Raw genomic sequence first — 56,416 nt, forward strand, 5'->3', positions numbered from 1 at the left:
GTCCCCTCGCGCGCCTGCTGGAGTACGTTCCGCGAACGTTCCGCGAACGCCTCGAACGCGGCGCTGAGCAGGGCGTCCCGACTGTCGAAGTAGAGGTAGACGCTGCCCTTGCCGATGTCGGCCTCGCGGGCGACGTCGTCGATGCGCGTCGCGGCGAACCCCTTGCGGGCGAAGACGCGCACGGCGGCCGCCAGGATCTGCTCCCGCCGCGCGCTCCGGTCCACTCTCTTCGGCGTCACGGTTCCTCCTATTATGACTGACCAGTCAGTCATAATAGTGGGTGTTCCACTTCCCCATCAAGCTCACCCCCGGTCGGATCCCACCCGCATGCCGCGCTCCCGAACGCTCCCCGCGCCGGCGGCACCGGCTGGACGGCCCTACGCCGCCTCGTGCTGCGCCGCCACGGCGAGCAGGAGTCCCTCCCCGCCGTGCCGACCCACCAGTTGCAGCCCCACGGGTTCACCGTCTGGGGTGAGGCCGGCGGGAAGAGAGACGGCCGGATGACCGCTCAGGTTGAACGCCCAGGTCAAGGCGACGCTCATCCGTGCTCCCGGTCCATGGTGCCCGTGTGGCGGGTTGGGTGTGGTGGGGGTGGCGATCAGGTCGAGCTCCGCGAACGCCGCGGCCAGGCGCCGGTCGTTGTCAGCGCGGAGCTGTCGGGCGGCCTGCCGCTCGGCGGTGGAACCGCCGGTCCGCAGCGCCGCCCAGGCCGTTCCGGGGTCGGCAAGCTCGACGGGCCGCTCCACAAGGCGCAGGAGGCCGCGGTCGGCGAGCCGTTGCAGGGCGGAGCGCGCGGTGGCGGTGATGCTCCTCTCGCTCGCTGCGAACCCGAGCGTGGCCGACCAGGCCACTGCCGGAGCCCGTGCCAGGGCACGAAGGCCGGCGGTGGTGTCGGTTCCCGCGAGGGCGTCGAGGTAGCGGGCGGCCCGGCGATGTTCAACCCCGCGCTGTCACCGGCGGCGACGCGGCCGTTGGCGGGTTTCAGCCCGAGCACCCCGCACCAGGCGGCGGGCAGCCGCACGGAACCGGCACCGTCGCTTCCGGTGGCCAGCGGCACCATGCCCGTGGCGACGGCCGCGGCCGAACCGGCCGAGGAACCGCCGGGGGAACGGTCGGGCCGGTACGGGTTCAGCGTCGGCCCCCGGTCGGTGTGTCCCCAGGTCCGCCACGCCGTGCGCGGACCCGGGACCGAGGTGGCGCCGACGGGCACGCAGCCGGCCGCGACGAGCCTGCGGGTCTGCTCCGCGTCCAGCCCCTGGCTCTCCTTCACCCCGAGCGGTACTCCGGCCAGTGGCAGAGGCCTGCCCTCGGTGAGTCTCCGGTCGACCCGCTGGGCGTACCAGCGTGCGGCCTCGGGCCAGACCCCGGTGAAGGCCCGGACCCCGTCGTCGGTGCTCCGTATCGCGGCCAGTGCCGCCTCTGCGGTCTCGGCCGCCGTGGCCTCGCCGCTGGTGACCGCCGCGGCGATCCGGGAGGCCGACAGGGTCGGGTACGACTGCGTTTCCATGGCGGGGCGGCCTCGCGCGTCCGGGGACTGGGGGGCGGTCCGGGCAGGCCGGTGACAGGCGGCTTCGGTGGAGGTCCGGGGCGGGCATCGGGGCCGGCACCGGGTGGCGACCGCCATGCCGCGGGGGAGGGGGCGAGTCGTTGCCCTTCCTCCCGCTGCCGCTCCCGGTCGGGACCGCGTCCGCCGGATCACCACCACCGCCCTCACTGCCGGGAGCGGCCCAGGTAGTCCCGAACCAGGTCCTCGGCCTCGTGCTCGGTGACCACTCCGGCCATGACGAGCGTCCCGAGGCCGTGGGAGAGGGAGATGGCCTCGACGGCCCTCCGACGCGCCTGCTGGTCCTCCGCGCCGGCGTTCTCGTCCAGGGTCCCGGAGAGGTGCTCGACGAGCGCGCGCAGGTGGTCGCGGTAGGCGGTGGCGGCGGCGTCCGGTCGGGTGATCGCCAGGAGCTCGAGCGAGACGCCGACGCGGTGGAACGCGCGGCTGGCCTCGTCGGTGGGCAGGGCCTCGTCGAAGAACGCCTTGAGCTCCTCCTCGGGGCGCTTCTCGGTCCGCGCGGCGGACCGGGCCCGCCACCGTTGGACGCTCCGGTCCGCGAGGCGGTCCAGCGCCGCCGTCATCAGCTGGGCTTTGTTCTTCCCGTAGTACTGCACCAGGCGGAGGGACACACCCGCCTCGGCGGCCACCGCGCGCATGGTGACCGCGTGCGCGCCGTCCCTGCCGAGGATGCGGTCGACGGCGTCCAGGATCTCCTCGCGGCGTTCGGGTTCCGGCGCTGACGGTTCTTCTCCCATACCGCAATGGTACGCTCGTATCATCGTGATACAGATGTATCAAAGGAGGTTGGTTGTCCTCGGCTTCCCGGTTCCGGTCACTCGCGCTGTGGGTCTCCTGCGTCGCGCAGCTCCTGGTGGTCCTCGACGTCTCGGTCGTCAACGTGGCACTGCCGTCGATCCGGGCCGACCTCGCGATGGGTCCGACCCTGTCGGCATGGGTGGCGCTCGCCTACACCCTCGGCTTCGCCGGAGCGCTCCTGGCCGGCGCGCGGCTCGCCGACGTTCTCGGTACCGGAGTGGTGCTGCCATGGGGCCTGGCCCTGTTCACGCTCGCCGGCACGTTGGGGGGCCTAGCCCCCGGCGGTGGGACACTCGTCGGCGCCCGGGCCGTCCAGGGCCTGTGCGCGGCCGTCGTCTCGCCCGCGACCCTCACCCTGCTCACCACGGTCTTCGCCGAGGGGCGGGAACGCACGCGCGCGGTGGCCGCCTGGACGGCGGTCAGCCTCGCCGGAGGTGGCATCGGCAACATCCTCAGCGGGGCGCTGACCGACCTGATCTCGTGGCGCGCCGTACTCCTGACCACCCTTCCGATCGGCGGCGCCGTCCTGGCGGGGGCGCTCGTGCTGCGCAGGCACACCCCGGCCGGTCCGAGCCGGGCCCGACTCGACCTGGCCGGCGCCGCCCTGGCCACCGGTGGGCTGACCTGCGCCACCTACGCGCTGTCCGCGGCGGGCGGCAGCGGCACCACCACCCGGGCGGGCACGGCCGCGGTGGTGAGCATCGTGCTGTTCGGCGTGTTCCTCGCGCAGCAACGGCGGACTCCGCACCCGCTGGTTCCGGCCGGCCTGCTGCGCAACAGGCCGGTGGTCCACGGCAACATCGCGATCGTGCTGGTCGGCACCTGCTTCCAGGCGGCGCTGTGGTACTTCCTCACCTTCCGGATGCAGGAAGGGCTGGGGTTCTCGGCGCTCCAGGCGGGACTCGGGTTCCTTCCGATGACGCTGTCCATGCTCGTGGTCAACACCTGGATCACGCCGCGGTTGATGGATCGCGTGCCGCCCCGGAGCCTCGTCGTTCTCGGCTCCCTGAGCGCCTCGCTCGGTCTGGTGTGGCTCGGGCTGGCCGCAGAGGGCGGCTACGCCCTGGCGCTGCTCGGCCCCAGTCTGGTGGCCGGCACCGGGGGCGGCCTGCTGAACACGCCCCTGGCCACGACCGCCACGTCCGGGGTTCCGGCGGACCAGGCCGGCGCGGCGTCGGGACTGATGAACACCAGCAAGCAGTTCGGCGGCGCCCTGGGGCTCGCCGCTGCCACCGCCATCACCGCAGCGGCCGGCGATGACGGGGCCGCGTTCCTGTTCCTGGCCGGGACCGTCGGGGCCGTCGCCGTACTCGCCGCCCGCCTGCCCGCCTCCCGGTACGGGCACTCGTCCGCCCCGTCCGAAACCCGGACGGAAACGCGGTGACCTCCGTGCGCATGGTGTCCGCTCGTCGGGGGTGTTCGGGACAGTGGCACGGACCGGTGGTAGAGGCCGGGGCGCCTTACACCCGCCTTTCCGGGGAGGGGCGCGGGCCGTGTCCCTGGGGGACGGGCCACCGGGTCACCCGCCGATGCGGTCCATGAGCGCGTCGAAGTACGAGGTCTGGTGGAGGAGCAGGAACCCGATGACGGCCAGCAGCCACGCGGTGTCCTCCTGGGAGTTGTCCCTGAGCCAGCGGTCGACCCTGATGAGCAGGGGGCGCACCAGCGTCCTGGCGAGGGCGACGACAAGCGTGGCGAGTAGGGCGGGCGCGACCATGACCAGGCAGTAGAGAGCCAGCACGGCCGCGTTCGTGGAAAACGGGGTGCCGGCGTCGGCGAGGGCGCCCAAAGCGATGACGTACGGGAACATCGTCGCGATCTCCAGCACGACCGCGGTGACGGCCACAGCCGACAGCACGCCTGTTCCGGCGCGCTCTCCCACCGCCGCCTCGCGCCACCTGCCTATCCATCCCCGCCGGGAGGTGTCCGCCTTCCGGAAACCGTGCCAAAGAGCGGCCGACAGGAACGCGCAACCCGCCACGGCCAGCCCGAGGTCGCCCGCTGGCGACTGGAGCGCTGACCGTACGAGCGGCCGTGTCCGCTCCAGGACTCCCACCAGAAGGAGCCCCAGGAGGAAGTAGGAGCCGCCGACCAGCGACAGGTACAGGAGTACGTTCCCGACGCGCAGGTTTCCGGGGGTCAGCAGGAACCAGACGGGGATGGCGAGTGTGGCGACACTCAACGTGTCCAACAGGGCCAGTGGCAGGATCTGGCTGAGGAGTTCCACGCTCTGACCTCTTCTCTCGGGACGCGGGCGGAGCCGGGGCGGGGGGTGGGTCCTGTTTCGGTGGACGCTTGTCCTGCCACGCGGCGCCCCAGCACCGCCTGGCCGCGTCCTAACCCGACCGCAGCCGCAGCACCTCGGTGGCGGCGTCGGCGCCGTGCTCCGCGGCCGGTTCGGGACGGCGGGCCGCGTCGCTGATCCGCAGCCACAGCCCGACGATGATCCAGCTCGACACGAGAGAGGAGCCTCCGGCGGCGAGGAACGGGGTCGTCATACCCGTCAGGGGGATGAGGCGTGTCACCCCGCCCAGTACCACGAACACCTGGAACGCCAGGAGGAAGGCGAAACCGCTCGTGGCGAGCTTCACGAAGATCTCCCGGGACTCGAGCGCCGCTCTGAACCCGCGTTCGGTGAGTAGGAACAGCAGCACCACCACGGCGGCCAGGCCGGTGAAGCCGAGTTTCTCCCCGATCGAGACCAGGATGAGGTCGCTGTCGGAGGCGAAGATGTCCGCCGCGCGCCCCTGTCCGAACCCGGTGCCGGTGAGGCCGCCCTCCGCCAGTGCGAACAGCCCCTGGACCAGTTGGAAACTGCCGCCCTCGGCCTCGTAGGTGTCCGGCGCGAACGGTGTCAGCCAGGCCGTGACCCGGCGCTGCACGTGCCCGAACAGCGCCCACGCGACGCAGGCTCCGGCGGCGAACATGGCCACCCCGATGCCGACCCAGGACTTGCGCTGGGTGGCGGTGTAGAGCATCGCCAGGTACACGCCGAACAGCAGGAGCGAGGTGCCCAGGTCCTTGGTGCCGACCAGCAGCAGGATCGCCACGCCCCAGGCCACCGTCATCGGGCCGAGGTCGCGCATCCGGGGCTGGCTGAAGACCTTCACCGAACCGATGGTGAGTTGGCGGGCGGCCAGCGACAGCACGTCGCGTTTGATGCTCAGGTAGGCGGCGAGGAACACCACCAGCAGGATCTTGGCGAACTCGGAGGGTTGGACGGTGAACCCGGCCACCCCGATCCACCGCTGGGCGCCGAACGCGTCGATGCCGACGAACGGGAGCATCGGCAGGGTCAGCAGCACCAGCCCGGCCGCCGCCGTGAGGTAGGGGTAGCGCTGCATCATCCGGGGTCGGGGCACCACCGCCAGCGCCGCCCCGCACAGCGCGATCCCGCAGAGGGTCCAGGTGAGCTGGTCGGCGGCCTCGGAGGCCCGCGGGTCGGACACCCGGTGCAGACCCCAGATGGTGCACAGCCCCACCCCGTTGAGGACTGTCGCCAGCGGCAGGATCAGGGGGTCGGCCCACGGTGCGAGGAACCGCAGCGCTGTGTGCAGCGCGAGCGCCGCACCGGCGAGCGCGCCGGCGTAGAGCGCCACGGTGCCGCTGAGCTGGCCGCGGATGTCCCCCTCGGCCGAGGCGAACCCCAACGCGAGCAGCACCAGCGCGGCCAGCAGCAGCGCGAGCTCCGTGCGACGCGGCCGCGCCGGCAGCGCGGGATCCCGGCTGCCGGCGCGGCTCATCGTGCGAGTAGTGGTGACACGGGCGGTGCGGCCGCGGCGGCTCTAGAAATCGAAACCGCCGAAGTCACCGCCGCCGAAGTCACCGAAGTCACCACCGCCGAAATCGCCCGTGTCGCCGCCCATGTCGCCGCCCATGTCACCCATGCCGGCGCCCATCATGCCGCCGCCCATCATGGACCCCATCATGGAGCCCATCATCATCCCGGAGAACATGCCCATCATCATGTCCGTGCCGAAGTAGCCTCCGGCGTAGGGGGAGTAGGCGGGGCCGGCGTCGTAGTAGGGGCGCCGCTGGCCGTCCACCTCGACCATGCGCACGTCCGGGTCGTAGCCGGACTGGACGGCCTGGGCGCAGGTGGAGCAGGCGGCTACCGAACGCGGGCTGCCGCCGGGCGGGGTCCACATGACGTCCTGGACCGAGGGGCCGTGCTGCGGGTTGAAGAAGCACGGGCCGCGCCGTTCCGGCACCGGCTCCCCGCTCATCCGGGCCCGGGTGGCGACCATGTAGTACCGGCCGTCCTCCAGCGCGGTGGTGACCTGCTGGATCTCCTCCGGCTGCTGGATGTTGTCCAGCAGGTTCTTCGCCTGGTCGTAGGAGTTCATCGCCTGCTCGTAGTCGTTGCGGGTGGCCTCGTCCACCGCCGACAGGTCGATCTCCAGCTGCGCGATGTCCTCACCGAGCCGCACGACGTCCTCGGAGGCCATCTGTTTGATCTCGGCCAGCTGCTTGGCCTTCTCGGCCTCGCGCTTCTTCTTGGAGCTGTACAGGAAGTACCCGCCGCCCGCGACGGCCAGCACGAGCAGCCCCAGCAGCACCGAGCCGAACACGGCGGAGGCGGTCTCGGAGGACTCCTGTGCCTCGGCCGCGTCGGGGATGGCGGCGAGCGTGTCCACGTTGTTCTGGTTGCCGTTGGCCTTCGCCTCGGCGCCGATCTCGTCGACGGCGGACTGGTCGAGGTTCGGCGACTCCACGAAGTACCCCTGGCTGCCGACGAACCCGGCGTAGACCCCGTCGCCGAGGTCGTCCATGATCGGGTCGAGGAAGACCTCGATGGACTCCTCGGAGCGCAGCATGTCCTCCGGAAGGATCACGTAGTAGACGGGGACGTCGGAGTCCTCGGCTGCCTGGACCAGCACGTCCTGTTCGGGCTGGGGGAAGGCGTCGGAGGCGCTCTCCTCGATGAAGAGGTGGTTGTCCTGCAACTGGCTGGCAACGTCATCGGCCGGGGGGACCGCGTCGGCGTTCGCCGGCGCTGCCATGACTGCGGTGAGCCCCGCTGCGAACAGGGCCGGTACTACCAAGCGGCGCAACATGATTGTCCTTTACCTCGGGGCGCGAAACCCAGAATCGGTTCCTGGATACCCCGTCTGTCGAACAGGTACCCGGTGTGATGCGGTTTTCCTGGTGGCCATCGGGCCGGCGACCTCCCCTCTTCGGCGAGAGGCGACACCGGTCCCGTAACGAAGACGAACAGCCACCGCTGTGGGTTCCCGCGGTGGTGGGAAAAAGAGTGCGGCCCGCCGCAGCGGACCGCACTCCGGGTGGTTCGTCGGACAGCGCGCCTACGTCGAGGCGGCCAGTCGGGTGTCGGAGTCCTCGGGTTCCTCCGCGGACCCCTCGGAAGTTCCGGCGTCAGCCTGGTGCGCCTCGGCCGCGTCGCGTTCCGCCTCCGTGGTGAACTCCGGTTCGACGAACCCGTCCAGGCCGCGCGGCGCGTTGTAGCGCTCGGTGTCCAGGATCCGTTCCCGCTTGGAGACGATGGTGGGCACGAGCGCCTGGCCGGCCACGTTGGTGGCGGTGCGGCCCATGTCCAGGATCGGGTCGACGGCCAGCAGCAGGCCGACGCCTTCCAGCGGCAGCCCGACCGTGGACAGGGTCAGGGTCAGCATGACCGTGGCACCGGTGGTCCCGGCGGTGGCCGCGGAGCCGATCACGGAGACGAACACGATCAGCAGGTAGTCGGTGATGCCCAGCGGGACGCCGAAGAACTGCGCGACGAACAGCGCCGCGACCGCCGGGTAGATGGCGGCGCACCCGTCCATCTTGGTGGTGGCGCCGAACGGCACCGCGAACGACGCGTAGTGCTGGGGAACGCCGAAGTTCGTCTCCGCGACGCGCTGGGTGACGGGCATGGTGCCCATCGAGGAGCGGGACACGAAGCCCAGCTGGACGGCCGGCCACACCCCGCTGAAGAACTTCGTCATGGGCAGGCCGTGCGCCCGCGCCAGCAGCGGGTAGACGACGAACACCACCAGCACCAGGCCGAGGTAGATCGCGCCGACGAACGCGCCGAGCGCGCCGATGGTGGTCCAGCCGTAGCTGTAGACCGCGTTGCCCAGCAGCCCCAGGGTGCCCAGCGGGGCGAGCCGGATGATCCACCACAGGATCTTCAGGACGATCTGCAGCGCGGACTGGACGACGTTGAGGAACGGTTCGGCCGGTTTGCCGACCTTGACGACGGCGACTCCCACCGCGATGGAGATCGCGATGAGCTGCAGCGCGTTGAAGTCCAGCGTCGTGGTGAGCGCGCCGCTCTCCTGGGCGGTCTCGGCGCCCAGTCCCAGGAAGTTCTGCGGGACGATGCTCTCCAGGAAGGCGAGCCAGCTTCCCTGGCTGTCGGCCGCCTCGGCGGAGGAGGGGTCGACGCCGCTGTTCGCGCCGGGTTGGATGAACGAGCCCAGCCCCAGCCCGATCGTCACCGCGACGAGGGCGGTGATCGCGAACCACAGCAGGGTCTGTCCCGCCAGCCGGGCGGCGTTGGTGACGTTGCGCAGGCTGGCGATCGAGGAGATGACGGCGAGGATGATCAGCGGCGGGACGATCGCCATGAGCAGCGTGACGAACGTCGAGCCGATGGTGTCCAGGGTGACACCGAGCCAGTTGGGGTCAGCGTCCTCACCGACCGGACCCATGTAGCGGGCCACGACGCCCAGGCCGACGCCGAGGACCAGACCGACAAGGACCTGAACTGCGAAGGGGATACGTCTGAGTGCGGATAGCACGGGGTGACTCCATGATCGGACAACAGGCACCGCGGCGTCCCTGTGGTGGGGGAGGTGCGGTGGCGGGTGACGTCGCGGACGGGTCGCGTCCGCCTCAGGGCAGAATCAGCGCGGTTGTCACAGCCGGCGACACGCCTGGCTGGCGATCCGGCACAGGTCCACGTGCCGTCGCCCGGTAAGTCCCCAAATGTTCGTCACGTGTCAGTACAATAGCCCAAACGCCGATTTTATTCCGCACTGCCGGGATGTCGATCACGTCACGATCGTTTCCGCTGGTGAGAACGAGTCCGGGGAGTCGGTGCCGCGAAGGGCGGAGAAGAGGGCGGGTTTTTCCTGCGGTGGCGTGGGACACAGCGGTACCGTCCGGGTACGGCTCACCGGTATCGGGCCTTGGTGCGGGTAAGAGGAGTGGCTCATGAGGGGGCGCGGATGCGCGACATGGTGGTAACCGAGAACATCACTGTGGACGGCGTGATTGACGGTGCCGGAGGGTGGTTCGCCCCGGCCAACGTGGACCCGGACGAGATGTCCGACCTCAACGCCGCGCTCGCCGAGCAGAGCGTCGCCGCTGACGCCGTGGTCTTCGGGCGGGTGACCTTCGAGGAGAGCGCGGCTACTGGCCGGCGCGGCGGGACGACCCCAGCGGTGTTTCGAACTACCTGGACACGGTGTCCAAGTACGTGTTCTCCACTTCCCTGGAGGACCCCCAGTGGCAGTACACGACGGTGCTGCGCGGCGATGCGGGTGAGGAGATCCGGGAGCTGAAGTCGCTTCCGGGGAAGGACATCGTCGCCACCGGGAGCATCCGGCTGGTCCACAGTCTCATCGCCGCCGGCGTGGTGGACGAGTACCGGCTGTTCGTCTATCCGGTGGTGCGTGGACAGGGGGCCCGACTGTTCGCCGATGCCGCGGCGGCCCAACAGTTGCGCTTGGTGGAGTCGCGCCCGTTCCGCTCCGGGGGCATCCTGCTTCGCTACCGAAGCGAGTAGCTGTGTCCGGCCGGGCTCGTGGCCGCTGTGGACGCTCTCGCGGAACACCGGTCGCTGTGCGCTCACGAAGTGGTCTCTCACGGTGAGACCGCGTCTCCGGTGAGGACGGTGATCGGGCAGCGTTCCGGACGTCGAGCAGGCGTCGGCGCTCGGCGCGAGCCTGCGCGCGGTCAACGAGGCCGCGAACCGGGTGTCGGAGGTGGCGTTTGAGCGTGGCGTGCCGCGTGAATATGAGCTGCGCAAGCACACCTACGCCGAGCTGAAGGCCCGTGGGCTGGGAGCGCAGGCCGCCCAGCACGTCATCAAGAAGGTGCGCGACGCCGACACCACGCTCACGGCCAACATTCGTGCCGGGAACCTCGGCGCGCCAGGATCGAAACGCCGCCGCAGGGCCGAGTCGACACCGATCGCCTTCCGACCTGAGGCCGCCCAGCCCTACGACGATCGATGCTTGTCCTGGCAGTACGACCGCCGAACCGTGTCGCTCTGGACCACGGCGGGCCGTATCAAGAACGTCCGCTTCGCCTGCTCGGCGGAGGCGCTCACGAGGCTCCAGCAGCATCGGCAGGGCGAGTCCGACCTGATCGAGCGTGACGGCGTCTTCTACCTCATTGCCACGTGCGAGGTGCCCGAGGGCGAGCAGTATGAGCCGGACGGCTTCATCGGTGTGGACCTCGGTATCGCCAACATCGCCACCACCTCGACCGGCTACCAGGCTGCCGGGCGCGGCCTGAACCGCCACCGCAAGCGACAGCTCGTCCTGCGAGCCAAGCTCCAGAAGAAGCGCACGAAGTCCGCCAAGCGGCGGCTCAAGGCCCGCGCCCGCCGCGAGGCGCGGCACGCCGCGAACCAGAACCACATTATCTCTAAGACGATCGTGACCGAGGCTGAACGCACCTCGTCCGGACTGTCACTCGAAGAGTTGACGGGTATCCGGCAGAGGGTACGGCTATCCAAGCCCCAACGGGTCGCGCTGCACTCCTGGGCCTTCGCCCAGCTCGCAGGATTCATCGTCTACAAGGCCAAGGGGGCGGGTGTGCCCCTGGTCGTCGTTGACCCTGCCTACACGTCGCAGATGTGCGCACAGTGCCAGCACATCGACCAGCGCAACCGTGTCGACCAGGGGCTTTTCATCTGCCGGGGGTGTGGGGTCGTTGCCCACGCCGACCGGAATGCTTCCCACAACATCGCCCACCGTGGCGAGAGCGTGTGGAATGCGGGGCGTGAGTCACGCGTCCCTGCCACCCCATAACGGGGTGTCTGGACGGAGGAGCCCACCCAGCAGCCAGTTGGGCGCTACCTCCGAGCCCGGTCGTTCACGGCCGGGTCAAGTTGACGCAGAACAGTCCGTGGGCGTGGATGGGGGTGCAGTGCCAGGTCCAGGCCCAGTAGCACGCCTGTCCGTCGATCCCGAAGCACAATCTCTCGCCGTAGACCCCGATCTTCAGGTCGGCCTTGGTGAGGAAGGCCCCCGGGTGGATCTCGATGTAGGAGCTCATCCGCGAGAGCTGGAAGTGCGAATTGCCGACCTTGTGGCCGAACACCTTCGCGTTGGCGTCCACAACGGCCCGCCAGGGTTCCTCGGAGTGGAACACCACTTCGATGTCGACGTCCAGAACCCCGGGAACGACTCCGATGGTCCAGGCGCGACTGTATCCGGTTTTTGGGGGGCTTTTCTGGGGTTTTCGGCTTTACCTCGACGGGTTTGGGGTCGGCGAGGTAGTTGCTCAGCCCCTCCTTGTAGTCCTTTTTCGCCTTTTCGGGGTCGCGTCCGGTCTGTTTTCCGATGTATTCCCACTGCTCCTTCGGGAGCAGTGCCATGTCATCGATGCTGGCGACGGCCATCCGTGGCTCCTCCTTGTCGGGTGTGCTGCTACGGCGGGCGCCGAAGCTCACCCGGGGTGCTGCCCCGCGTTTCCTCTTTCTTATCCATTCCTCTCTGCTGCTCAGGGAGGAATATCGAGTATTTTCGTTACATATGGCGATGGCCAGTGAGGGCATCGTTTCCCTCGGGTTATCTGTTTTCGAGTGCTGGTCCGAGTTTCGTGCGTCCCTATTTTGTATTCCGGGTGGGTGGATCGTTTTCCCGGTGGTCGGAGAGGAAAACGGACTCGTGGTTTTCCCTGGGGTGCGAGTGGTGGTGCGGCGCCGTGCGCCGCGCTCGGCGATTCCGCCGGGCATCGGAAAAGGACAGGTGTCCGGGCGGTAGCCCGCCGCCCGCTCCTCGCCCGCCTGGTACCAGCGGGTTCCACGGCCGCTCCGACGGTCCGGGCAGGCTGGATCCGCCGAGGCGCGCACCCCCATCCTCCTCGGCGGCACCGCTGTGCCCCGGCCGTCCCGAACCCACCCCGCCTTGACAAGGAGTCAGGGAATTAGCAAACTTCCTAACTGATGGAGGTTGAGGTTCTCAGGGCGCTGGCGAGCCAGCGGCGGCTGCGGATTCTGGAGTGGCTGCGCGACCCGGTCGCGCACTTCCCGCCGCAGGCGGACGGGGATTTGGAGACCGACGGTGTGTGCGGGGTCCTGATCGCCCAGAAGCTGGAGGTCAGCCAGCCGACGGCTGGCGAGCACCTGAAGGTGCTCGTCTCGGCGGGGCTGATCGAGGCGAAGCGGACCAAGCAGTGGGTGTTCTATCGCCGCGACGAGGACCGCATCCGGGAGGTCAAGCGAGCTTTCCAACACGATTGGTGACGGAACGTGGACGCACCCGAGGATCGTGCCGGTGTGGGCACGTATGAGCGACTGGTCCGGCTGCTGGACGAGCGCGGCGCATCCTACCGGCTGATCGACCATGCGCCGGAAGGCCGGACGGAGGCGGTCAGCCGCCTGCGCGGGAACGCGCTGCAGCAGGCCGCCAAGTGCGTCGTTGTGCTGGTCAAGGTGGACAAGAGAACGCGAAGGTACGTGCTGGCCGTCGTCCCCGGCCACGCCCGCGTGGACCTGGCCGCACTGAAGGCGCTCCACCACGGCCGCTACGCTGGGTTCGCCGACAACGAGACCGCCGAGCGGCTCTCCGGCAGCGTCAGTGGAACGATCCTGCCGGTCACCTTCACCGACGAACTCGAGCTCGTCGTTGACCCCTCGCTGCTGGAGCGCGACGAGATCTTCTTCAACGCCGCGCGTCTGGACCGCTCCCTGGCCCTGGCGACCGGGGACTACCGCCGCGCCGCCCAACCCAGGGTGCATCCGATCGCCCAACCTCCGGTCGAACCCGCCACCGGCGGGAACCCTCGGGAGACGGAGGCCGACCGTGCCTGACCCGAGTCCCCACACTGTCCATATGGAACCGGGGTCCGTCGAACTCCCGCGGGGGCAGGGCGCGACCGTTTCCCGAGAGCTCCAGCACCGGCCGGTCGCGCCGGAACGGACCACCATGCTCATGGTCGAACAGGCCGGGGCGCGTCCCACGGGCGACAGCGCCAACCGCGGAGTCACACCATGGACCCCGGCATGAGCACGGCAGACACCGGACGGTGGGTGTTCGACGCCCACCTGCACATCATTGACCCGCACTTCCCACTGGTCGAGAACAACGGGTACCTGCCCCCCGCCTTCACCGTCGAGCAGTACCGCCGGCGAATCGCGACGCTGCCGGTGCGGGGAGGCGCGGTGGTCTCCGGTTCCTTCCAGGGGTTCGACCAGACCTACCTCCGCCACGCGCTCGCCGCGTTGGGACCGGGTTTCGTCGGCGTCACCCAGCTTCCGGCCACGGTCACCGACGAGGAGATCGCCGACCTGGACGCCGCGGGGGTGCGCGGTCTCCGTTTCAACCTCCACCGCGGCGGGTCGGCCGCGCTCGACGCTCTGGACGAACTCGCCCGCCGCGTGTACGACGTAGCCGGTTGGCACACCGAGCTCTACATCGACTCCCGCCACATCCCCGAGGTGGCCGACACCCTCGCCGCGCTGCCCGCCGTCAGCGTCGACCACCTCGGTCTGCACCGCGACGGGCTGGCTCCTCTGCTGAAGCTGGTCGAGCGCGGGGCCCGGGTCAAGGCGACCGGGTTCGGCCGCGTCGACCTCGACCCTGCCGAGGCCATCACCGCCGTCGTCAACGTCAACCCCGCCGCGTTGATGGTGGGTACCGACCTGCCCTCAACGCGTGCCCGACGCCCGTTCGCGGACACCGACCTCGATGCGGTCACCCGAGCTGTCGGCGAGGAGTATCGCGACGCCGTGCTGTGGGGAAACGCAGCCGCCTTCTACCGCGTCCCGGCGCCCTCGGACGTCTGACCCCCCGCGGGCTCGGCCGTCTCAGGAGCCGTTCCCCTCGCGGCGGGCGCGGTAGGAGCGCATCTTGTTCCGGGCGCCGCAGATGTCCATGCTGCACCACGCGCTGTTGTTGCCGGGGGAGCGGTCGTAGTACACCCACCGGCACTGCTGGAACCGGCACACCTTCAGCCGCTCGCGCCCGCCGGACAGTTCCGCGGTGGCCAGCACGGCCAGCAGTTCGGAGGCCAGGGCCTCGACCGCTCCCTGCTCGCGCGGACGCAGCCGCGGCCGCTCCCCGGGGTCGTCCCACCGGGGAGGCCCCAGCACCCGGTGCGCGAGGTCGGTGAGGACCTCGCGCGCGGCCGGGGCGGTGGGGTCCTCCAGATGGTCGCGCAGGGCCGCGCGCAGTCGCCGCAGCCGCCCGAGCGCTCCCTCGTCGGCCGTCTCGGCGGCGTCCGCCCAGCCGTGCTCGCGCAGCCAGGCGCGGGCGGAGCGGAGGTCGGTGAAGGCGTCCTCGCCGTAGAGGAACCGCGCCGAGTTGCAGAAGGTCTCGACACGTTCCAGTTCCGCCGGAGCCGGAGGGCGGGTGTAGGCCATACCGCGATGTTACTGGCTTCCCCTTGTTTCCTGGTAACCACGAGAGTTACTGTCTAAGTCACTTTGATGGTAACTACAGCAAGGAGAGGGCATGGGAACCTGGGAACTGCGCGAGAGTTACGAGTCGTCGAACGGCACCGTCCGGTGGGACCGCATCGGCCAGGGCAGCCCGGTGGTGCTCGTCCACGGCTGGCCGTTCTCCTCCTACGTGTGGCGCGACGTCGCCGCGGGCCTGGCCCGGCGGCACACCGTCTACGTGTGGGACCTGCCCGGATACGGCCAGTCAGCCAAGACCACGGGACAGGACGTGTCGCTGGCCGGCCACCAGGCCGTACTCACCGAGTTGCTGGAGCACTGGGGACTGACCTCCCCCGCCGTCGTCGCCCACGACATCGGCGCCGCCGTGGCGCTGCGTTCGGCCCTGCTCGACGGGGTGGGCTACGGGCGGCTGGTACTGGTGGACGCGGTGAGCGTCCGCCCGTGGGGAAGCCCGTTCTTCCGTCTGGTGCGCGAGCACGCCGAGGTGTTCGCGCGGCTTCCGGCGCCGCAGCACGAGGCGATGGTGCGCCGCTACCTCGCCGGTGGCACGCACGGCGAGCTTCGCACGCGGGTGTTGGACACCCTGGTCCAGCCGTGGCTGGGCGAGGTCGGCCAGGCCGCGTTCTACCGGCAGATGGCCCAGGCGGAGGAACGCCACACCCGGGAGGTGGAGGACCGGTTCGGTGAGTTGGACATGCCGACACTCATCGTCTGGGGTGAGCACGACGACTGGCTGCCTGCCGACCGCGCCGAGCACCTGGCGCGGCTCATCCCCCACGCGCGCCTGGAATGGGTCGCCGACTCCGGTCACCTCGTCCAGGAGGACGCCCCGGCACGCTTCACCAGCCTGCTCACCGACTTCCTCGCCGGTCAGTAGCACGGAACGCGTCCGGGACGGGAACCACTCCGGATCGTCGGAGCCGCCGGCCCGGACCGAAATCAGGGGTGGGAACGTCCGCGCCGACGGCCCCACCCGCCGTGCCTTCGTGGACGGGACCGGCCGGTCAGGAGTCCTTGATCTCGCAGATGACGCCGCCGTTGTTGACGGTCTCGCCGGTGGTGACGTTGAGCCCTGCGACGGTGCCGGACTTGTGCGCGCTGAGGGGCTGTTCCATCTTCATGGCCTCGATGACGGCGACGGTGTCGCCCTCGGCGACCTGCTGGCCGTCCTCGGCGGTGACCTTGACCACGGTCCCCTGCATCGGGCACACCAGGGCGTCGCCGCTGACCGCGGCGCTGGAGGAGCCCCCGCCGCGGCGCTTGCGGGACTTCTTCTGTCCCCCGGAGGGCACCGGGGCGGAGGCGGCGGCGCCGAGCTCGGCGGGCAGGGCGACCTCGATGCGTTTGCCGCCGACCTCCACGGTCACCCGTTCCCGCTGGGCGGGCTCGTCCTGCTCGGCCGCGCCCGCGTAGGGGGTGATGGTGTTGGTGAACTCGGTCTCGATCCAGCTGGTGTAGACCGAGAACGGCTGTTCGGGATCGGCCGGGGCGAAGGCCGGGTCGTCCAGCACCACCTGGTGGAACGGGATCACGGTGGGCATCCCGCCCACCTCGAACTCGGCCAGCGCGCGCCGGGAGCGCTGCAGCGCCTCGGTGCGGCTGGCACCGGTCACGATCAGCTTGGCCACCATGGAGTCGAACGCCTGGGGCACGGTGAAGCCGGACTCGCAACCGGTGTCGATGCGCACCCCGGGCCCGCCGGGCAGGTTCAGGCTGGTGATGGTGCCCGGTGCGGGCATGAAGTTGTTGCCGGCGTCCTCGGCGTTGATCCGGAACTCCAGGCTGTGTCCGCGGGTGGGAGGGTCGTCGTAGCCCAGTTCCTCGCCGTCGGCCACGCGCAGCATCTCGCGCACCAGGTCGATGCCGGTGACCTCCTCACTCACCGGGTGCTCCACCTGCAGGCGGGTGTTGACCTCCAAGAACGACACGGTGCCGTCCAGACCCACGAGGAACTCGCAGGTGCCCGCGCCGACGTAGCCCGCCTCGCGCAGGATCGCCTTGGAGGAGTCGTACAGCAGCTGGCGCTGCTGGTCGGTCAGGAACGGCGCCGGGGCCTCCTCCACGAGCTTCTGGTGGCGCCGCTGCAGCGAGCAGTCCCGGGTGGAGACCACCACGACGTTGCCGTGCTTGTCGGCCAGGCACTGCGTCTCCACGTGCCGGGGCCGGTCCAGGTAGCGTTCCACGAAGCACTCACCGCGGCCGAACGCCGAGGTGGCCTCCCGCACCGCCGACTCGAACATGTCGGTGACCTCCTCCAGCGACCGGGCGACCTTGAGGCCGCGCCCGCCGCCGCCGAAGGCGGCCTTGATCGCGATCGGCAGCCCGTGCTCGCGGGCGAAGGCCACCACCTCCTCGGAGTCGGCGACCGGGTCGGGGGTGCCCGCCGTCAGCGGAGCACCGACCTTCTGGGCGATGTGGCGCGCGGCGACCTTGTCGCCCAGCGAGGTGATGGCCTCCGGCGGCGGGCCGATCCAGGTCAGACCGGCGTCGGCCACGGCCTGGGCGAAGTCGGCGTTCTCGGAGAGGAACCCGTATCCGGGATGGACGGCGTCAGCGCCGGACGCGGCCGCGATCTCCAGGATCCGGTCGATGTTGAGGTAGGTGTCGGCCGGGGTCTGTCCCCCCAGGGCGTGGGCCTCGTCGGCGACCTTGACGTGCAGGGCGTCCAGGTCGGGCTCGGCATAGACCGCGACACTGGCGACGCCGGCGTCGCGGCAGGCGCGGGCCACCCGCACCGCGATCTCGCCCCGGTTGGCGATCAGAACTTTACGCACGGTGGACAATCCTCCTGGTACGGCCTTCACTGGATCTCGCCCCGCTCTGGGATCGGGGCCCCGGCAGCTCGCCCGGCCTCGGGCGGCCGTTTCCTCCGGGGCGGCTCAGCCCGGGTGGAAACTGGCGCGCCACGCGCCCGGACCCGGTGTCGGCGGGCGGCGCAACAGGCGTTCGGGGTTGCGCCACTGCCCGCGCCGGGCTTGGCCGGTTCCCGCGCCGGTGCCGTGGGCGCGCCGGGCGCGGGCGGTCAGCACCGCGACCAGGGCCGCGACCTCCTCGGGGGTGGGGTCGCCGCGCACCACGCACAGGTGGCGCCCGTCGTCCGGGGGGTTTGCAGGTGTGTTCGACATTTAGAGAGGGACGTTCCCGTGCTTCTTGGGTGGAAGTTGCTCGCGTTTGTTGCTCAGTGACCGCAGCGCCCTGGCGACGGACTCCCGCGTCTCGGACGGCAGGATGACCCCGTCCACGTAGCCCCGCTCGGCCGCCGAGTAGGGGTTGAGCAGCGTGTCCTCGTACTCCTGGACGAGGCGGGCGCGCTCGGCCTCCACGTCCTCGGCGTCGGCGAGAGCGCGGCGGTGCAGGATGTTCACTGCCCCCTGGGCGCCCATGACCGCGATCTCGGCCGTCGGCCAGGCGAGGTTGACGTCGGCCCCCAGGTGTTTGGAGCCCATCACGTCGTAGGCGCCGCCGTAGGCCTTGCGGGTGATGACCGTGATCAGCGGGACCGTGGCCTCGGCGTAGGCGTAGATCAGCTTGGCGCCGTGCCGGATGATCCCGCCCCACTCCTGGTCCGTGCCGGGAAGGAAGCCCGGCACGTCCACGAACGTGAGCACGGGGATGTTGAAGGCGTCGCAGGTGCGGACGAACCGGGCGGCCTTCTGGGAGGCGTCGATGTCCAGGCAGCCGGCGAAGCTCATGGGCTGGTTGGCGACCACACCCACCGACCGGCCCTCGACCCGCCCGTAGCCGACCACGATGTTGGTGGCGAACTGCGACTGGACCTCCAGGAACTCCCCGTCGTCCGCCACGTTCTCGATGACGCGGTGCATGTCGTAGGGCTGGTTCGCCGAGTCGGGGATGAACGTGTCGAGTTCGGAGGTGTCGTCGTTCTCCGGGTCGGAGTCGGTCTCCTCGACCGGGGGGTCCTCCAGGTTGTTGCCCGGCAGGTAGGACAGCAGGGTGGTGACGTAGTCCAGCGCGTCCTGCTCGTCGCCGGCCATGTAGTGGGCCACGCCGGAGGTGGTGTTGTGGGTGCGCGCCCCGCCCAGGTCCTCCATGGACACGTCCTCGCCGGTGACGGTCTTGATCACGTCCGGACCGGTGATGAACATCTGCGACGTCTGGTCCACCATGACGGTGAAGTCGGTCAGGGCGGGGGAGTAGACGTGGCCGCCGGCGGCGGCTCCCATGATCAGCGAGATCTGCGGGATGACCCCGGACGCCCGCGAGTTGCGTTTGAAGATCTCCGCGTAGAGGCCGAGCGCCGCCACTCCTTCCTGGATGCGGGCGCCGCCGCCCTCGTTGATCCCGATGACGGGGCAACCGGTCTTGAGGGCGTGGTCGAGGGCCTTGACGATCTTCTCGCCGTAGACCTCGCCCAGCGACCCGCCGAAGACGGTGACGTCCTGGCTGAACACGGCCACGGGCCGGCCGTCGACGGTCCCGTGGCCGGTGACCACGCCGTCGCCGTAGGGCCGGTTGCGGTCCATGCCGAAGTTGGTGGAGCGGTGCCGGGCCAGGGCGTCGAACTCCACGAAGGAGCCGGGGTCCAGGAGGGCGTCGATGCGCTCCCGCGCGGTCATCTTGCCCTTGGCGTGCTGCTTCTCGATCGCTCGCTCGGACCCGGCGTTGACCGCTTCGTGCCGGCGGCGCTGCAGGTCGGCGAGTTTGCCCGCGGTGGTGTGGATGTCGATCTCGTCCGAGGGCAGCGGTTCAGGGGCTTCGGTCGCCATAAATCCTCACGATAGCCGCGCGGGTGTACCGGATCGGAACACACCCCTAGTTTACTGAACAGTAAGTGGGTAGGGGCACACCCGGCACACCGGCCCGGTCCGTGACCGCGGCGTTTCCGTAACCGAAAGGTGGCCCGCTGTTCCCGACTGGTAGAGACCATTCTCGGTAGGGTTTGTCACATGACAGTGGGAAGCGCGGAGCGCGACAGTGCGCGCCAGGAAATGCCCGACCAGCTGCGCGGCGACGTCCGGCTGCTGGGCGAGACACTCGGGACCGTCATGTCCGAAAGCGGCGGTGAGGACCTGCTGGAGGACGTCGAACGGCTGCGGCGGGCCGTCATCGGCGCCCGGGAGGGCACCGTCACCGGTGACGAGATCACCGAGCTGGTGGCGTCGTGGCCGCTGGAACGAGCCAAACAGGTGGCACGGGCGTTCACCGTGTACTTCCACCTCGCCAACCTCGCCGAGGAACACCAGCGCATCCGTGCCCTGCGGGAGCGCGACGACGCCGACAACCCGCCCCGTGAGTCGCTGGCCCGCGCCGTCGACTACATCCGCGACGACTGCGGCGAGGACCGGCTGCGCGAGTTCGTGGCGAACATGGAGTTCCACCCCGTGCTCACCGCCCACCCCACCGAGGCGCGGCGGCGCGCGGTCTCCACCGCGATCCTGCGCATCAGCTCCAAACTGGAGGAACTGCGCGGCTCCCACCCCGGCAGTACCGCCGAGGCCGCCGCGCGGCGGGAGTTCGCCGAGGAGGTGGACCTGCTGTGGCGCACCTCCCAGCTGCGCTACACCAAACTGGACCCGCTCGACGAGGTCCGCACCGCCATGTCGGCGTTCGACGACACCATCTTCGAGGCCGTCCCCCGGATCTACCGGACCCTGGACGCCGCGCTCGACCCGGAGGGCGCCGGGAAGCGCCCCCCGCGCGCGGCACCGTTCGTGCGCTACGGGAGCTGGATCGGCGGGGACCGGGACGGCAACCCGTTCGTCACCCACGAGGTCACACGGGACGCCATCGCCATCCAGTCCGAACACGTGCTGCACGCGCTGGAGAACGCGAGCGGGCGCATCGCCCGCACCCTCACCCTCTACAGCAACCTCACCCCGCCCAACGAGGAGCTGCGCAACGCCCTGGCGACCGCGGAGGCCGGGTACCCGCGGCTGATGGCCGAGATCGGGAAACGCTCCCCGAACGAGCCGCACCGCCAGCTGCTGCTGTTCGCGACGGAGCGGCTGCGCGCCACCCGCCAGCGCGACGCCGACCTCTCCTACGACGGGCCGGAGGCCTTCCTCACCGACCTGCGCACGGTCCAGGAGTCGCTCGCGGCCGCCGGGGCGCACCGGCACGCCTACGGGGCGCTGCAGGACCTGATCTGGCAGGCCGAGACGTTCGGGTTCCATCTCGCGGAGCTGGAGGTGCGCCAGCACAGCGGGGTGCACGCCCGCGCGCTGGAGGAGGTGCGCGCCGGCGGTGAGCTGTCGGAGCAGACCGAGGAGGTGCTCGCCACCCTGCGCGTGGTGTCCTGGATCCAGGAACGGTTCGGGGTGCGGGCGTGCTGCCGCTACATCGTCAGCTTCACCCGCTCGGCCGAGGACATCGCCGCCGTGCACGAGCTCGCCGAGCACGCCCTGCCCGCCGGTCAGGCCCCGGTTCTCGACGTCATACCGCTGTTCGAGACCGGCGCCGACCTGGAGGCGGCCCCGGACGCGTTGGACGGGATGCTGCGGCTGGACAGCGTGCGCCGCCGCCTCGCCGACACCGGCAACCGTATGGAGGTCATGCTGGGCTACAGCGACTCGGCCAAGGACGTCGGACCGGTCAGCGCGACGCTGCGGCTGTACGACGCCCAGGCACAGCTCGCCGCGTGGGCCGAACGCAACGGCATCGTCCTCACCCTGTTCCACGGGCGCGGAGGCTCACTGGGGCGCGGCGGCGGCCCGGCCAGCCGCGCGCTCATGGCCCAGGCGCCCGGGTCGGTCAACGGGCGGTTCAAGGTGACCGAGCAGGGCGAGGTGATCTTCGCCCGGTACGGGCAGCCGACGATCGCCCACCGGCACATGGAGCAGGTGGGCCACGCCGTGCTGATGACGTCGACCGCCACGGTGCAGGAACACACCCGCTCGGCGGCGGAGACGTACCGGGAGGTGGCCGACCGGGTCGCCGACGCCGCCTACGACGCCTACCGCTCACTGATCGACACGGACGGGTTCGCCGAGTGGTTCTCCCGGGTGAGTCCGCTGGAGGAGCTGGGGGAGCTGCGGCTGGGCTCGCGCCCGTCGCGCAGGTCCTCCGCCCGGGGGCTGGACGACCTGCGCGCCATCCCGTGGGTGTTCGCCTGGACCCAGACCCGGGTCAACCTGCCCGGCTGGTTCGGCCTGGGCACGGGACTGGCGGCGGTGGGGGACCCGGACACGCTGCACGCCGCCTACAACGAGTGGCCGCTGTTCGCCTCGCTGCTGGACAACGCCGAGATGAGCCTGGCGAAGACGGACCGGACCATCGCCGAACGGTACCTGCGGTTGGGCGGGCGTCCGGAGCTGACGTCGCTGGTGCTCGACGAGTACGACCGCACCCGCGAGCTCGTGCTGACCGTCACCGGGCACCAGCGGCTGCTGGAGAACCACAGTGTGCTCTCCCGGGCGGTCGACCTGCGCAACCCCTACGTGGACGCGCTGTCCCACCTGCAGCTGCGCGCGCTGGGGGCGCTGCGCGAGGAACACGACGCCCTGTCCGAGGACGACCAGCGCCACCTGGAACGGTTGCTGCTGCTGTCGGTGAACGGCGTCGCGGCCGGCCTGCAGAACACGGGGTGAGGGCACCGTGCCCGAGACACGCGAACCGCAGCCCCCGCCGGGACGGGAACCGCTGCGCCCCGACGCGCTGGAGCGGGCGCTCGTCCGCCCCGGCGGGTTGTGGCGCGCAGTGGAGGTGTATCCCGAACTCGCCTCCACCAACACCGAGCTCGCCGCCCGCGCCCGGCGGGGCGGCGGCGACGCGACCGTCGTGGTCACCGACCACCAGACCTCGGGGCGCGGACGCAGGGACCGGGGGTTCGAGACACCGGCCCGGGCCGCCCTCACGTTCTCCGTACTGGTGCGTCCCGGGGTCCCACCCACCCGCCTGGGGTGGTTGCCACTGCTCATGGGGGTGGCGGCGGTGGACGCCGTCCGGGAGGCGGCCGGCTGCGCGGCGGGCGTCAAATGGCCCAACGACGTGCTGGCCACCGGCGGCCGGGACGGGACGCAGCGCAAACTCGCCGGAATCCTGTCGGAGGCGGTCACCTCGGAGGAGGGGATCGCCGTCGTGGTCGGGATGGGGCTCAACGTTACCCAGACCCGCGACGAACTGCCGACCCCCTCGGCGACCTCCCTGGTGGTGGAGAACGCCTCCCTCCGGGAGCGTGAGCCGCTGCTGCGCGCCGTGCTGGACGGGTTCGCCGCCGGTTACACCGCCTGGGTGTCCGCCGGCGGCGACGCCGCGGCCAGCGGGCTCGCCCAGCGCTACCGGGAGCGCTGCGACACCGTCGGCCGCCGGGTGCGGGTGGAGCTGCCCAACGGGCGGGTGGTGACAGGGCCGGCCACCGGGGTGGACGCGGACGGCCACCTGCTCGTGCGCACCCCGTCCGGGGAGGAGGCGCTCAGCGCGGGCGACGTCGTCCACGTGCGCCCGGACGCGGAGGGGGCGGAGTAGGCCGGCCCCTGTTCGGCGGGCGCGTACTCCCCGCGCGTCCGGCCGGGCCCGGCCGGACGCGACGTGGGGTGCGGCGCGGGAGGGCGCGCCGCACCGGCCGCCTGTGCCAGGATCGGCCGTATGGGGATCGCGAACCGTTACCTCGCCGGGGACGAGGAGCTCGTCTACGTCACCCGGCGCCACTGGAGCACACTCGTCGGCTCGTTCGTGGCGCTGGTGCTGGTGATCGCCGCCGCTGCCGGCCTGGTGTGGCTGATGCCCGCCGGGGAGGAGTGGAGCCGGTGGGCGGTGTACGCGGTGGTCGCCGTGGGAGCGCTCGCCGCGGTGGTGGTGTGGTTCGTCCCGCTGCTGCGCTGGTGGACCACCCTGTACCTCCTGAGTAGCCGGCGGTTGATGCGCCGCGAGGGCATACTCGCCAAGCAGGGCCACGACATGCCGCTGACCCGGGTGAACGACGTGTCGTTCACCATCTCCCTGTGGGAGCGCCTGCTGGGCTACGGGAGCCTGGCGGTCCAGTCGGCCTCCGAACAGGAAGGTATGGTTCTGGAGAAGGTACCGAGGGTGCGATGGCTCCAGGGAGAGATCTACCGGAAGGTCAACGAGGCGCAGCGACACGAGCCCCCCGCCGGGTCCGGCGGCTCCCCTCCGCCACCGGAGGGGTGAACGCTCGTGGGACCGTCGTGGCACACGTTCTCTTGACGCGTCCGAGCCGCACCTAATAGACCGAAGGCAGCAACCACGTTCGCGTGTGCCATCCACCCGGCCGGTGCCGCGTCGCACTGACCTCGAACAACGAGAGAACTGATGTCGTCGCGTCCCGACCCTGAGGAGATCGAGTCCGCCCTCGTAGGTGGAGAGGCGCGCTACACCCGGGAAGAAGCGGTGCGGCTCTCCGGAGCCCCACCGGAGTTCGCCGCCCGCATCTGGCGGGCGCTGGGGTTCGCCGCGCGCGGTGAGGACACGGTCGCCTACACCGACAGCGACGTGGAAGCGCTGCGCACAACCTCGCAGCTCCTCGCCGACGGCCTCGTCGACGAGGAGGCTGCCGTCCGACTCGCTCGCTCCATGGGCCAGACCATGGCCCGGCTGGCCGAGTGGCAGACCAGCATCCTCACCACGCTCTCCCACGACCCGAAACAGAACCCCGCCGAGGAACACCTCGGCCCGCTCGTGGGGCTGGCCAAGCAACTCCTCCCCGACGTGGAGAACCTGCTGCTGCACATCTGGCGGCGCCAGCTCGCGGCCTCCACCGCGCGGCGACTGGCCGTCATGGAGAGCAACGAGGACGCGGCCCCCACGTACTTCCCGCTGGTGGTGGGCTTCGCCGATCTGGTGTCGTTCACGACGCTCAGCCGGGAACTCGACGAGGTCGACCTCGCCGAGGTCGTCGAGAGCTTCGAGGCCACCGCCACGGACATCGTCGCCTCCGGCGGGGGCCGGGTCGTCAAGACCCTGGGTGACGAGATCCTCTACGTCGCCAACTCCGCCCGGCAGGCCGCGGAGATCGCGCTGCAGCTCGCGGACGGCGTCAAGACCCACATCGAGGTCCCGGACGTGCGGGTGGGGATCGCCTACGGCCCCGTCCTCGCGCTGCTCGGGGACGTGTTCGGGACGACGGTGAACAGGTCCAGCCGGCTCACCTCGTTCGCGCGCCCCGGCACCGTGCTCGTCGACGAGTCCCTGGCCGAGCTGCTGCAGGGGGAGGAAACGCTGCAGATCGTGGGGGTGCGTCCGCGCCACGCGCACGGTCTGGGCCAACTCCAGCCCTACGCGTTGCGCCGCAACCTCGACGCCTCGGGTGCACCGGGCTCGTAACCGAGGCCGAGACGCGGCGCGCAGCGCCTTGGCTCACGCGTAGTGATCGGGCATGTTGGGAACCGAACACCACACGAGCACGGTCGCGGTCCACTGCAAGGGAGCAGGTATGGCGCACGAAGTCAGGGCAGTCGTCGCACCGGAGAAGGGAGCTCCGGTCAGTGTCGAGACCATCCGCGTCCCCGATCCCGGCCCCGGGGAGGCGCTCGTCGAGGTGCGGGCGTGCGGTGTCTGCCACACCGACATGCACTACCGCGAGGGCGGTGTCAACAACGACTTCCCGTTCCTGCTCGGCCACGAGGCGGCCGGGGTGGTCGAGGCGACCGGAGCCGACGTCACCGACGTCGCACCCGGTGACTTCGTGGTGCTGAACTGGCGCGCGATATGCGGCCAGTGCCGGGCGTGCCGCCGCGGCGACATCGAGTACTGCTTCGCCACGCACAACGCCGGGCAGAAGATGACCCGGGCCGACGGAAGCGAGCTGTCGCCGGCGCTGGGGATCGGCGCGTTCGCGGAGAAGACGCTCGTCGCGGCCGGCCAGTGCACCAGGGTCGACCCGCGGGCGGACCCCGCCGTCGTCGGCCTGCTGGGCTGCGGGGTCATGGCGGGGATGGGAGCCGCCCTGAACACCGCCGGGGTCTCCCGCGGAGACTCCGTGGCGGTGATCGGCTGCGGTGGCGTGGGAGACGCCGCCATCGCGGGCTCACGCCTGGCCGGGGCGTCCCGGATCATCGGTGTCGACGTGGAGGACCGGAAACTGCGCTGGGCCGAGGGCTTCGGCGCCACGCACACCGTCAACTCCCGCGAACAGTCCCCGGTGGAGGCGATCCGGGAACTGACCGAGGGGAACGGCACCGACGTCGTCATCGACGCCGTCGGCCGCCCGGAGACCTACCGGCAGGCGTTCTACGCGCGTGACCTGGCGGGAACACTCGTGCTGGTCGGGGTTCCCACCCCGGACATGACGATCGACCTCCCCCTGCTGGACGTGTTCGGCCGCGGTGGCGCCCTGAAGTCGTCGTGGTACGGCGACTGCCTACCCTCCCGTGACTTCCCGATGCTGACCGACCTGTACCTCCAGGGGCGGCTGGACCTTGAAGGGTTCGTATCCGAACGGATCGCCCTGGACGATGTTGAGGAGGCGTTCGAGAAAATGCACCGTGGTGATGTACTGCGTTCGGTGGTGGTCGTCTAGATGGCCGCCACGTCGTCAATCCCGGTGGAGAGGGTTGTCACCTCCGGCGTCTTCCGCCTGGACGGCGGAGAGTGGGAGGTGGACAACAACGTGTGGATCGTGGGGGACGAGCGCAACGCCATCGTCATCGACGCCGCCCACGACCACGAGACCATCGCCCGCGCGCTGGGCGACCGCGAACTGATGGCGGTGGTGTGCACGCACGGGCACAACGACCACATCAACGCGGCGGTCGACCTCGCCACGCTCACCGACTCCCCCATCCTGCTGCACCCCGACGACACGGAACTGTGGCAGCAGGTCTACCCGGAACGGGAACCCGACGCCCCCCTGCTGCACGGGGAGCGGCTCCAGGCCGGCGGCGTGGAGCTGAAGGTGCTGCACACCCCGGGCCACGCACCGGGGGCGGTGTGCCTGCACGCCCCCGAGCTGGGGGTCGTGTTCGTGGGGGACACGCTCTTCCAGGGCGGTCCCGGCGCGACCGGGCGCTCCTACTCCGACTTCCCGACGATCATCGAGTCCATCCGGGACACGCTGTTCACCCTGCCCTCGGAGACCGTGGTGCACCCCGGCCACGGCGGCTCCACCACTATCGGGGACGAGGCGCCGCACCTGCAGGAGTGGATCGAGCGGGGCTACTAGGGCCGTTCGGTGGACGCCCGTCCCACTACGCGCCGCTCCGCCACCGGGCTGGCTCACACCGGGCCGGTGGCGGTGCGCGCTCCCTCGGGCGGCACCGGGAAGAAGAGGGCGAACGTGGTCGGCCTGCTGTGTTTCAGTTCGATGCGCGCGCCCTCCGACTCGGCGATGTGCCGGGCGAGGGCCAGCCCCAGCCCGGTCCCGTCACCGCCGGTGACCTCCCGGTCGAAGATGCGGCCGGCGAGTTCGTCGGGCACGCCCTCGCCCTCGTCACTCACCTCGACACGCACGGAACCACCGTCTCGCACCCGGTGGATGGTGACCGTGCCGGCGCCGTGCTTGTGGGCGTTCTCCACGAGCGCCGCCAGGATCTGGGACAGGTCGCTGTCCGTCGTCATCGCGGTGAGCCCCTCGGTGCCGGTGGTGCGCAGCTTGCGGCCGGACTGGCCGAACAGGGGGCCCCACTCGTGGACGAAGCGTTCCAGCACACTGTCGACGTCGACCGGCTCCACCTCGGGGTTCTGGCTCCTGCGCGCCCGCCCCAGCAGGTGCTCCACGATCTCCACCAGCCGTTCGGTCTGCGCGAGTGCGGCTTCGCCCTCCTCACGCACCACCTCCGGGTTGTCGGCCTCCGCGATGAGCTCCTCCAGCCGCATGGACAGCGCGGTCAGGGGGGTGCGCAGCTGGTGCGAGGCGTCGGTGGCGAAATGCCGCTCCGTCGCGATCAGGCTCGTGATGCGTTCGGCGCTGCGGTCCAGCACCTCGGCGACCCGGTCCGCCTCCGGGATGCCGTAACGGTGGCCCTGGGGGGAGGCGACGCCGGACCCGAGCTGTTCGGCTGTGGACGCCAGGTCCACCAGCGGAAGGGTCAGCCGGCGAGCCTGCAGCACCGCCAAACCCACCGCGACCCCGATGGCCATCAGGGACAGGGACGCGATGCCGAGCCAGGCGCTGAAGACGTTGCTCTCCACCCGCTCGGTGTCCCGCCACACGTCGACTTCCGCCCCCTCGGCGCTCGTGGCGCTCGCGTGCAGTGTGTCCGGCGCGTCCGCGCCGTGCGGGTCGATCTCCCACCCGCCGGTGCTGACCGGATCCTGCTCTCCGGGAAGGGTGATCTCGATGTGGCGTCTGGGGTAGACGGAGGCGAAGCGCTCCCGGTCGACGCCCTCGTCCCCGTCGTCGAGTTCGTCGTCGACCTCGGCACCGATGACCTCGGCCTCGTGCTCCAACTGCTGGGTCCGGGACTCGTAGACGGACTGGTAGGCCAGCGCGCCCAACGGCAGGCCGAGCAGCATGACCGCGATGATGGTCACCACCAGGGTGGAGAACAGCATCCGCCTGCGCATACCACTCCTCGCTTCCGCGACGCCGCGTTCCTCCTGGCGGGGCGCCGCGGGTCAGCTAATCGCGCTCGAAGCGGAAACCGACTCCCCGCACAGTCGTGATGTAGGCCGGCTCGTGCGCGTCGTCCCCGAGTTTCCGGCGCAGCCATGAAATGTGCATGTCGAGGGTTTTCGTCGACCCCCACCAGTTGGTGTCCCACACGTCACGCATGATCTGCTCCCGGGTGACGACCTTACCGGCGTCCCGTACGAGGATACGCAGAAGGTCGAATTCTTTGGTGGTGAGTTGCAATTCCCGGTCGCCGATCCAGGCGCGCCGGGAGTCGCTGTCGATACGCACGCCGTGGACGACCGGAACCTCCGTCCCGCCTCTGCGCAGCAGTGCGCGGACCCGGGCGAGCAGTTCGGCGAGACGGAAGGGCTTCGTCACGTAGTCGTCGGCGCCCGCGTCGAGCCCCACCACGGTGTCCACCTCGTCGGCACGGGCGGTCAGGATCAGGATCGGCGTGGTCTGCCCGTCGGTGCGCAGCCGGCGGGCCACCTCGAGCCCGTCCATCTCCGGAAGCCCGAGGTCGAGGATCATCAGGTCGACTTCCATGGACCGGGCGCGGTCGAGGGTCTCGGTGCCGCTGACGGTCATCTCCACCGAGTACCCCTCGCGACGCAGCGCGCGCGCCAGGGGTTCGGAGATCGATGTGTCGTCCTCGGCCAGCAAAACGCAGGTCATACACCTGATAGTAAGTCGTGGCGCGGGGATTTCCCTATTATGCGCGCCGTATGTCACTTACGTATCCGAAAAGAAACTCGTACCCGGTGTACGGGTGTCACACCGGAGCGGAATTGCGGATTCTTTCCGCCGTTTTTACCGTGATTTTTCCGGTGGCGGGAAACCGGTTCACGCGTGTTCTTCCTGCGGTGTCGGAACGGGAGAATGCTCCGGGAACACCCAGGTGCGGTAGGACCAGAACCGGAACAGGGTTCCCAGCCCGACCCCGATGATGTTGCCCGCGATGTTGGTCGCCAGCGGCCCGCTGAACCCGAGAACGTACACCGCGACCCCCACACATCCCAGCTGGAGGGCGATACCGATCCCGTTCATCACGAAGAACCGGGCGTACTCGCGCATCAGGCCGGTGCGCGCGCGGTGTCCGAACGTCCAGAAGCGGTTGCCGAGGAACGCGACGAGTGTCGCGAGGAGCGTACCCGCCCCCTGCCCCACCAGGGTCGGCAGCTCCGTCCCCCACCACAGCAGGTTCGTCACCACGACCTGGGTGACGTACCCGGCGGCGCCGACAGTCCCGAACCGGGCGAGCTCGGGCAGGAGCCGCAGGAGGCGGCGGTAGAGAGCGGTTGCGAGTCGCACAGGGCGGTTTCCGATCCTTCGCCGGGCAGACCAATAGAATCCTGGTGGGGAGTCCTGCTTCCAGGGGCGGGCCGTGGGCCCTTCCCGTACCTTATTCCCTGCACGGCGAACGAACGAGTTGAGGCATGGTGAGCGAGCGTAATCGACCCGTCCCCCGCGTCGGTATGGTCGGCGGCGGCCAGCTCGCCCGGATGACGCACCAGGCGGGAATCGCGCTGGGGACGGACTTCCGGGTGCTGACAGGGTCCGCGGAGGACAGTGCGGCCCTGGTGTGCGGCGACGTGCGTCTCGGCGACGACAAGGACGCGGCTGACCTGTCGGCGTTCGGCAAGTCCTGCGACGTGGTCACCTTCGACCACGAGCATGTTCCGGAACCGGTGCTGCGGGAGGTCGAACGCGCGGGCGTGCGGTTGCGGCCGAGCCGCGACGCGCTGCGCTACGCCCAGGACAAGCTGCGTATGCGCACCCGCGCGCACGAACTCGGCGCCCCCTGCCCGCAGTGGCGGGCCGTGACCACCCTGGAGCACGTGTCCGTGTTCGCCGGGGAGAACGGGTGGCCGGTGGTGCTCAAGGCGGCCAGCGGCGGCTACGACGGCAAGGGCGTGTGGGTGGTCTCCTCCGTGGCGGAGGCGGAGACGGTTCTGGAGCGCGCGGCCGAGGCGGGGATACAGATCCTGGCGGAGGAGCGGGTCGACTTCCGCCGGGAACTGGCCGTACAGGTCGCCCGCTCACCCCACGGCCAGTTCGCCGTCTACCCCGTGGTGGAGACGGTGCAGCGGGACGGGATCTGCCACGAGGTGATCGCCCCGGCGCCGTCACTGGATGAGGAGAGGGCGACCCGCGCCCAGGAGCTGGCGATCGAACTGGCGCACGCGCTGGACGTCGTGGGGATGCTCGCGGTCGAACTGTTCGACACCCCGGACGGGATCGTCATCAACGAGCTCGCGATGCGCCCGCACAACTCCGGCCACTGGAGCATCGAGGGCGCCCGCACGTCCCAGTTCGAGCAGCACCTGCGCGCCGTCCTCGACCTGCCGCTGGGGTCGCCACGCGCCACCGCCGAATATACGGTGATGGCCAACGTACTGGGCGGGGAGGACCCGCACGTCTACGACCGCTACGTCCATGTCATGGCCAAGGACCCCGGCGTCAAGGTGCACTTCTACGGCAAAGAGGTCCGACCCGGCCGCAAGATCGGGCACGTCACCGCGCTCGGCGACGATCACGAGGAGCTGCTCGCCCGGGTGCGCGACGCAGCCGCTTACCTCAAAGGAGACACGCAGTGAGCGAGACCGCACCGAACGCACCGACCGTGGGGATCGTGATGGGCAGCGACTCCGACTGGCCCGTCATGCAGGACGCCGCCACGGCGCTGGACGAGTTCGGGATCAGCTACGAGGCCGAGGTGGTCTCCGCCCACCGGATGCCCGCCGAGATGCTCGACTACGGGCGCCAGGCGGCCGACCGGGGGCTGCGGGTGATCATCGCCGGGGCCGGCGGGGCGGCGCACCTGCCGGGCATGCTCGCCTCCGTCACCACCCTGCCCGTGGTCGGCGTTCCGGTGCCGCTGAAGCACCTGGACGGTATGGACTCGCTGCTGTCCATCGTGCAGATGCCGGCCGGTGTGCCGGTCGCCACGGTCGCGGTGGGAGCCTCCCGCAACGCCGGCCTGCTCGCGGTGCGGACACTCGCCGCCCAGGACCCGGAGCTGCGCTCCCGGATGGCTGACTTCCAGGCGGAGCTGAACAACCAGGCCCAGGCCAAGGGCGAGCGCCTCCGCCGGAAGGCGGCCGAGGGATCCTCACCGGCCGGCTTCGGCCTCGGCTGAGGCGCGGTTCCCGCCTGTGGCGGAACGGGCCGCGCACCACGCGTTCGCGGGGTGCGCGGCCCGACGTGTCAGGAGCTTCGGCCGAACACCGGGTAGTGGTCGGAGTGGTCGGTGTAGGAGTCGCCGCCGGACGGGGGCGTCCACGGGTCGCTGTGCACCTCGGCGGTGTCGTTGGTGTAGGAGTCGGGAGCGGCGCCGTTGGCGATGGGCAGCACGTGGTCGAGCTGCTCGCTGGCCGCGTCCGGGTAGCGGTATCCGGCGATCGAGTTGCTGTCCGGGTCGAAGGAGTGCTCGGCACCGGTGTGGGTGGGGCCGACGGCGCCGAGCTGGTCGAGCATGCGCGCGTACTCGTCCGTTCCCCGGTCCACGTTCAGGTCACCGGCGACATAGACGGGCTCGTCGTCGGGGATGTCCTGCCCGTCAAGCACGGTGCGGATGCGGTCCAGCTGGGACCAGCGCACCTCCTCGTCCAGTCCCTCGCTGCACCCGTCGTCCTCGGACTGCAGGTGGGTGCCGACAACGTGCACCGGGCCGCCCGGGGAGTCCAGCTCGACGTAGGCGAAGCCCTTGTTGGAGAACCAGTCACCGCCGCAGGCGTCGGAGAACAGGTGCTGCTCCTGGCGGACGATGGGCCAGGTGCTGGCGACGGCGACCCCGCCGTCCTCGGAGGTCTCCCACCGGTAGCCGGTGGTGGCGTCCCAGCCGGAGGTGGAACGGCCGATGACGGGGGTGGAGTGGGGGTACTCCCCGGAGACGGAGTCCAGGAGCTGGCGGGAGGTCGCGTTGTCGTAGGCCTCCTGGAACACGACCACGTCCTGTCCGGAGACCACGCCGTCATCGGCCAGGTGTTGGACGCGCTGTTCCTGGCCCCAGTTCGGGTACAGGTTCGTCGACATCAGGAAAGTGTTGTACGTCGCGATGGCGGGGGCGTCGGCGGCGGCCGCAGGGGGAGCAGTGGCCACCGTCGACGCCCCGAGCGCCAACGCGAACATGAAAGCTATTCGCTTTTGCATGGGGTCAGGATGCACAACCCGTGTATCCGGGAGGTGACCGTCCGGCGGCGGCGCGGTATCGATCACCGGTACGGTGCGACAGGGTGTCGTGCGGGAATCCCGCCGCACCGTTCGTCGGGTGGCGCCGCTCTCGGAGCTATCCGCAGTGCAGGCGCGCGGTGCCGTAGGTGGCCTCACCGGTCGTGGAGCCGTTGTCCCACTGGATCCGCACCCGGTGGTCGTGGACGCCGGTGCACGCCGCTGACATGGTGCGCGATCCGTTTCCGCTCCACCGCATCTCCTGGTCCGTGGCCCAGCCGTGCCACCGCGAGCTCTCCAGGTAGGCGGTGAAGTGCCAGTTGTTGGAACAGCCGGTGCTCCACACTCCGGCTCTCACCGTGCCGGACGGCTTCTGGTACGGGGTGTTGGCGTCGGCCACGCACCTGTTGGCGGCACTTCGCGGTGGTGGCCTCCGCGGCCTGTGCGGCCGGGGTGGGGAGTGCTCCGGCGGCGAGCGCGCTCACCGCGATGACGGTGACGGGCCGGCGGACGGGTGACATGTGCCCCTCCCCCGTATGCGGATGGTTGTTTCCACGCGAGGGTCTGCCCCGGAACGACACGGGAAAACGGAGGGTAGTGGAATTATTCCACTGCGCTTACAGCGCCGTGACGGTCCAGGGAGCTGGGCTCACGGCCGTCCCAGGGCGCGGTAGGTCCAGCCGTGGGCGCGCCAGTGCTCGGGGTCGAGGGCGTTGCGGCCGTCCACGATCCTGGGTTCGGCGACCACCTTGGCGAGCTGTTTCGGGTCGACGTCGCGGAACTCGCCCCACTCGGTGAGCAGCAGCACCACCTCGGCGTCCCGGACCGCCTCCAGCATGGAGTGGGCGTAGTTCAGCTCGGGGTGCTCCTGCTGGGCCTTCTCCAGGGCCTCGGGGTCGTAGACCGTGACCGTGGCCCCGAGCGACGCCACCGTGGCGGCGACCTCGAGGGCGGGCGAGTCGCGGATGTCGTCGGAGTTGGGTTTGAACGCCGCCCCCAGCACCCCGACCCTGCGGCCGGCGAAACCACCGCCGATGAGCACGCGCGCGAGGTCGACCGTGCGGGACCTGCGCCGCTGGTTGATGGCGTCCACCTCGCTGAGGAAGGACAGCGCGGGCTCCACCCCCAGCTCGTCGGCGCGGGCCATGAACGCCCGGATGTCCTTGGGCAGGCAACCACCCCCGAACCCGAGCCCGGGCCCGAGGAACTTACCCCCGATCCGGTCGTCGTGGGACAGCGCCTGGGCGAGCTTCATGACGTCGGCGCCCGCCGCCTCGGACACCTCCGCCATGGCGTTGATGAACGAGATCTTCGTGGCCAGGAAGGCGTTCGCGGACACCTTGACGAGCTCCGCGGTCTGCAGGTCGGTCACCAGGAACGGGATGTCCTCCGCGAGCTGGGCGGCGGAGAGCTCCCGCATCGTGGACACGACCCTCTCGGAGTCGCTGCCGATCACGATGCGGTTGGGGTGCAGGGTGTCGTGCACGCCGAACCCCTCCCGCAGGAACTCCGGGCTCCAGCCGAGGCCGACCTCGGAGCCGGCCGGGGCGAGCTCGGCGATCCGCTCCGCTATCCCGGCCGCGGTACCGACGGGAACCGTGGACTTGCCGATGACCACCGCCGGGCGGGTGAGGAGGGGAGCCAGACTCTCCACGGCGGCCGTGACATGGGTCAGGTCCGCGGCGTTGGAATCCGGACGCTGCGGTGTTCCCACACAGACGAAGTGGATGTCGGCGAACTCCGCCGCCGCGGCGTAGTCGCTCGTGAACCGCAGACGCCCGTTGGCGAGGTTGCGGTTGAGAACCTCCTCCAGGCCGGGTTCGTAGAACGGGAGCCGTCCGGCGGAGAGCTGGTCGACCTTCTCCCGGTCGACGTCGACCCCCAGCACGTCGAAACCCAGTTCGGCCATGCAGGCGGCGTGTGTGGCGCCCAGATATCCGGTTCCGATCACCGAAATCCGTTCTGCGACCAATGTGGTTCGTCCTTTGCCTTCTCACGGGAGAGCGGCGCCACGGTCCACGAGTCTGGCTGTCAGCGACGCTGCGGTCCGCTGCTCCCTGCCTGCTCTCCGGAACATTGCCCGCCCAGCACCGTTCCGGAACCTCGTCGTGGTCCACCAACAGCAGGGAATGCTGCGAACCGTACGTTATCCGATGGTATGTAGCGAAATGCGCGGCTCAACGGGGCGTACCAACACGGTGCCCGACGCGGGGTGGAAAGCTCGGTCCCTCCCGCGGGACCGGTGGAACCACTCACCGCGGGTCGTCCCGGTGGAACCCGCGCGTCTCACCGGAGTCGTCCCCGGAATCCGATCGCCATACCGTGCGGCGGGGAGCTCCCTCCTCGTCCCGCCGGAACGGCGTTGTCGTCTCCTCCCCGCCGTGGTCGGGCTCGGGATCCGGTCCCCGGTCGGGCTCCACGGGCGGGCCGGGAACGTGGTCTCCCGCCGGAGGCGGGCCCGCATCCGGGCCGAAGCGGGCCCTGCGCCACCGGGACGGGGCCAGGGCGGCGATGAACAGCAGCGTCCCCACCGGCAGCGCGAGCGGCAGAGCCGGGCCGGCCGGGTGGAGGAGGGAACCGGAACCGACCCAGCCGGGAAGCGCGGCGTTCACCGAGGCCGGCGCCAGCAGCGGCCACAGCGGGTACCCCATGGTGAGCCCGCCGGCGACGAGCGCCGCCAGCGGCGATATCCGCGTGCCGGCGAGCGCGCCTCCCGCCACGCCGACCGTCATCAGCACCGCTACGGCGGTCGCTCCCAGGGGGGTGCCGAGGGCGGCGTCGAACACCCCGTTCTCCGCCCCCTCCCGGAGCCGGGACGCGGACCAGGCCGCCCCGAGCCACAGCAGGGGAGCGCTGGCGAGGCCGGTCAGCAGCCCGAGACCATGGCGCAGCACGAGACCTCCTCGCAGACGCGGTGTGCCCCACTCGTCCTACCACACGCCGCCGGACTCCGTCGGGGGGTCGTCTCAGGATCCGCAGACGTTGTCCCGGGCGGTGTCCGTGCCGTGGCCGCGGTTCCCGTCCTCCGGAACGGCTGCCGGACAGGTGCCGGATCGGGCATAGTGAGGGTATGGATGCGCAGCGGGAAGAGCTGGTCCGCCTGATGGAGGAGCTTCCGGAGGAGGCGGTTCCAGCGGTGCTGTCGAACGTTCGCGCCCGGTTGGCGTTGGCGGGTTCGTGGCCGCCACCGTGGTTCGGGACCGCCACGAGCGGTGACCCCGCCCTTTCCGAGCACGTGGATGACGTGTTGGCGGAAGGGTTCGGCCGGTAACAGTGTCCGCTGCTGCCCCTCCCGTGGTTGTGGACACCGGTCCGCTCGTCGCGGCGGCGTTCCGGGACGAGCGGAATCACGATGCGTGCACCGCCCTGTTCACCCGGTTGCGCCGACAGGGAACCCCGGTGATCCTTCCCCCACTGTCGTCGCTGAGGTGGGATACCTGCTCGCGGTGAAGGCCGGTACCGAGGCCGAGTCGGGGTTTCTGGCCTCACTGGCGATGGAGGACTTCACCCTCGCCAGCCTTACCCCCGCCGATACACAGCGCATGGCCCAGCTCGTCACGCGCTACGCTGACCTTCCCTTGGGGACGACGGATGCCTCCGTGATCGCTCTGGCGGAGCGCCTCGGTACGTATGAGGTAGCCACTCTCGACCGTCGGCATTTCACCGTGGTTCGGCCCAGTCACGTCGAGTCGCTGCATCTCCTGCCCTGAACCGGTCTCTGTCGGGGGGCGTCTCAGGATCCGCAGACGTTGTCCCGGGCGGTGTCCGTGCCGTGGTCGCGGTTCCCGTCCTCCGGCGTGGCCGTGGGGGCCGTGGTGTCGACAGTGGAGTGCTCGGCGCCGAGGACGACCTGGACCCCCTCGCCGAGTGTGTCGTCCTCGACCAGCTCGGAGCCGGGTAGGGCGCGGGAGACGAGTTCGGCCTGGTCCTTCCGTTCCGGGGCGTGGCGGACCAGCGTCGTGGTGACGTCGGTGTTCTTCCAGTTCCGGGCCTTGGTGGGGGAGGCGAAGCCGGCCTCGCGGAGTTTGCTCCTGACCTGGGATCCCAACCCCGGCTGGCCCATCCCGTTGAAGACCTTTACCCGGACGTCCCTCGGACGGGGGGAGTCCGCGGCGTCGTCCTTCTCCCGCTCCTTCTCCTCGTCGGAGTCCTCTTCGGCTATGGGCCGGTCCTCGGAGAGGCGGGAGAAGAGGTCGCCGGCGGCCTCGGTGTCCCACTGGACGGCACTGGCGCCCTCCGGGGTGCGGTAGTTCGCCTCGGCCACCGGAACCTGGGTGAAGGAGACGTCGTCCAGGCCCACGGTGCGCAGCTCGTTGCCGAGTTGGTTGATGGTGGCGGTGTCCAGTCCGTTGTCCACGGTCACCGACGACAGGGCGGTGTCGAGGAAGTCGGTGAACCTGCCGGGATCGCTCAGGGTGTCCGTGCTCATCGCCTTGTCCAGCAGGGCGGACATCACCTGTTGCTGGCGGTCGATGCGGTCGAAGTCCCCGCCCGCCGTCTTGCGGGTGCGGGCGAACGCCAGTGCCTCGGTGCCGCCGACCCGGTGGGTGCCCGCGGCCATGTCCAGGTCCGCCTTGGGGTCGGTGATGGGCTGTGACAGGCACACCTCGATGCCGTCCAGGGTGTCGACCACGTCGACGAACCCGGAGAAGTCCACCTCCACGTAGTGGTCGATGCGGACGTCGGTGGCCGACTCCACGGTCCGGACGGCCAGGCTCGGGCCGCCGAACGCGTAGGAGGCGTTGATCTTGTTGGGGCCGTGCTCGGGGATGTCCACCCACGAGTCCCGGGGCAGGGCCACGACCTCGACACGGTCGCGGTCGCTGTTCACGTGGACCAGCATCATGGTGTCGGCACGCTGCCCCACGTTGCCTCCCACACCGAGCTCGCTCTGCTCCTCGCTGGTCAGGCCGTCGCGGCTGTCCGAGCCTATGACCAGGAAGTTCAGTGCGCCCTCGGGTCCGGATTCGGGGCGGTCACCCTGCAGGAGCCCCCCGAACACGTCGGACCGGTTGAGCTTGCCCGACATCCATCCGGAGAACGCCCACGCCGTTCCGGAGGCGAGCAGTACCGCGACCGAGAGCGTGCTGGCGACCAGCAGCAGGAGCCGCTTGCGGCGCACCGCGGGCGGGGGGAGGAACGGGGCGCGGGGGCCGGCGCTGGAGCGGTCTCCCGGGGGGCCGTCCCCGGGCGGGGTGGGGGAGGAGCGGATACGCCGGAACTCCGGAGTGGGGGCTCCCCGGCGCGGCCCCTCGGGCGGCCGGTCGCTCACGGCAGTGACCTCCTTGCCCGTGTGACGCCCTGGTTCCGGTAACCAGGTTGGCACCCGAGCCCGTGAGTGTTCCGTATGTCGTTTCTTGGGCGTGTTGTCGGGCGGTTTTGTGGGAACACGCGTGCATTAGCGTGAGAGGGACCGGAACCCGCCGCGGCGCGCCGCGGCGAAGACCACACGACCAGAGGAAGACGATCGTGACCTGGCCGGCTGTATCCGTCGTCATGCCCGTGCTGAACGAGGAGCGCCACCTGGAGGGCGCTGTCCGGCACGTGCTCGCCCAGGACTACCCGGGTGAGCTGGAGGTGGTGCTGGCTGTCGGTCCCTCGACGGACGGCACATGGGAGGTGGCCGAGACCCTGGCCGGATCCGACCCCCGCGTCACCGTGGTGGAGAATCCCAGCGGGCAGACCCCCGCCGGCCTCAACGCCGCGATCGCCGCCTCCGCCCACTCCGTCGTGGCCCGGATCGACGGGCACTCCATGATGCCCGAGGACTACCTCCGGGTGGCGGTGGAGACGCTGGAGGAGACCGGCGCCGACAACGTGGGCGGAATCATGGCGGCGGAGGGCGTGACCCCGTGGGAGAGAGCCGTCGCGGCCGCCATGACGTCCAGGGTGGGCGTGGGCAACGCGCGTTTCCACACCGGTGGTGAGGGAGGACCCGCGGACACGGTCTACCTGGGGGTGTTCCAACGCGCCGCGCTGGACCGGGTGAACGGCTACGACGAGGCGTTCCTGCGCGCCCAGGACTGGGAGATGAACTACCGCATCCGCCGAACCGGCGGAACCGTGTGGTTCGAACCGCGCATGCGGGTGTCCTACCGGCCGCGGAGGACCCTCGCGGCGCTCGCCCGGCAGTACTTCCACTACGGCCGCTGGCGCCGCGTCGTGGCCCGCCAGCACAGGGGGACGATGAACGCCCGGTACCTGGCGCCGCCGGCGGCGGTGGTGGCCATCGCGGCGGGCACCGTGGCGGGTGTGGTGTTCTGGCCGGCGTGGATCGTTCCGCTGGGCTACCTCGCCGCGATCCTGGTGGCCTCGGTCCCGTTGGCGCGTGGACTGTCCCCCCGGTCGTGGCCGCTGATCCCGGCGGCGTTGGCGACGATGCACATGGCGTGGGGTGTGGGGTTCCTCACGAGCCCGTCCGGGCTCGGCGCCGACTCCCGCGTCGCCGCGGCCGCTTCCGCGGAGTAGACGAGCGTAGCCCGTTCGGGACGTCACCGCGCGTCGAGGGCCGCCACGGCGCCGGGAACGTCGTCCACCACCACCGCGTCCATCCCGACCGCGGCGAACCGGGCCGCCTCCTCGGGGTCGGGGCACCAGGAGAGCACCTCCAGCCCGGCCGCGTGGGCGGTGGCGACGGTGTAGTCGACCTCGCGGCGTCCCGGTGGCCGTCCCTCCTCGCCCACTCCGAACGAGCGCGCGTCGATGGCGACGATCGCGCACCCCAGCCCGGCGGCTCCGGACACGGCCTCGTCGACGGGGTTGCGTACGTAGGGCATCCAGGCGGTGGGGACGTGCGGCGCGCCGCGGTGCAGCTCCAGGAGCGCCCCGGGGTCGAAGGAGCAGACGAACACGCGGCGCCGCCGGGCCTCCCGCCGGAGCACGGGAAGCAGGAGCGCGGCCGTGCGCTGGTCGGCGGCCCCGGTGGCGTCCTCCATCACGGTTTTGAGGTCGATGTCCAGTCCGATGTGCGGCGGGATCTCGGCGGTCGCCTCCTGGAGGGTGGTCAGTCCCTCCTTCCGGCAGGTCTCCGCCGTGAGGTCCACGATCGCGCGCCCGTCGGGAAGGGTGGGGTCGTGGTTCAGCACCAGGACCCCGTCGGCGCTGCGCCGCACGTCGACCTCGATCCAGCCCGCCCCGCTGTCGACCGCGGTGTGGAACGAGGCGACGGTGTTCTGCGCGGGGCCGCTGTCAGTGCTGCGTCCGGCGCCGCGGTGGCCGATCACCTCGGTCGGGGTGAAAATCGTCATCTGGTCCTCGGGGCGTGGGGCTTCGCTGCGGTTGCCGGACCCCCGCGCCCTTCCTCCTCTCCGGGTGGGTGTCAGGCCCTGTCCACCGGACCGGGCCTACTCGTGCGCGCCGCGGCGGCGCAGCAGCGTCTCGGCGATCTCCAGGTCGCCGGGGTTGGTGATCTTGAGGTTGGTGTCCTCCCCCTCCACGATCCGGACCTCGTGCTCGGGTGTGTAGTCCAGGACGACCCCGCAGTCGTCGGTGGCGGTGAACCCGGGGTCGGCCAGGGCCAGATCGTAGGCGCGCCGGAGCACCTCGAGCCGGAACCCCTGCGGTGTCTGCATCCGCCGCAGGGCGGAGCGGGGCACAACCTCGCGGATCACCTCCCCGGTCCCCGAGCCGCTGGGTTCGACCCGTACGACCGTGTCGGTGGCGGGAACCGCCGTTCCCACCGCACCGGCGTGGTCGAGGGCCTCCAGGCAGCGGCGGACCGTCCGCCCGCTGACAAGGGGGCGTGCGGCGTCGTGCAGGAGGATCCGTTCCGTGCCGGGGCGGCCGCGCAGCGCGTCCAGGACGGCAAGCGAGGTCGCCGTGCGGGTGGCGCCGCCCGTGAGAACCGCGCTGACCTTGTTCAGGCCGGCCTCGGCGACGAGCCGTTCGGTGCGGGACAGGTGCTCCTCCACCGTGAGGACGAGGACCTCGTCGACGCCCGGTTCGCCGTCGAACGCGGAGACGGCCCGTTCCAGAACGGTGCGCCCTCCCAGGGGGAGGAACTGTTTGGGTTCGGTGCCGCCCACCCGGGCTCCCACCCCGCCCGCCAGTACGGCGGCGATGGTGTACGGGCGTGTCGTGTCCGGGTCCGTGGTCGTTGCGGTGTGGTGCGGCATGTGTCCCTCACGCGTCGTGCTCGGTGCTGCGCGTCCCGCCGCCCGGGATCGCGAGCGACATACTCATCAACAGTGCCTGAACGACAGGCGTCTGTGGATGTTCGAGTCGTCGCTGCCTGTACTCTGGAGACGCTCGGGTAAGCACAACTCGTCCAGGAATGTGCAAAAATCGGACGCTGTGCTGCGGCTGACCGGTCGTAACTGGTCCGGCATCGTACACCTGACCCCGATGGACCGTACTGCTTCCGTGCCCCGGCTCACGCGGACGCGGTGACCAGGCAAAGGGCGCATGGCCCGCGCACGCCGCGGTTGTGGATGCCACCTCTCCGTCGTACGTGGCCGGGAACCGTCACATGCCCGGTGGGGCCGCGGGACACGGAGAGGGCGGTGGCAGTCCGCGCTCCGCACTGAGAAAAGCTGCATCTGCAAGGAGGTGGCGGTGGCGTCAAGGGCGCTGGCCGTCTGGCAGAACCGGCAGGTCGTGAGCCTCCTGGTTTCGCGTGATCTGAAGGTCAAGTACCAGAAATCGTTCCTCGGCTACGCCTGGTCCCTGCTGGAGCCCCTGGCGATGGCCGGGGTGTACTACTTCGTCTTCGGTGTGGTCCTGAACACGGACCGGGGAACCCCGGGAGGGCCGGACTGGCCCGGCGGGTTCGCGTTGTTCCTGTTGTCGGGACTCCTGCCGTGGCTGTGGTTCAGCTCGGCCCTGGGCGAGTCGCCGAAGGCGCTGCTCAGCCATTCCAAGCTCATCACGACGATGCAGGTGCCCCGGGAGATCTTCCCGATCGCGTCGGTGACCACCAAGTTCGTGGACTACCTGGCGACCTGGCCGGTGCTGCTGGCGTTCGTGTTCTTCCTGGGCGGCGAGACCAGCCTGTTCGGCGTGTTCGTGTGGCTGCCGCTGGCACTGGTGGTGCAGCTGATGTTCACGCTCGGCATCACCTTCCTCCTGTGCTCGATCAACATCCTGGTGCGGGACGTCGAGCGTGTGGTGCGCATCCTCAACCGTGTGCTGTTCTACGCTTCGGCTATCATCTACCCGGCCAACATGGTGTTGGGGATCGAGGGAATTCCCGACTGGTTCAAGGTCCTCTACGAGTTGAATCCGCTGATGGGCATCTTCCAGATGCACCACACCGTGTGGTTCCCGCACGGCGCGCCGAGTACGCTGGCACTATCCTCGGCGCTGGTGGGAGCGGTACTCATGTTCGTCGTCGGATACACGACATTCCGGCGGTTGGAGACCTCCGTCCTGAAGGAGCTGTGATGGCGCAGCCGGTTATCGAGGCCGAGGAGCTCGGCGTCAAGTTCGCGGTGAACCGCCGGCGTAAACGTAGTCTGCGTGAGATGTTCATCCACGGGACGAAGCGCGACCCCAACGCCGGGGGAAACGCGTTCTGGCCGCTGCGCGGCGTGTCCTTCAGCGCCGAGGAGGGCGACTGCATCGGCATCGTCGGCAAGAACGGCACCGGCAAGTCCACCCTGCTCAAACTCATCGCGGGTGTCCTCCTCCCGGACGAGGGAACGGTCCGGGTCCAGGGCAAGGTGGCTCCGCTGCTGGAGCTGCGCGCCGGCTTCTCCGAGCAGCTCACCGGCCGGGAGAACGTCTACCTCGTGGGGTCGCTGCACGGGATGACCAACGAGGAGCTCGACGCGCGTTTCCAGGAGATCGTCGACTTCGCCGAGATCGATCCGAAGTTCATCGACTCCCCGGTCCGGCACTACTCCAGCGGGATGAAGGTGCGGCTCGGGTTCGCGCTGATCTCCCAGCTGGAACACCCCATCATGCTGGTGGACGAGGTCCTCGCCGTGGGAGACAAGAGCTTCCGCCGCAAGTGCTATGACGCCATCGACAGGATGCTCAGCAACAACCGGACCATGGTGCTCGTCTCGCACAACGAGAACGACCTGAAACGGTTCTGCAACCGCGGCCTCTACATCAAGGAGGGCGAGTTGACCATGGACAGCGACATCGAGAGCACGCTGAGCGCCTACAACGAGGACACCAAGGCCGAGATCGAGGCGCGGAAGAACAGGAACAACCCCGCCGACCCGGAGCAGCCCCCGCGTTCGGACGAGGACGACGGGCAGGGGGGTGACCAGGCCGCCTGAACGGGGCCGCGCGTCCCGGCGTGTCAGCTGTTGCCGGAGACCGCCCTCTACGTGATGCTGGCTGCCAGCGGAACGTGGAAGGGACACAGCTGTGGCGGGTGCTGTCGCGTCCACGCCCCCCGGGTTCGGCCCGGCTTCCCGAGCCGTCGCGCGGTGGGCCGGGCGCCGCGGAGTGTCCTCCCTGGCCGTGGACCGCAGCGCCGCGCTCCTCGGGGCGCTCGCCGCCGTGTGGTTCTGCGGCGGTGACACACGCGGCGCCGTCACGGGGTCGTTCCTGCTTCTCGTCGTCCTGTTCGCCGACAGTGTGGCGGCACGGCTCGCCACCCGGCCCGCGGACGCGTTGCGCGTGTGGCTGGCCTCCCTGCTCGCCGGCGCGCGGGAGTGCGCCGTCTACGCCGGGATCGCCGTGGGCGGTGCCGTGTCGGGTGTTGCCGCTACGTGGGAGTGGGCGACGGCCGCGCTGGTCGCGGTGGCGCTGCGTGCGGCCGTCCACGACGCGCGGCGGGCCGCGGCGCCGCGCGGTCGGGTCCTCGGCGGGAGTTCCCCCGGTCGGCCGGAGGGCGGCGACCCGCGCGGGGAGGTAGCGCCCTCCCGCGGACAGGACGGTGCGTCACCGCCCACCGAGCCGCTCTGGTTGTGGACGCACGAGGCGGCTCCCGAACGGCGGTGTGTTCCCCGGAAGTGGGAGCGGATGCGGCGTCGGGCGCCGGGAGGCGGCGTGGCCCGGCGGCTGGCCGCCTCGCCCCACCTGGCCCACCTTGCTCGGTTTTCGCAGGACACACGGTTCATCGTCGTCGCGCTGACGACAGTCGTGTGGGACGCGCGCGTGACGTTTATCGCACTGATCGTCGGATGTGCCCTGACGGTTACTGTCCGGTCGCGCGCCACACAGGCCGCTAAACCTGACGAGGCAGACAATGCGAACCATCCCGGAAAATGAACCGATGTACGGCATTGACCTGGGGATTTGTCGTGACGATGGCCACCTCGGTTCCGCGTTGGGCATACTGGCCGCGGGCGCTCTTCCCCCACTCCTCCCGGCTGTGGTGGGTGCGGGCGCCACCTGCGCGCTGCTGGCCGCCGGACTCGGCAATCTCACAGGCATTACCCTGTTTGCACCGGTCGCTCTGCTCCTACTGGCGGGGTTGGCTTCCAGACATCCGCACGATGGACGATCGGACTGGATGGTTCCGCCGATTCTTCGCGGGACGGAGTACCTGTACCTGCTCGCGCTCGGTTACGGGGCGGGTGTGGCAGAACCGCTCGTGTTCGTGCTCATCGCCGCGGTGGTGCTGCGCCACCGCGACGTCGCGCACCGCGCACGCTGCGGTGTCGCGCCACCCCTCTGGGCACGTCGGGCTGCGCTCGGTTGGGACGGGAGAATGGCGCTTGCCGCTCTCGGCGGCGTGCTGGGGTGGGCGCCGTTCGTCTACGGTGCTCTCGCCGGGTATGTGCTGGTGCTGCTCGGCGCGGAGTCCGCGGTGAGCTGGTGCGCGACCCCGGTAACGACAGCGACGGACCGAAGGCGAAACGAATGGGGAGGCGTTGGCGCCTCCACAACTTGAGGAGGAAGGCGCGTACATGCTCGGTATGGTTCTTGCCGCAGGAGCGGGACGCCGGCTGCGCCCCTACACCGACACGCTGCCCAAGGCGCTGGTCCCGGTCGATGGGGAAACCACCATTCTGGACATCTCACTGCGTAACCTCGCGGCGTCCGGGATCACCGACATCGTCGTGGTCGTCGGTTACTGCGCCGAAGCGGTACGGGAACGCAAGGAGGCCCTGGAGGAGCGGCACGGAGTCCACCTGCGGCTGGTCCACAACGACAAGGCCGAGGAGTGGAACAACGCCTACTCCCTGTGGACCGCGCGGGACTACTTCTCCGATGGCGTCCTCCTCGTCAACGGGGACACCGTGCATCCGGACACGGTGGAAGAGACACTACTGGCCGCGCGCGGACCGGAACTGCTCCTGGCGGTGGACAACGTCAAAACACTCGGCGACGAGGAGATGAAGGTCACCCTGGACGAGGCGGGTTACCTCACGCGCATCACGAAACGGATGGACCCCGCCCAGGCCGCGGGAGAGTACATCGGCGCCACCCTCATCGACGGCTCCGCGGACGCCCGCGTCGCGGACGCGCTCCGCACCACCTGGGAACGCGACCCCCAGCTCTACTACGAGGACGGTTTCCAGGAACTGGCCGACCGCGGCGGGAAAGTCGCCACCGCCCCCATCGGCAAGGTGGACTGGGTCGAGGTGGACGACCACGATGACCTCAACCGGGCCCGGGAGATCGCATGCCGCTACTAGCCCGCATGGTGTCCTCTCCACTGGCGATCGACGTGCGCCGCGGAGCCGTGGGCTCCCTCGGCTCCGTCCTGGCCGACCGCCGCATCGCCAACGAGGGCCGTATCGCCGTGGCCGTGGGCCCCGGCCAGGGGGCGCAGATCGGCGCCGACCTGGACCTGCCGAACTGTGAGGTCTTCCGGGTGGAGGGCGGCAGTGTCGACGTCGCCAACGACCTCGGGAGGAAGCTCCGCGCCGGCGCCTACGAGGCCGTCGCCGGCATCGGCGGCGGAAAGACCATCGACGTCACCAAGTTCGCCGCGCTGATGGCCGGCATCCCGATGGTGGCGGTGGCCACCAACCTCGCGCACGACGGCATCGCCTCGCCCACCAGTTCCCTGGAGCACGAGAGCGGCAAGGGGTCCTACGGGGTCACCATGCCCACAGCGGTGGTGGTCGACGTCGACTACGTGCAGGCCGGCCCGCAGCGGCTGGTGCGTTCCGGCATCGGCGACGCGGTCAGCAACCTCTCCGCCATAGCCGACTGGGAGCTCGCCGGCCGGGAGCAGGGAGAACCGGTGGACGGGATGGCCGTCACCTTCGCTCGGGTCGCGGCCGAGTCCCTGCTGCACCGTCCGGACTCCGTGGAGTCCGAGGAGTTCCTCGTGGCACTGGCCGAGGCACTGGTGCTCTCCGGGATGGCGATGTCGGTCGCCGGGTCGAGCCGCCCCGCGAGCGGCGGATGCCACGAGCTGGTGCACGCCGTGGACCAGCTGTACCCGGGTACGAGCAACCACGGCGAGCTCGCCGGCCTCGGGGCGCTCTTCATGTACTATCTCCGGGCGCGCTACCACGGTGAGGGCAAGGAGCGGATGGAGGCCGTCCGTTCCTGCCTGCTCCGCCACGAGCTGCCGACCCTGCCCGCCGACATCGGCCTGGACCAGGAGGAGTTCGCGCGGGCCATCGCCTACGCCCCGTCGACCCGGCCGGGGCGCTACACCATCCTCGAACACCTCGCTCTCACGGAGGGAGACATTCGGCGCAGTGTCGGTGACTATGTCAAAACCCTCGGTAGCTGAGGTCCGTGCCGGAGGGCAGCCTCCCGGCGTGAAAGAGCGAACCAACGAGGAGCACTGGGCCGGCCGGTTCTACATGCGCGACATCTCGCCGTATGTGAGCACCGTGTTCGTCCGGCTCGGTGTGCCGCCCAACCCGGTCACCTACCTCATGATGGCCGCCGGGGTGCTCGCCGGCGTGGTACTCGCGTTCGGCGGTCTGGCCTCGGCACTGGCGGCCGCGCTCCTCGTCCAGATCTACCTCCTGCTGGACTGCTCGGACGGGGAGATCGCCCGCTACACGGGCCGGACCAGTGTCGCCGGGATCTACCTCGACCGCATCGGCCACTACCTCGCCGAGATCGCCCTGCTGATCGGTCTGGGTGTGCGCGCGCAGGGGGAGTTCTCCGCCGGCGGATGGGTGGTGGCGGGGATGGCCGCCGCGATCGGTGCCGCCCTGATCAAGGTGGAGACCGACAACGTCACCGTGGCCCGCGCCAAGGCCGGGCTGGGGGAGAAGGTGTCCGACACCGCGTTGCGCCCCCGCTCACCCGCCCTCTCCCTGGCCCGCACCGCGGCCTCGGCGCTGCGGTTCCACCGCGCGATCCAGGCGGTCGAGCTTTCGCTGCTGGTCGTGGTCGCGGCCGTCGCTGACGTCGTCCTGGACGGCTCGACGGCGACCCGGGCGCTCGTCGTCGGGTGTGTCGCGATCGCCGCGGTGCAGACGGTGCTGCACCTGGTGAGTGTGCTGGCTTCCCGCCGGTTGGAGTGAGGCCGCGCCGTCCCGGCCCGAACGGACACGGTGGGCCGGGACGTGCGCCGGTGTCGTTTAGCCCGTTGTTAGCCGTGCCGTGCCACGGTCGTTGCGTCCAGTCAGCCCGTCCACTCGTGAGTTGTTGTGATGTCGAGTTCCGTTCCTTCGCATGCCCCGGACGTGTCCGCGCGTGACGCGGACGCGCACGCGCCTGTTCCCGGGACCGGTTCCCGTAAAGTTGGGGAGAACCGGAACGGTCGCGGAGGTGCACAGCAGATGTTGGTCTCCTGTGTACTGCTGACGATGGGAACCCGCCCCGCCGAGCTCAGACGCGCGGTCGACAGCGTCCTGGAACAGGAGGGGGCGCGCGTCGAGGTGGTCGTCGTGGGAAACGGCGTCGACCTGCCCGAGCTCCCCGAGGGCGCCACGGGTGTGCGGTTGGACGACAACCTCGGCATCCCGGAGGGACGCAACCAGGGGGTCGCCGCCTGCGGGGGCGACGTGGTGCTGTTCCTGGACGACGACGGGTGGTACCGCTCGCGTGACCTGGTGCGCCACATCCGGGACAGGTTCGCCGCCGATCCGGGACTGGGCGTGCTCTCGCTGCGTATCGCCGACCCGGAGGGCGGGCCCGACCAGCGTCGCCACGTGCCGCGCCTGCGCGCGGGCGACCCGCACCGTTCCAGTCGTGTCACCACGTTCCTGGGCGGGGCGAGCGCGATCCGGCGGACGGCCTTCGAGGAGGCGGGCGGCCTTCCCAGCGGGTTCTTCTACGCCCACGAGGAGACCGACCTCGCGTGGCGGATCCTGGATGCCGGATACCACCTGGAGTACGACGCCCAAGCGGTCATGTACCACCCGGCGGTCGCGCCCACCCGGCACAGCGACTTCTACCGCCTCAACGCCCGCAACCGGGTGTGGCTGGCCCGGCGGAACCTGCCGTGGCCCCTGGCCGTGCTCTACCTGGGCAACTGGGTCGTGATCACGGTGCTGCGCGAACGCTCCGGTGGAGCGCTGCGCGCGTGGTTCCGTGGTTTCGCCGAGGGGTGGCGGGAGTCCGCGGGCCCGCGCACCCCGATGCGGTGGTCTACTGTGTGGCGAATGCTGCGGACGGGGCGGCCGCCGGTGGTGTGACCAGGGAGTCGGCGCGGGCGAGAACGCAGTCGAACTCCAGCACCCGGCCGGTGCTCTCCTCCCGGGTCACCGGGAACATGCCGGTGATCTCGAAGCCCGCGCCCTCGTAGGCCGCGATGGCCTCGTTCATCCGCGGCATGCCCTCGTAGATCTGCATGAGCGCCACCTCGGACTGCATCCCGACGAACTCCCGGATCCGCTCGCCAGCCCCGGCGAACGCCTCCAGGTCGTAGCCCTGGGTGTCGAGCTTCAGGTACGGGCGCGGCTCGTCGATGCCGTCGAGGACCTCGTCCAGGATGTTGTCCAGCCGCCGGACGCTGACCTCCTGGCTCTCGATCTTCGAGAACCGCTTGTAGCGCCGGTTCCCGAACTCACTGGGGCCGAGGAGGGAGCTCATCGACCCCGACACCACGTTCATCGTGGTGGAGGTCTCCGTGCTCCCCAACGCGTGGGGGTACACCCACCAGTTCGGGTCCTTGGCCGCGGCGCGGCGCAGTTTCTCCACGATGCCCGGGACCGGCTCGAAGGAGACGATCCGCCCGGTGTAGCCGTGGCGGCGTAGCTGTTTGGCGTACTGCCCGACGTTCGCGCCGACGTCGAGGACACAGTTCGCGCCGTAGTGTTCCAGCAGTGCGGCGACGTGCCGCGCGCCCAGGTAGTTGGCGGCGCTTTTCTGGAACGCGAGTTCCTCCTTCGCGCTGCGCCGTTTGTTCACGACGAGCTGCGCGCCCTCACCGAAGGGGAGGGTGGTGAACCGGTCGTTCTTGTTGCGGGAGAGGAGGGCGGTGCCCGGGCCAAGGTTGGTCACACTGAGACCGAACCTGGGAAGAAGCCCCAGGAGTCGCCTGCGTACGGTAGGCATGCGCACAGGATGCCAAACATTCCCCCGCCATATCCACAGAATCTGAGAACAATCTGAGTTTGGGTGGCCGGAACAGTGGTTAGGGTCCGCGAAACGGCCTGTCCGCCCGGGGGTTCCGGGCGGACAGTAGGCACGACGTGACCGTGACGTGTCACAGCTCGGTGGTGACGTCCTCGAAGTCGAAGCGGGGGAGGCGTTCGAACTCGGGGTGGTCCGGTCCGGGCCGGCCGAGGTTGACCACGACGAACGCCCGCTGCCTACCGTCACCGAAGAACTCCTTGTTCACGGCCTCGGCGTCGAAGCCGGTCATCGGGCCGGCGGCGAGGCCGGCGGCGCGGATGCCGATGAGGAAGTAGCCGGCCTGCAGGGCGGAGTTGAGGCGCGCGTTGTCGGTGCGGAACTGCTCGTCCGCGCCGAACAGGTTCCTGATCCCCTCCTCCCGGGAGGGGAAGAAGCTTCCGGCGCGCTCGTGGAACTCGGTGTCGTAGGACAGGATCGCGGTGAGAGGGGCGGTCCGGGTCTTGGGCTGGTTGCCCTCCATCATGAGCGGCACGAGCCGCTCCCGGCTCTCGGCCGACCGCAGCAGGGTGACGCGCAGCGGCTGGATGTTCATGGAGGTCGGCCCGTACTTGGCGAGGTCGTGGATCGCGCGGATCTGGGCGTCGCTGACCGGCTCCGAGCTGAAGCTGTTCGCGGTCCGGGCCTCGCGGAAGAGCAGGTCCTGCGCGCTGCGGGCGAGTTCGAGCGGTTCGGTGATCTCGGACATGTTTTCCCTCGTCGGACTCGGTTGCGCCGTGTGTCTCACGGACACCCGCACAAACTTATCTTCCTAGGAAACCATTCCGGTTGCGGGGTGCGTGTGCTGTGTCTCACCTGTTGGCGCAGTGCGGAGGCTCCGGGGCCGTCGGGAGCGGGAGGCCGCCCCCGGCGGTCCGCCACAGTTGTCCGGGTACCTCCACCGTCTGGGGAGCGACCTGGTGGCCGGCTTCGGCGCACGCCCACGTCTCCAGCTGCCGCACGAACGCCTCTGCCTGGACCGGCCAGTGGAACGACTCGCGTGCGATCCGGTGCCCGGTGCGGGAGAACCGTTCCCGCAACTGTTGGGAGGAGTGCAGTCGCAGCACCGCCTCGGCGGCGGCAGCGGGGTCGCCGAACGGCACGACCATGCCGCACTCGCCCTGGGGCTGCTGGGTGACCAGGGCGCTCGCGGCCGGGTTGGGCGAGGTCACCACCGGCAGGCCCCGGGCCATGTACTCGACCACCTTCGTCGGCAGGGAGTGGCGGTAGTTCGGCTGGTCGTGCAGCAGGCAGATCCCCGCCGTCGCCCCGTTGATCATGCGCAGCGCCTGGTCGTTGGGAACGAACCCGTACCAGTGGATCGCCTCCTCCTGCTGGGCGGCGCGCAGCATCGGCCGGGTTTCGGTGTCGGACGAACCGATCACCTCCACCCGGATGCCGTGCGGCCGCAGCCGCCGGCCGAGCTCCACGAGCTCGGCCGCGCCGCGCGCTTCCGAGACGTGGCCGAGGTAGGCGACCCGGCCGGTACCCGGTGCTCGTTCCGGTTCGGGCGGAACATAGGTGGTGTTGGGGACCACCGGATGGGTGTGCCGGAACCGCTGGCGGTAGCCCTCCTCCGCGAGCAGGAGGTGCATCCGCCGCTCCGCGTGCCCCTCGAAGCCGCGCACGATCGGTCGCAGGGGGCGCCGCAGCGGCTTGGGCAGCCACGGTTTGCTGAGCAGCGAGGCGGCGGCGTCCTCGTGCACGTCCCACACCGTCGTCGGACGGTTCCGCGGCAGCGCCAGCAACAGCTCCGGGTCGTGGAAGAGCAGGATGTCAGCGGTGGGGGCGTGGTGGGCCAGCACCGCGCGTGCGGCCCGCAGCGCCCCGATCCGCCGTCGGCCCACCGCCCGCGGGACGTCCACCACGGTCAGTTCCGGGTCCGGCGTCACCCCGCGTTCCCGGAAGGGGGCGATGTAGGTGACCGTGTGGCCGGCGTCGAGCAGTGCCCGGATCTGCCGGTGCAGGATGCGCGCGTCCTCGGGGTGGTGGACCACAGTAGCTACGACGGCGTGCATGTGCGCCTCCACCTGCGTCGACCGCCGGGAACGTGTCCGTACCCGGCGTGGTTTCCCAACCTGGCCTCACGTTAGGGAGCGAAGGAAACACCGGGTGAAAAGCAGGGTTACGCACAGGCGTGGGTGAGGTGACGGCTTCTTCCGGGGAGGGCGCGCGAACGAAACCGCGGGTCACGCGCGGGAAGGACGCCACGGCCAGCCGGCGGGAACGCCGCGGGCGGCCCGGAACGTGGCCAGGGCCCCGGACCGCGCCGCGGGGCGGTCCGGGGCGGTGACGCTCGCCCCGACTGCGGGGTGTGCCCCCGCGGGAGCGGTCACAACAGCTGCACGCCGTCCCGGACGATCGGGGAGGTGGTGTGCTGGTCCGCGGTGTCCGGGCCAGAGCGGCGCAGCGTCCCGCGCGTGTCCAGCAGCAGCCGCGCGTTCTCGGTGAGCAGCTTCGGGGCGTAGACCTCGTGCTCGGTGAGCAGGATCGTGAGGTCCGCCTCGGCCATGGCCCCTTCCAGGTCCGTGGTGCGGGGAACGGGGGTGCCGTTCACCGTCCATTCCGCCACGTGCGGGTCGTGGTAGGTCAGGGTCGCGCCCTTGCCCGCGAGTTTGGCGGCGACGGGGCGGGCCGGGGACTCGCGCTGGTCGGCGATGTCGGCCTTGTAGGTGACTCCCAGCAACAGCACCGTGGCCCGCGACAGGGCCAGTCCCGCCTCGTTGAGCAGTTCCTGCGCGCGCTGGGCGACGTAGTTCGGCATGCGCGCGTTGATCTCCTGGGCCAGCTCCACGAACCGGAACGGGTAACCCAGTGTCTTGACCTTGTACGACAGGTAGTTCGGGTCGATGGGGATGCAGTGCCCGCCCACCCCCGGGCCGGGGTAGAAGGCCTGGAACCCGAAGGGTTTGGTGGCGGCGCAGGAGATCGCGTCCCACAGGTCCACGCCGAGTTCCTGGCAGAAGACCGCCATTTCGTTCACGAGGGCGATATTGACGTGCCGGTAGGTGTTTTCCAGTAGTTTGGCCATTTCGGCCTCGCGCGTGCCGCGCGCCTGGACCACCGTGTCGACGAAGGACGAGTAGAACTCCGTGGCCAGTTCGCCGCAGCGTTCCGTCATTCCGCCCACGACTTTCGGGGTGTTGGCGACTCCGAACGCCGGGTTTCCGGGATCGATGCGTTCCGGGGAGAACGCCAGGTGGAAATCCGTTCCGGCGACGAGTCCGGACTCCTCGAGAAGGGGCCGCACGACCTCCTCGGTGGTGCCCGGGTAGGTGGTGGACTCCAGGATCACCAGGGTTCCGGGACGCAGCCGGGGTGCGGCGGAAGCGGCCGCGGCCCGGACGGCGCTGAGGTCGGGTCCGTTCTCCGCGGAGAGCGGTGTGGGGACGCAGATGACGACGGTCCGGGTCGTGGCCAGGACGTCCGGGTCGGTCGTGGCGGTGAACCCGGCGGCTGTCATCTCCTGGATGTCGGCGTCGGTCAGGTCGTCGATGTGCGAGTTCCCGGAGTTCAGTTCCGCGACGACGTCCGCATCGACTTCCAGGCCGGTGACAGTGAGACCCGCTTGGGCCGCCTGGTGGGCCATGGGAAGGCCGACGTAGCCGAGTCCGATCACGACCAGGTCCGGGGCCGCGGTGGTGGCGCCAGAGTCCATGGTGCTTGCCTCGCCTTCGTCTTTCGGTACAAGGAACCGCACGATTCCAGAACTGGTGTGGCAGCAGGCCGGAGTGCTGTTGTGCGTTGCCGCGGAAACGGAGTCACACGCCCTTCCGTGAAGTCCGCGTCCGCGCGGATGAAAACGTGCTTACGGCCGCATTCCCCCGTATATACCGGTTTCGGCGATTCGGGAAAGCGCCATTCCGCGCATGTTCCACCCTAATGTTTTTCCCCCCGCGCGTCCCGGGGGTTTCGGGAAATGTCGACAAGGATTAACTCATGTGCCACGCCGCGTTCCGCCCCTCAAACAGGACCCAGCGGTTTCTCCCCGAGGAGGGCGGAGTACGCGTCGAGGTAGCGCCGCGCCGCGGCGTTCCAGGTGCGCTCCCCGGTGACCCGCGCGCGCCCGGCCCGGCCGTAGCCCGCCCGCAGACGCGCGTCGCGGGCCAGCCGCTCCAGGCACCCGGCGAGTTCCCGGGAGGAGCCCGGATCCACGAGTTCCCCCGTCTCCCCGTGCTCCACGAGCTCCCGGAGGGCCGGCAGGTCGCTGGCCACCACCGGCAGCCCGCCGGCCATCGCCTCGACCGGTTTCAGCGGGGTGACGAGGCGGGTGACCCGCTCGTCCCGGCGCGGCACCGCGAACACGTCCATCGCCGCGTGGTACCGCCGGATCTCCCCGGCGGCCACCCGGCCGGGAAAGTGCGTACTGTCCGCCACCCCGGCCGCGGCCGCGTGGTCCCGCAGCGCGTCCAGTTCCGGACCGTCCCCGACGACCAGGGCGCGGGCGGGAACGCCGCGGCCGCGCAGCAGCGCGACAGCGTCGATCAGGGTGTCCAGCCCCTCGTAGCCGTAGCAGCTCGTCGTGGTCCCCACCACGAACTCCTCGGGTCCGACGCCCCATTCGTCCCGGACCCCGCTGCCGGACGGCAGCGGTTCGAGGAAGCCCTCCTCCACCGCGTTGGGAACGACGAGGACCCTGTCGGGCGCTATCCCCCGCGCCACGATCTCGTCCCGCATCGCGCGGCCCAGAGTCACCACCAGGTCGGCCGCCGACATACACGCGGTCTCCCGGCGGCGCTCCTCTCGGTAGAACGCGTCCGAGGTGCTGCGGGAGGCGTCGCGGGACAGCCACGACTCCTCCAGGAACCCCCGGACCTCGTATACCACCGGGACACCGAACCGGCGTCCCAGTTCCAGCGCCAGCCTCCCGTTGCGGTGGTTGCTGGCGGCGTGCAGCACGTCGGGCCGCAACCGCTCCACGAGCGGCACCGCGCGCCGCACTGAGGAGCGCAGCTCACGCTCACCGTCGGCGGGCGCGAACCACGGCAGCAAGCGGTGGTAGTCCACCCCCTCCACCCGCACGCGGGGGCGGGCGTCGGCGATGCCCTTGGTCAGCGGGTACCCCAGGCGCGTGACCACGTGCGGTTCCATCCCGGAAGCGCGCTGTCCCAGTGCGATGCGGTGCGTCCGCTGCGTGTAGCCGGCGTTGGTGTGCGGCAGGGCGTTGGTGACCAGGTGCAGCACGCGCGTCACCGGAACCGATTGTCCATCGTTCATCGTGTCGTAGCGTGCCGTTCTCCGAACCGGGGTTACCGTGAGATCGGGCCAGCGGCCGGGCGTTTCGGAGGGCAGGGCGCGTCCCGTCGCGAGGGCCACCTCGCGTTCGAGCCGGACGCGGCGCGGGCCCTCCGGGAGTCCGGCGAGGAGTTCCCGCGCTGTCCGGGGTCGCTCCACGGCCAGCGCGAACGCGACCATACGGGCTATGCAGCGGGGGGAGGCACCATGGGCACTGCGGCGGAGCGTATCCAGACTTCCCGTACGGTTCCCGGCGTCCCACAGCGCGTAGACCCGGGCCAGACCGCCGGTACGCAGCAGAACGGCGCGCACGACGCGTCGGAGGCCGCCCGGGCACACGCGCAGCGCCAGCAGCGGAACCCTGGCGGGTTCGCGGCGCAGGTGCCGCCAGGCCAGGGTCGCGGTGAACGAGATCGTTTTCGCGGTGTTGCGCACGGCTGGGCATGGAACCACGCGGAGATGACCTGGCGGTGACACTCCGGCGTCGTGCGCGCGTCGCCCGGGGGATAAGTCTGTTGCCTCCTGTTACGAAGGGAACGTGATGTCGTCAGCACCAGCCGGAAGCCCGTCCGGCGGGATCGTGCACATCGTCGGTGCGCGACCCAACTTCGTTAAGGCCGCCCCGGTGGTGGCCGCCCTGGAGGAACGGGGTGCCCGGCAGTCGGTGGTGCACACCGGACAGCATTACGACGACCGCATGTCCGCTGTTTTCTTCCGCGAACTGGGGCTGCCCCGGCCGGACGTGGACCTCGGCGTGGGGTCGGGGACGCACGCCGAGCAGACCGCCGCCCTCATGGTGCGGCTGGAACAGGAGTTCACCACCCGTTCACCCGAACGTGTTCTCGTCTACGGTGACGTGAACTCGACGCTGGCGGCCGCCCTCGTCGCCGCGAAACTGGGGATCCCGGTGGGACACGTCGAGGCGGGACTGCGTTCGTTCGACTGGTCGATGCCGGAGGAGGCCAACCGCACCCTCACGGACCAGGTCTGCGACATGGCATTCGTGACCAGTCCGGAGGCCGTCGGCCACCTGGCCCGCGAGGGCGTTCCCTCCCACCGGGTGCACTTCGTCGGCAACCCCATGATCGACACGCTGCTGGCCCACCTGGACCGGTTCGACACCCGGGCGCTGCGCGACCGGCTGCACCTGCCCGAGGTCTACACCGCGGCCACCCTGCACCGTCCCGCCAACGTCGACGACCCGGACACCGCCGCGCGTCTGGTCGGTCGGCTGCACGAGATCGCCGACCAGACACCCGTGGTCATGCCGGTCCACCCTCGCGGCCGCGAGGCCCTGGCGGCAGCCGGCCTGGGAGAGCACCCCGGCGTCCACCTGCTGGAACCGCTCGGCTACACCGACTTCGTGACACTGGTGCGCGGCGCGGCCGCGGTGGTCACCGACTCCGGCGGGGTCCAGGAGGAGAGCACCATCCTCGGCGTCCCCTGCCTGACCCTGCGCCCCAACACCGAACGCCCGGTCACCATCACCCACGGCACGAACCGGCTCGTGGCCGAAGCCGAACTCCCCGGCCTGGTGTCCAAGATCCTCGCCGGGGACGCCGCTGCTCGTGACACGGACACACCCCCGCTGTGGGACGGCCACGCGGGAGAACGCATCGCCACCATCCTGAGGGGAACCTCGTGAAACGGCGGGAACAGAGCCAGACCGAACAGCTGCGCCAGGCCCTCTCCGAGCGCGAGGCCCAGCTGCACGAGGCCCAGGCGCGGCTGGCCGCGCTGGAGGGCTCCACGTCCTTCCAGGTCGGTCGGACGCTGACGGCGGCGGCGAAACGCCCCGGCCGCGGCCTCATGACGCTTCCCCGCGACCTCTTCCGCCTGTGGCGCGGCAGTCAGGGAAGCCGCTCCTCCGGCAACCGCTCCAAACCCGGGCCGGTCCGCTCCTACGAGGCACAGCGCCAGGAGGCCCGGCTGCTCACCGGGACCCCCGGCGCCGACGACGGCAGGATCGTCGTCGCCGGGATCCTCTCCCCGGAGGCGCGGGCGGCGCTCGACCCCTACGTGCGGGTCGTACCGCTGCGTTCGCACGACACCCAGGTGGTGTTCGAGTCGGTGGACGTGGACGCGCTGGTCATCACCGCCTCCGCCTCCGCGCCGGGGAGCTCGTGGTCCCACGTCGGCGACCCGGCGGCTGCCGACCGCACACGCGCCCTGCACTGGACCGTGGAGGCCGCCCGGTCCCGCGGCGTGCCCTCCGTCCTGA

58 protein-coding genes and 1 pseudogene (2 of these 59 running past the window's edge) are annotated in these 56,416 nt (G+C 70.4%); 30 read left to right on the forward strand and 29 right to left on the reverse strand.

All coding sequences use genetic code 11. From position 1 onward, the window contains the following. The 4 genes and pseudogenes from FHX37_RS01060 to FHX37_RS01070 form a co-directional block, all read right to left on the reverse strand. Positions 1-239, reverse strand: the 5' portion of a protein-coding gene (locus tag FHX37_RS01060) for a TetR/AcrR family transcriptional regulator (protein WP_170181472.1). The gene continues 361 nt to the left of window position 1, outside the view; only the first 239 of its 600 coding nucleotides appear in the window; the start codon lies at positions 237-239; its stop codon lies beyond the left edge, outside the window. A gap of 138 nt (positions 240-377) precedes the next feature. After that, entirely contained in the window at positions 378-851 is a 474-nt protein-coding gene (locus tag FHX37_RS23370; protein ID WP_246061985.1) for an amidase family protein, read from the reverse strand. 167 nt (positions 852-1,018) lie between these two features. Further along, positions 1,019-1,624: pseudogene (locus tag FHX37_RS23375) on the reverse strand (amidase family protein); the annotation flags it as partial. Positions 1,625-1,710: 86 nt separating this feature from the next. Next, on the reverse strand, positions 1,711-2,301 hold the full coding sequence (locus FHX37_RS01070) for a TetR/AcrR family transcriptional regulator (protein WP_141921612.1): 591 nt from the start codon (positions 2,299-2,301) through the stop codon (positions 1,711-1,713). 53 nt (positions 2,302-2,354) lie between these two features. Here FHX37_RS01070 and FHX37_RS01075 point away from each other — a divergent pair, with 53 nt between their 5' ends. Next, entirely contained in the window at positions 2,355-3,746 is a 1,392-nt protein-coding gene (locus tag FHX37_RS01075; RefSeq protein WP_141921613.1) for an MFS transporter, read from the forward strand. A gap of 135 nt (positions 3,747-3,881) precedes the next feature. Here FHX37_RS01075 and FHX37_RS01080 read toward each other — a convergent pair whose 3' ends face one another. The 5 genes from FHX37_RS01080 to FHX37_RS24030 form a co-directional block, all read right to left on the reverse strand. Further along, entirely contained in the window at positions 3,882-4,589 is a 708-nt protein-coding gene (locus FHX37_RS01080) for a GAP family protein (protein WP_141921614.1), read from the reverse strand. A 109-nt stretch (positions 4,590-4,698) separates the two neighbouring features. After that, positions 4,699-6,105 (reverse strand): FtsW/RodA/SpoVE family cell cycle protein, encoded by a 1,407-nt coding sequence (locus FHX37_RS01085; protein WP_141921615.1) that lies wholly within the window; start codon positions 6,103-6,105, stop codon positions 4,699-4,701. Between the two features lie 42 nt (positions 6,106-6,147). Next, on the reverse strand, positions 6,148-7,419 hold the full coding sequence (locus tag FHX37_RS01090) for a chemotaxis protein CheA (protein ID WP_170181474.1): 1,272 nt from the start codon (positions 7,417-7,419) through the stop codon (positions 6,148-6,150). Positions 7,420-7,668: 249 nt separating this feature from the next. After that, positions 7,669-9,108, reverse strand: a complete 1,440-nt coding sequence (locus tag FHX37_RS01095) for a dicarboxylate/amino acid:cation symporter (RefSeq protein WP_141921616.1) — start codon at positions 9,106-9,108, stop codon at positions 7,669-7,671. 117 nt (positions 9,109-9,225) lie between these two features. Continuing rightward, positions 9,226-9,306 (reverse strand): putative leader peptide, encoded by an 81-nt coding sequence (locus FHX37_RS24030; RefSeq protein WP_394344508.1) that lies wholly within the window; start codon positions 9,304-9,306, stop codon positions 9,226-9,228. Positions 9,307-9,776: 470 nt separating this feature from the next. Between FHX37_RS24030 and FHX37_RS23110 the strand changes: the two genes are divergently transcribed. Both FHX37_RS23110 and FHX37_RS01105 read left to right on the forward strand, forming a co-directional pair. After that, complete coding sequence (locus tag FHX37_RS23110; RefSeq protein WP_246061986.1) at positions 9,777-10,097, forward strand: dihydrofolate reductase family protein; 321 nt, start codon at positions 9,777-9,779, stop codon at positions 10,095-10,097. Between the two features lie 160 nt (positions 10,098-10,257). After that, complete coding sequence (locus FHX37_RS01105) at positions 10,258-11,349, forward strand: RNA-guided endonuclease InsQ/TnpB family protein (RefSeq protein WP_211351870.1); 1,092 nt, start codon at positions 10,258-10,260, stop codon at positions 11,347-11,349. Between the two features lie 64 nt (positions 11,350-11,413). Here FHX37_RS01105 and FHX37_RS01110 read toward each other — a convergent pair whose 3' ends face one another. Continuing rightward, the gene (locus tag FHX37_RS01110; RefSeq protein ID WP_141921617.1) at positions 11,414-11,692 is read right to left on the reverse strand and encodes a hypothetical protein; all 279 of its coding nucleotides are present in this window, start codon (positions 11,690-11,692) and stop codon (positions 11,414-11,416) included. A 224-nt stretch (positions 11,693-11,916) separates the two neighbouring features. Between FHX37_RS01110 and FHX37_RS01115 the strand changes: the two genes are divergently transcribed. The 5 genes from FHX37_RS01115 to FHX37_RS01130 all read left to right on the forward strand — a co-directional run bounded on the left by FHX37_RS01115 (position 11,917) and on the right by FHX37_RS01130 (position 14,330). Then, positions 11,917-12,306 carry a hypothetical protein gene (locus FHX37_RS01115; protein WP_141921618.1) on the forward strand — a complete coding sequence of 130 codons (390 nt, stop codon included), beginning with the start codon at positions 11,917-11,919 and terminating at the stop codon, positions 12,304-12,306. Positions 12,307-12,488: 182 nt separating this feature from the next. After that, positions 12,489-12,788, forward strand: coding sequence for an ArsR/SmtB family transcription factor (locus FHX37_RS01120; RefSeq protein ID WP_141921619.1), 300 nt, complete (start codon positions 12,489-12,491; stop codon positions 12,786-12,788). 33 nt (positions 12,789-12,821) lie between these two features. Continuing rightward, positions 12,822-13,355, forward strand: a complete 534-nt coding sequence (locus tag FHX37_RS01125) for a YbaK/EbsC family protein (RefSeq protein WP_141921620.1) — start codon at positions 12,822-12,824, stop codon at positions 13,353-13,355. Between the two features lie 22 nt (positions 13,356-13,377). Next, entirely contained in the window at positions 13,378-13,551 is a 174-nt protein-coding gene (locus FHX37_RS22680) for a cupin domain-containing protein (RefSeq protein ID WP_170181475.1), read from the forward strand. Continuing rightward, on the forward strand, positions 13,548-14,330 hold the full coding sequence (locus FHX37_RS01130; RefSeq protein WP_141921621.1) for an amidohydrolase family protein: 783 nt from the start codon (positions 13,548-13,550) through the stop codon (positions 14,328-14,330). Before FHX37_RS22680 ends, FHX37_RS01130 begins: the two co-directional genes overlap by 4 nt. 21 nt (positions 14,331-14,351) lie before the next feature. Here FHX37_RS01130 and FHX37_RS01135 read toward each other — a convergent pair whose 3' ends face one another. Continuing rightward, entirely contained in the window at positions 14,352-14,906 is a 555-nt protein-coding gene (locus tag FHX37_RS01135) for a CGNR zinc finger domain-containing protein (RefSeq protein WP_141921622.1), read from the reverse strand. A 91-nt stretch (positions 14,907-14,997) separates the two neighbouring features. Here FHX37_RS01135 and FHX37_RS01140 point away from each other — a divergent pair, with 91 nt between their 5' ends. After that, a complete protein-coding gene (locus FHX37_RS01140; protein ID WP_141921623.1) occupies positions 14,998-15,822 on the forward strand; it encodes an alpha/beta fold hydrolase in 825 nt (274 codons plus the stop codon). Between the two features lie 127 nt (positions 15,823-15,949). Here the strand turns inward: FHX37_RS01140 and FHX37_RS01145 are convergent, their stop codons facing one another. From FHX37_RS01145 to FHX37_RS01155, 3 genes are all read right to left on the reverse strand, one after another. Beyond that, the gene (locus FHX37_RS01145; RefSeq protein ID WP_141921624.1) at positions 15,950-17,719 is read right to left on the reverse strand and encodes an acetyl/propionyl/methylcrotonyl-CoA carboxylase subunit alpha; all 1,770 of its coding nucleotides are present in this window, start codon (positions 17,717-17,719) and stop codon (positions 15,950-15,952) included. A 105-nt stretch (positions 17,720-17,824) separates the two neighbouring features. Further along, positions 17,825-18,070, reverse strand: coding sequence for an acyl-CoA carboxylase subunit epsilon (locus tag FHX37_RS01150; protein ID WP_141921625.1), 246 nt, complete (start codon positions 18,068-18,070; stop codon positions 17,825-17,827). Beyond that, positions 18,071-19,672, reverse strand: a complete 1,602-nt coding sequence (locus tag FHX37_RS01155) for an acyl-CoA carboxylase subunit beta (RefSeq protein ID WP_141921626.1) — start codon at positions 19,670-19,672, stop codon at positions 18,071-18,073. It abuts the gene before it with no gap. A 222-nt stretch (positions 19,673-19,894) separates the two neighbouring features. On the opposite strand from FHX37_RS01155, the gene FHX37_RS01160 reads away from it, so the two are divergent. The 6 genes from FHX37_RS01160 (at position 19,895) to FHX37_RS01185 (ending at position 27,021) form a co-directional block, all read left to right on the forward strand. Further along, a complete protein-coding gene (locus tag FHX37_RS01160; RefSeq protein WP_246062341.1) occupies positions 19,895-22,492 on the forward strand; it encodes a phosphoenolpyruvate carboxylase in 2,598 nt (865 codons plus the stop codon). Positions 22,493-22,499: 7 nt separating this feature from the next. Further along, positions 22,500-23,369 (forward strand): biotin--[acetyl-CoA-carboxylase] ligase, encoded by an 870-nt coding sequence (locus FHX37_RS01165; RefSeq protein WP_141921628.1) that lies wholly within the window; start codon positions 22,500-22,502, stop codon positions 23,367-23,369. Between the two features lie 120 nt (positions 23,370-23,489). Further along, positions 23,490-24,032 (forward strand): PH domain-containing protein, encoded by a 543-nt coding sequence (locus tag FHX37_RS01170; protein ID WP_141921629.1) that lies wholly within the window; start codon positions 23,490-23,492, stop codon positions 24,030-24,032. Between the two features lie 141 nt (positions 24,033-24,173). Next, positions 24,174-25,184 (forward strand): adenylate/guanylate cyclase domain-containing protein, encoded by a 1,011-nt coding sequence (locus tag FHX37_RS01175; protein ID WP_141921630.1) that lies wholly within the window; start codon positions 24,174-24,176, stop codon positions 25,182-25,184. A 109-nt stretch (positions 25,185-25,293) separates the two neighbouring features. Beyond that, entirely contained in the window at positions 25,294-26,379 is a 1,086-nt protein-coding gene (locus tag FHX37_RS01180) for an S-(hydroxymethyl)mycothiol dehydrogenase (RefSeq protein WP_141921631.1), read from the forward strand. Continuing rightward, on the forward strand, positions 26,380-27,021 hold the full coding sequence (locus FHX37_RS01185; RefSeq protein ID WP_141921632.1) for an MBL fold metallo-hydrolase: 642 nt from the start codon (positions 26,380-26,382) through the stop codon (positions 27,019-27,021). A 53-nt stretch (positions 27,022-27,074) separates the two neighbouring features. Here FHX37_RS01185 and FHX37_RS01190 read toward each other — a convergent pair whose 3' ends face one another. From FHX37_RS01190 to FHX37_RS01200, 3 genes are all read right to left on the reverse strand, one after another. Next, positions 27,075-28,364: a sensor histidine kinase gene (locus FHX37_RS01190; protein ID WP_141921633.1), complete on the reverse strand. Its 1,290-nt coding sequence runs from the start codon at positions 28,362-28,364 to the stop codon at positions 27,075-27,077. A 55-nt stretch (positions 28,365-28,419) separates the two neighbouring features. Then, on the reverse strand, positions 28,420-29,088 hold the full coding sequence (locus tag FHX37_RS01195) for a response regulator transcription factor (RefSeq protein ID WP_141921634.1): 669 nt from the start codon (positions 29,086-29,088) through the stop codon (positions 28,420-28,422). A 168-nt stretch (positions 29,089-29,256) separates the two neighbouring features. Continuing rightward, positions 29,257-29,724: a GtrA family protein gene (locus FHX37_RS01200; protein ID WP_141921635.1), complete on the reverse strand. Its 468-nt coding sequence runs from the start codon at positions 29,722-29,724 to the stop codon at positions 29,257-29,259. A 128-nt stretch (positions 29,725-29,852) separates the two neighbouring features. Between FHX37_RS01200 and FHX37_RS01205 the strand changes: the two genes are divergently transcribed. Then, positions 29,853-31,010, forward strand: a complete 1,158-nt coding sequence (locus FHX37_RS01205) for a 5-(carboxyamino)imidazole ribonucleotide synthase (RefSeq protein ID WP_281288310.1) — start codon at positions 29,853-29,855, stop codon at positions 31,008-31,010. Between the two features lie 38 nt (positions 31,011-31,048). Next, positions 31,049-31,552, forward strand: a complete 504-nt coding sequence (gene purE, locus FHX37_RS01210; RefSeq protein WP_141924937.1) for a 5-(carboxyamino)imidazole ribonucleotide mutase — start codon at positions 31,049-31,051, stop codon at positions 31,550-31,552. A 68-nt stretch (positions 31,553-31,620) separates the two neighbouring features. Here the strand turns inward: purE and sph are convergent, their stop codons facing one another. From sph to FHX37_RS01230, 4 genes are all read right to left on the reverse strand, one after another. After that, on the reverse strand, positions 31,621-32,544 hold the full coding sequence (gene sph, locus FHX37_RS01215) for a sphingomyelin phosphodiesterase (RefSeq protein ID WP_141924938.1): 924 nt from the start codon (positions 32,542-32,544) through the stop codon (positions 31,621-31,623). Between the two features lie 157 nt (positions 32,545-32,701). Then, complete coding sequence (locus FHX37_RS01220; RefSeq protein ID WP_141921637.1) at positions 32,702-32,983, reverse strand: hypothetical protein; 282 nt, start codon at positions 32,981-32,983, stop codon at positions 32,702-32,704. Between the two features lie 249 nt (positions 32,984-33,232). Continuing rightward, entirely contained in the window at positions 33,233-34,555 is a 1,323-nt protein-coding gene (locus FHX37_RS01225) for a UDP-glucose dehydrogenase family protein (RefSeq protein ID WP_141921638.1), read from the reverse strand. A 280-nt stretch (positions 34,556-34,835) separates the two neighbouring features. After that, a complete protein-coding gene (locus tag FHX37_RS01230) occupies positions 34,836-35,477 on the reverse strand; it encodes a hypothetical protein (protein ID WP_211351716.1) in 642 nt (213 codons plus the stop codon). 176 nt (positions 35,478-35,653) lie between these two features. Between FHX37_RS01230 and FHX37_RS01235 the strand changes: the two genes are divergently transcribed. Further along, entirely contained in the window at positions 35,654-35,854 is a 201-nt protein-coding gene (locus FHX37_RS01235; RefSeq protein WP_141921639.1) for a hypothetical protein, read from the forward strand. Between the two features lie 157 nt (positions 35,855-36,011). Further along, positions 36,012-36,293 (forward strand): PIN domain-containing protein, encoded by a 282-nt coding sequence (locus tag FHX37_RS01240; RefSeq protein ID WP_246061987.1) that lies wholly within the window; start codon positions 36,012-36,014, stop codon positions 36,291-36,293. Between the two features lie 23 nt (positions 36,294-36,316). On the opposite strand, the gene FHX37_RS01245 is transcribed toward FHX37_RS01240, so the two are convergent. Continuing rightward, entirely contained in the window at positions 36,317-37,855 is a 1,539-nt protein-coding gene (locus FHX37_RS01245) for an LCP family protein (RefSeq protein WP_246061988.1), read from the reverse strand. Between the two features lie 197 nt (positions 37,856-38,052). Between FHX37_RS01245 and FHX37_RS01250 the strand changes: the two genes are divergently transcribed. Beyond that, positions 38,053-39,051, forward strand: coding sequence for a glycosyltransferase family 2 protein (locus FHX37_RS01250; protein ID WP_141921640.1), 999 nt, complete (start codon positions 38,053-38,055; stop codon positions 39,049-39,051). 23 nt (positions 39,052-39,074) lie between these two features. On the opposite strand, the gene FHX37_RS01255 is transcribed toward FHX37_RS01250, so the two are convergent. Both FHX37_RS01255 and FHX37_RS01260 read right to left on the reverse strand, forming a co-directional pair. After that, complete coding sequence (locus FHX37_RS01255; protein ID WP_141921641.1) at positions 39,075-39,830, reverse strand: glycerophosphodiester phosphodiesterase; 756 nt, start codon at positions 39,828-39,830, stop codon at positions 39,075-39,077. Between the two features lie 96 nt (positions 39,831-39,926). Beyond that, the gene (locus FHX37_RS01260; protein ID WP_141921642.1) at positions 39,927-40,697 is read right to left on the reverse strand and encodes an IspD/TarI family cytidylyltransferase; all 771 of its coding nucleotides are present in this window, start codon (positions 40,695-40,697) and stop codon (positions 39,927-39,929) included. A 439-nt stretch (positions 40,698-41,136) separates the two neighbouring features. Here FHX37_RS01260 and FHX37_RS01265 point away from each other — a divergent pair, with 439 nt between their 5' ends. From FHX37_RS01265 to FHX37_RS01300, 8 genes are all read left to right on the forward strand, one after another. Then, entirely contained in the window at positions 41,137-41,964 is an 828-nt protein-coding gene (locus FHX37_RS01265) for an ABC transporter permease (protein WP_246061989.1), read from the forward strand. Beyond that, positions 41,964-42,809 (forward strand): ABC transporter ATP-binding protein, encoded by an 846-nt coding sequence (locus FHX37_RS01270; protein WP_141921644.1) that lies wholly within the window; start codon positions 41,964-41,966, stop codon positions 42,807-42,809. Before FHX37_RS01265 ends, FHX37_RS01270 begins: the two co-directional genes overlap by 1 nt. Before the next feature lie 91 nt (positions 42,810-42,900). Beyond that, positions 42,901-43,749 (forward strand): hypothetical protein, encoded by an 849-nt coding sequence (locus FHX37_RS01275; protein ID WP_141921645.1) that lies wholly within the window; start codon positions 42,901-42,903, stop codon positions 43,747-43,749. Positions 43,750-43,753: 4 nt separating this feature from the next. Then, positions 43,754-44,374 (forward strand): DUF5941 domain-containing protein, encoded by a 621-nt coding sequence (locus FHX37_RS01280; RefSeq protein WP_246061994.1) that lies wholly within the window; start codon positions 43,754-43,756, stop codon positions 44,372-44,374. A gap of 16 nt (positions 44,375-44,390) precedes the next feature. Beyond that, complete coding sequence (locus tag FHX37_RS01285; protein WP_141921647.1) at positions 44,391-45,122, forward strand: phosphocholine cytidylyltransferase family protein; 732 nt, start codon at positions 44,391-44,393, stop codon at positions 45,120-45,122. Between the two features lie 5 nt (positions 45,123-45,127). Further along, positions 45,128-46,177 carry an iron-containing alcohol dehydrogenase family protein gene (locus tag FHX37_RS01290; RefSeq protein ID WP_141924940.1) on the forward strand — a complete coding sequence of 350 codons (1,050 nt, stop codon included), beginning with the start codon at positions 45,128-45,130 and terminating at the stop codon, positions 46,175-46,177. Continuing rightward, entirely contained in the window at positions 46,155-46,925 is a 771-nt protein-coding gene (locus tag FHX37_RS01295; RefSeq protein WP_141921648.1) for a CDP-alcohol phosphatidyltransferase family protein, read from the forward strand. Before FHX37_RS01290 ends, FHX37_RS01295 begins: the two co-directional genes overlap by 23 nt. Before the next feature lie 258 nt (positions 46,926-47,183). Continuing rightward, positions 47,184-48,041 carry a glycosyltransferase family 2 protein gene (locus tag FHX37_RS01300; RefSeq protein WP_141921649.1) on the forward strand — a complete coding sequence of 286 codons (858 nt, stop codon included), beginning with the start codon at positions 47,184-47,186 and terminating at the stop codon, positions 48,039-48,041. On the opposite strand, the gene FHX37_RS01305 is transcribed toward FHX37_RS01300, so the two are convergent. The 5 genes from FHX37_RS01305 to FHX37_RS01325 all read right to left on the reverse strand — a co-directional run bounded on the left by FHX37_RS01305 (position 47,995) and on the right by FHX37_RS01325 (position 54,630). After that, positions 47,995-48,903, reverse strand: coding sequence for an FkbM family methyltransferase (locus FHX37_RS01305; protein WP_141921650.1), 909 nt, complete (start codon positions 48,901-48,903; stop codon positions 47,995-47,997). The genes FHX37_RS01300 and FHX37_RS01305 overlap by 47 nt on opposite strands. A gap of 151 nt (positions 48,904-49,054) precedes the next feature. After that, positions 49,055-49,669 (reverse strand): malonic semialdehyde reductase, encoded by a 615-nt coding sequence (locus FHX37_RS01310; protein WP_141921651.1) that lies wholly within the window; start codon positions 49,667-49,669, stop codon positions 49,055-49,057. A 103-nt stretch (positions 49,670-49,772) separates the two neighbouring features. Further along, entirely contained in the window at positions 49,773-50,978 is a 1,206-nt protein-coding gene (locus FHX37_RS01315) for a glycosyltransferase family 4 protein (RefSeq protein ID WP_141921652.1), read from the reverse strand. Positions 50,979-51,292: 314 nt separating this feature from the next. Then, positions 51,293-52,618 (reverse strand): nucleotide sugar dehydrogenase, encoded by a 1,326-nt coding sequence (locus FHX37_RS01320; protein WP_141921653.1) that lies wholly within the window; start codon positions 52,616-52,618, stop codon positions 51,293-51,295. Positions 52,619-52,923: 305 nt separating this feature from the next. After that, complete coding sequence (locus FHX37_RS01325) at positions 52,924-54,630, reverse strand: glycosyltransferase family 4 protein (protein ID WP_246061995.1); 1,707 nt, start codon at positions 54,628-54,630, stop codon at positions 52,924-52,926. A gap of 103 nt (positions 54,631-54,733) precedes the next feature. Here FHX37_RS01325 and wecB point away from each other — a divergent pair, with 103 nt between their 5' ends. Both wecB and FHX37_RS01335 read left to right on the forward strand, forming a co-directional pair. Continuing rightward, a complete protein-coding gene (gene wecB, locus FHX37_RS01330) occupies positions 54,734-55,840 on the forward strand; it encodes a non-hydrolyzing UDP-N-acetylglucosamine 2-epimerase (RefSeq protein ID WP_141921654.1) in 1,107 nt (368 codons plus the stop codon). Further along, a protein-coding gene (locus FHX37_RS01335) for a hypothetical protein (protein WP_141921655.1) crosses the window boundary here: on the forward strand, positions 55,837-56,416 show its start. It continues 1,187 nt past the right edge of the window; the window shows 580 of its 1,767 coding nt (coding positions 1-580); its start codon is at positions 55,837-55,839; its stop codon lies beyond the right edge, outside the window. Before wecB ends, FHX37_RS01335 begins: the two co-directional genes overlap by 4 nt.

It is taken from the genome of Haloactinospora alba (assembly GCF_006717075.1).
GTDB classification, from domain to species: domain Bacteria; phylum Actinomycetota; class Actinomycetes; order Streptosporangiales; family Streptosporangiaceae; genus Haloactinospora; species Haloactinospora alba.

Coding starts and splice junctions, on each gene's coding strand:
- sph (WP_141924938.1), bottom strand. CDS start 32,544: ATGTTCGCGTTGGCGCTCGGGGCGTCGACGGTGGCCACTGCTCCCCCT.
- FHX37_RS01120 (WP_141921619.1), top strand. CDS start 12,489: ATGGAGGTTGAGGTTCTCAGGGCGCTGGCGAGCCAGCGGCGGCTGCGG.
- FHX37_RS01300 (WP_141921649.1), top strand. CDS start 47,184: ATGTTGGTCTCCTGTGTACTGCTGACGATGGGAACCCGCCCCGCCGAG.
- FHX37_RS01085 (WP_141921615.1), bottom strand. CDS start 6,105: ATGAGCCGCGCCGGCAGCCGGGATCCCGCGCTGCCGGCGCGGCCGCGT.
- FHX37_RS01090 (WP_170181474.1), bottom strand. CDS start 7,419: ATGTTGCGCCGCTTGGTAGTACCGGCCCTGTTCGCAGCGGGGCTCACC.
- FHX37_RS01175 (WP_141921630.1), top strand. CDS start 24,174: ATGTCGTCGCGTCCCGACCCTGAGGAGATCGAGTCCGCCCTCGTAGGT.
- FHX37_RS01135 (WP_141921622.1), bottom strand. CDS start 14,906: ATGGCCTACACCCGCCCTCCGGCTCCGGCGGAACTGGAACGTGTCGAG.
- FHX37_RS01310 (WP_141921651.1), bottom strand. CDS start 49,669: ATGTCCGAGATCACCGAACCGCTCGAACTCGCCCGCAGCGCGCAGGAC.
- FHX37_RS01255 (WP_141921641.1), bottom strand. CDS start 39,830: ATGACGATTTTCACCCCGACCGAGGTGATCGGCCACCGCGGCGCCGGA.
- FHX37_RS22680 (WP_170181475.1), top strand. CDS start 13,378: ATGGAACCGGGGTCCGTCGAACTCCCGCGGGGGCAGGGCGCGACCGTT.
- FHX37_RS01140 (WP_141921623.1), top strand. CDS start 14,998: ATGGGAACCTGGGAACTGCGCGAGAGTTACGAGTCGTCGAACGGCACC.
- FHX37_RS01320 (WP_141921653.1), bottom strand. CDS start 52,618: ATGGACTCTGGCGCCACCACCGCGGCCCCGGACCTGGTCGTGATCGGA.
- FHX37_RS01235 (WP_141921639.1), top strand. CDS start 35,654: ATGGATGCGCAGCGGGAAGAGCTGGTCCGCCTGATGGAGGAGCTTCCG.
- FHX37_RS01285 (WP_141921647.1), top strand. CDS start 44,391: ATGCTCGGTATGGTTCTTGCCGCAGGAGCGGGACGCCGGCTGCGCCCC.
- FHX37_RS01260 (WP_141921642.1), bottom strand. CDS start 40,697: ATGCCGCACCACACCGCAACGACCACGGACCCGGACACGACACGCCCG.
- FHX37_RS01305 (WP_141921650.1), bottom strand. CDS start 48,903: ATGCCTACCGTACGCAGGCGACTCCTGGGGCTTCTTCCCAGGTTCGGT.
- FHX37_RS01160 (WP_246062341.1), top strand. CDS start 19,895: ATGCCCGACCAGCTGCGCGGCGACGTCCGGCTGCTGGGCGAGACACTC.
- FHX37_RS01150 (WP_141921625.1), bottom strand. CDS start 18,070: ATGTCGAACACACCTGCAAACCCCCCGGACGACGGGCGCCACCTGTGC.
- FHX37_RS01070 (WP_141921612.1), bottom strand. CDS start 2,301: ATGGGAGAAGAACCGTCAGCGCCGGAACCCGAACGCCGCGAGGAGATC.
- FHX37_RS01295 (WP_141921648.1), top strand. CDS start 46,155: ATGTCAAAACCCTCGGTAGCTGAGGTCCGTGCCGGAGGGCAGCCTCCC.
- FHX37_RS01195 (WP_141921634.1), bottom strand. CDS start 29,088: ATGACCTGCGTTTTGCTGGCCGAGGACGACACATCGATCTCCGAACCC.
- FHX37_RS01280 (WP_246061994.1), top strand. CDS start 43,754: ATGTACGGCATTGACCTGGGGATTTGTCGTGACGATGGCCACCTCGGT.
- FHX37_RS01115 (WP_141921618.1), top strand. CDS start 11,917: ATGTCATCGATGCTGGCGACGGCCATCCGTGGCTCCTCCTTGTCGGGT.
- FHX37_RS01130 (WP_141921621.1), top strand. CDS start 13,548: ATGAGCACGGCAGACACCGGACGGTGGGTGTTCGACGCCCACCTGCAC.
- purE (WP_141924937.1), top strand. CDS start 31,049: ATGGGCAGCGACTCCGACTGGCCCGTCATGCAGGACGCCGCCACGGCG.
- FHX37_RS01190 (WP_141921633.1), bottom strand. CDS start 28,364: ATGCGCAGGCGGATGCTGTTCTCCACCCTGGTGGTGACCATCATCGCG.
- FHX37_RS01315 (WP_141921652.1), bottom strand. CDS start 50,978: ATGCACGCCGTCGTAGCTACTGTGGTCCACCACCCCGAGGACGCGCGC.
- FHX37_RS01185 (WP_141921632.1), top strand. CDS start 26,380: ATGGCCGCCACGTCGTCAATCCCGGTGGAGAGGGTTGTCACCTCCGGC.
- FHX37_RS01170 (WP_141921629.1), top strand. CDS start 23,490: ATGGGGATCGCGAACCGTTACCTCGCCGGGGACGAGGAGCTCGTCTAC.
- FHX37_RS01290 (WP_141924940.1), top strand. CDS start 45,128: ATGGTGTCCTCTCCACTGGCGATCGACGTGCGCCGCGGAGCCGTGGGC.
- FHX37_RS01270 (WP_141921644.1), top strand. CDS start 41,964: ATGGCGCAGCCGGTTATCGAGGCCGAGGAGCTCGGCGTCAAGTTCGCG.
- FHX37_RS01155 (WP_141921626.1), bottom strand. CDS start 19,672: ATGGCGACCGAAGCCCCTGAACCGCTGCCCTCGGACGAGATCGACATC.
- FHX37_RS01180 (WP_141921631.1), top strand. CDS start 25,294: ATGGCGCACGAAGTCAGGGCAGTCGTCGCACCGGAGAAGGGAGCTCCG.